Genomic DNA, 57,671 nt, shown 5'->3' on the forward strand with positions numbered 1-57,671 from the left:
TGACGGTGAGCACATTGCCCCAGCGGTCCAGGGTCTGGCGGATCTCGGGGCGCAGCAGCTGGTCGGTGGTGAATGTGATGCGCGGCGCGGTGGCGGCGACGGTGTAGGCGGGCAGGTAGTCGGGGGTGTGGTCGGTGTAGCTTGTGGCGTCGGTGTCGCGGGCGTCGAGCTGGCCCAGGCTCTGGGCGATCGGCTGGCCGTTTTGCAGCCAGGTCAGCTCGACCTCGTACTGGGCCGGCGGCAGCGAAGCCAGGTCGAGCTTCTGGTAGCCGAGCAGTTGGTCCTGGGTGTCGACGCCAAGCACGTCGGTCTGCACGGCGGGACTCTGCCAGTCGCCTATCGGGTTGGCGTCGGCATCGATCACGCGCAGGCGCAGCCGGGCGTCGACGCCGGCCGGCGGCAAGGGCAGGCGCAGCACCCGGGCCGGTAGCGCGCCGAGGATCCGGCCGTCGATGCCAACTGCCATTACCTTCTGCCCGATCGGCGCATAGGCCGGCAGGTCGACCTTGCCGGCGATGGTGCGGGACGGGCTGGATGCGCCGGGGCGGGTCAGCAGCAGCTGGTAGTCGTAGGCGCCGGCGGGGATGGCGGCACGGTTGACGCCGACCAGGCCATTGCCCCGTGGCGTCAGCGGCAGCGCGAGCCAGGCGCTACTGCCTGTGGCGCGGTACTGGAACTGCGCGACATAGTCGGCGCCGGGGTCGGCGAAGACCAGCCAGGCGGCGGCATCGTCCAGGCTGGCGATGCCGCCTATGGTGGACTGTTGCGCCGATACGCCGCCGATGCGCGGCAGGTTCTGCGCATCGACGGTGCGCGCGGTCTGGCCGGCTTCGACATGCAGCATGCCGCTTACCACCTGCAGAGCGCCGCCGGCGTCGTAACGGCTGAGGCGATAGCCATAGTCGCCGGGCGGCAGTGCGCGCAGGCTGACGGTGGACATGCCGTCGCGCCGGGTGATGGCGAGATCCATCCAGTCCAGGCCGGCGGCCTGCCACGCGAAACGCTCGGCGCCGTCGGCGCTGGTCCAGGACAGGCCGCCGTCGCCATCGTCCTGCAGCGGGCTGTCGTCGCGGGCGGCGTCGAGCATGCCGACCAGGCGGCCGAGCGCGTCGTAGCGGTTGTCGACGCGGCGAGCATGGCTGGCCACGAGCGCGTCGAGCGGCTGCGTCACGGCCAGCGGCGCGGCGCCGTCGCTGCGGACTTCCACTGTCGCATTGCCCTGCAGGTCGTACAGCGCAATGCGCTCGATGCCATCCTTGTCATTGGTGCGCCAGACGCGGCCGGCGGCGTCGCGGTCGTAGTAGGTTTCCCAGCGCTCATCGGTGCCCTGGCGCACGATTTCACCGAAGGCGTTGTAGCGGGTGCCGGCGATGATGGCGCCGCCATCGTCGCGCGCGCTCAGCATCGCGCTCTGGCGGCCCAGCGCGTCGTAGCGCCAGGCTTGCCAGAGGGTGCGCTGGCTGATGCCGTCGGCGGCGGTGACGCGCTGCCAGGACTTGGCCAGGTTGCCGCGCGCATCAAAGGATTGATGATGGACGACGCCAGCGGCATCCTGGCTTTGCACCAGATGGCCGTGGCTATCGTAGCGGCTTAGCGTGACGCGGTCGCTGGCGGAGGCGGCGGCACGGGTGTAGCCGCGCTCGTCGGCTGCTGCGGCGCCGTTGGCATAGGCGGTCTGCAGCAGCACATTGCCGTGGGCGTCGCGCCGGAACTCGGTCAGCGGGATCAGCATGGCGCCGCTGGCGGTGCTGTCATGGCCTGGCGCGGCAACGGCGCGGATGTGGCCCAGCGCGTCATACCAGGTGAAAGTGGTGGCGCCCAGGCCGTCGGTGACGCGGGTCTGGTTGCCCAGCGCATCATAGCCGTAGGTGGCGCTGACATCGCGCCGTTGCGTCACGCCCGTGTCGGCATCGGCGACCTCGATGCGCAGCCGGGTTTCGGCGATCTTGCGGTTGGCCTGGTCGTAGGCATAGACGGTGCTGCGGTCGTCGTCGCTGGCAACGATTGCTGCTGGCAAGGCGGCGCCGGGATCGGCCTGCGGCTGGGCGAACTCGGTGCGCGACAGCAGGTTGCCCCGGGCGTCCCAGGTCTGGGTGCTGAGATAGCCGGCGGCATCCATGCTGGCGATTTCCCGGCCGGCGCGGTCGTACCAGGCGGTGCTGGCGAGCCATGCATTGGTCAGCGGGTTCCTTAACTTCCGGGTCTGGATGCGTTCGCCGAAGGCGTTGTAGCGCTGGGTGGTGACGAGGCCGGCGTGAAAGGCCTGCTGGCCTTCGGGGGCGCTGCTGTCGTAGGCATCGACGGCGCTCTGCTCGGTGCGCAGCAGGCGGCCGGTGCGGTCGTAGGCTTGTTGCAGGCTGCGGTCGTTGTCGCTGGTTTGCAGCGCGGCGCGCAGGCCGCCGCTGTCGATGTCTGCTTGGGGCAGCGCTACGGCGAATTGGTAGCGGGTCAGACGGGTAATGTCGCCGAAGGCGTTGTATTCACGACCAGTGACCTGGCCTAGCGCGTCGACCTCGTAGTCCAGCCGGCCCAGGCGGTCGTAGGTCTTACGGCTGATGGCGCCGGCAACATCGCGGCCGGAGATGGCATTGCCCAGCGCATCGTAGCGAGTTTCGGTGTACAGGGTCTCGATCCGCTCGGTGCGGGCTGCCAGGCCCGTGCTGCCGTTGCTGCCGGGGTCGTCGAGGTCGGCGGCGTAGACGCCGACCGGCGGGAAGGTGGTACGGATCTGGCGGCCCAGCGCGTCGTAGGCATAGCGGGTGGTGCGCTCCTCGGGGCGGCCTTGGGCTTCGGTGCGGGCGATCAGGTTGCCCAGGGCGTCGTAGGCCAGGGTACTAACGATGGCGGCCGGGCCTGCATGGGTGATGCTGAGGGCGTCGGTGGCAAAGTTGGCAGTGGTGCTGACCAGATCGACCTCGGGCGTGGTCTCGCGGATCGTGCGGCCGGCGGCGTCATGGTCGTAGGTCCAGACCGCGCCCAGCGCATTGCGGTAGCTGAGCTGGTTGCCCAGCGCGTCGTGGGTCCAGGACTCGGTATGACCCAGCGCATCGGTCTTGCTTACCAGGCGGCCGGCGGCGTCCCAGGTCTGATGTTCGACATGGTCGGCGGACGGGTCGCGGCGCAGCAAGGCTTGCAGGGCTTCCAGCGTGGCGGGCAGGTCGCTCGTGGCCAGGTCCAGCGGCCGGGCCAACTGCTCGCGCTGCAGCAGGCGGCCCAGCGCATCGTAACGGCTGGCGGTGACGTTGCCCAGCGCGTCCACGGTGGCCGCGATGCGGCCGGCGGCATCGACGTACTGGCGGCTGCCGCGGTCCTGCGCGGCGTCGGGCGCGATGCGGCTGGCGATGGCGGCCAGGCGGGCCGCGATGGCTATCGTGCCGCTGGCTTGCGGGCTGCCGCCGGGCGATGTGCCGCCTTGCGCATCGATGGCCGTAAGCGCTTGCGTATCCAGCGTGTTCGCATGGGCGGTGCTGGCGATGCGCTGTCCCAGGCCGTCGTAGCGGTAGGCGGTGACGGCGCCTTCGGCATCGATGGCAAACAGCAGGCGGTTGGCTGCGTCGTACGCCTGGCGGCTGATGCGGTCGGCCGTGGCATCGGGCTGCACGGCCTGGCGCAGCGCGTCGGCCGACCGGGGCGGCATCGCGGCCGCGGGCGGCGCGACTGGCCGGGCATGGCGCGCAATGCGCAGCACATTGCCGTTGGCGTCGCGCTGCCAGGCAGTGACGCCGCCCAGCGCGTCGACTTCCCACAGCAGCTGGTTGGCGGCGTCGTAGGCGCGGTCGGTGAGGCGGTCGGCGGCGCTGGCGGCAACGGTGGCCGGGTCCTGGCCGGCTGCGAGGGCAGTGGCGTGGGCGATGCTGCGCAGCAGGTTGCCGTTGGCGTCGTAGGCATAGCAGGTCACCGCGCCGACGCCGTCGACATGCAGGGTGACGCGGTTGGCGGCGTCGTAGCGGTACTGGTCGGCGCGGTCGGCGCTGCTGGCGATGCGCTCGGCAATGCTGGCGAGGTGGTCAGTGTTACTGGCAATGTCATTGCTCGCGCCCATAATGCGGCTGGCATCGGTGGCTAGGAAGGTCAGCGCCAAATTAGGATCGACCGGCGTGGCATAGGCGGTGCGCGACAGCAGGTTGCCGTTGGCGTCGTAGCGCTGCAGCGTCAGCGCGCCGACGCCGTCGATGCTGGCGATGGCCCGGTTGGCCGCGTCGTACAGCGTGCGCAGGCGCTGGTCGTGCGCGTCGTCGGGCTGCACGGCGGGCATCGTGCCGGGACGCCAACTGGCCAGGGCGACCGGTCCGGCATAGGCACGGCGCTCGACGACGTTGCCGTTGCCGTCGTAGCGATAAGCCACTACCGCGCCGGCGCCATCGACGGTGGCGGCCAGGCGGCCGTCGCGGTCGTGGATGCGGTGGCTGGCCTGGTCGCTGGGATCGGCATGGAGGCGTGCTGCGATGTCGGCAAGGCTCGCGGCCAGCGGCAGGCCGTCGAGCACGATGGCCTGCGCATAAGCCACCGTGGCGGCGATGCGGCCGTTCGGGTCGTAGCGGGTAATGAGCACGCCGCCTTCGGCATCGACGCTGGCCACCAGCCGGTTTTCGCCGTCGTAGGCATAGCGGCTGACGCGGCCGTTGGCATCGGTCTTCGTGACCATATTGCCGTTGGCGTCATAGGCATAACGGGTGGTCAGGGCGAGGCCGTCCGGGTCGACCGTTTCGCTAATGCGCCGGCCCAGGTTGTCGTAGGCATAGCGGGTGGTGGCGCCGTTCGGGTCGGTCACGCCGAGTTCCTGGCCACGGCTGTTCCAGTTGAACCGGGTGTTCAGCGCCAGGCCATCGGGGTCGCGTACCTGTTCACGCAACTGGCCAAGCGCGTCGTAGTGGTAGGTGGTGGCGATGCCATTGGCATCGGTGCTGCGCACCATGCGGCCCAGCGCGTCATGGACATAGGTTGTGGCCAGCGCCAGGCCGCCCGGATCGACGATGCGCGACAGCATGCGGTTGGCGGCGTCATACGCCAGCACGGTGCGGGTGCCATTGCCATCGACGGTTTCGATCAGGCGGTCGCCGGCGTCGAAGCGTTGCGTGGTGACTGCCAGTGCTGTGGCAGTTGAGACCAGGTTGCCATTGCGGTCGTAGGTAGAGGTGGTGACATTGCCGTTGCCGTCCACCACGCGCTGTGTCTGACCATGGCGGTTCATCACCGTTGTGACGGTGATGCCTTCAGGCGTGGTCACTGTGCTGGAACGGGCGGCATGGTCGTAGGCGATGCGGGTGGTGTTGCCCAGCGCATCGGTGCGGCTGATGGTGCGCGAGAAGGCGTCGTAGCCGGTGGCGAACACGGCGCTGGTGGCATCCACCGTTTGCACCATGCGGCCGAGACGGTCGTAGCGCTGCTCGCGCAGGTTGCCGTTGGCATCGGTGCGGCGAATGGCGCGGCCGAAGGCGTCGTACTCGGTGCGCGTGGCAGCGCGCAGGCCAGTGGCGTCGCGCAGGGTGGAGGTCAGCAGGCCGCGACGGTCGTAGCGGCTTTGCTCGACGATGTCGCCGTTCTCGGTGCCGATGGTGGTCTTGCCGATCAGCTGGCCAAAGGTGCTGTAGCGGCTGGCGATGCGCTGGCCCAGGGCATTGGTGATCTCCAGCAGGCGGCCGGCGCGGTCGTAGCGGTAGATGGTGTTGCTGTCGGCGCCGGGCGTGGCCAGGGATGCCATCATCGTTGGGATGCCGGTGTTGCGCGGCGCATCGAGCAGGCCGCCCTGCAGGCTGGCAAGCTGCGTACTGGTAAGTCGTGTTGCATAACGGGTCAGCATCAGTTCGCGGCCGAGGGCGTCGTACTGGTGGGCCTGCACCTCGCCTGCGGCATTGACGGCGTAGCGCAGCTGGCCGTCGGCATCGTAATAGAACACGTCGCGGTTGCCGTTGGCATCGGTGCGGGTCAGCAGGCGGCCGGCGGCGTCGTATTGATAGCGCACGGCATGCTGCTGCCAGATCGCCTCGGTCTGTTCCGGGCTCGGGTTGGCCAGTGTCGCCAGCGCGGCATTGCCTTCGCCGGAGAGTTCGGCCAGCAGCCGGCCCTGCAGGTCGTAGCGGCGGGTCTGCACCCGCGCTTCGTCGCTGCCGGCGGCCAGCGTGGTCTGTACCAGGCGGCCCATGCTGTCGTACTGGTAGCGGGTGACGGTGCCGCTGTAGTCAGTGCTGGCGATGACGCGGTCGAGCAGGTCGTAACGCCAGGTCTGGATGCCATCGGCGCTGCCGGGTTCAGGACGCCAGCTTGCGGCGATGCCGCCGGCAACCAGCATGGCGCGCTGGGTATCCGTGAGCGCGCGGGCATGGCGAGTGCTGCCGGTGCGGTTGCCATTGCCGTCGTAGCGGTGGCTGGTGAGATAGCCTTCGCCATCGATCTCGGCGGTGAGCTGGCCGCGGGCGTCAAGGATGCGCTGGGTGAGGATGTCGGCGGCGCTGGCGGCGGGGCGCAGCTGCGACAGGGTGCCGTTGGCGCGCAGTGCGGGATCGGTGGCGGTGGCGTAGCGGATCTGCGCGACCTGCTGGCCGGCGGCATCGTAGCGCCATTCCTGCAAATAGCCCTCGGCATCGAGCGTGGCGCGCAGCAGGCCATCGTTGTCATACAGCCGGCGGGTGACGCGGTCGTCGGTGGAGGCGGCGGGCAGCAGTTGCGCCAGCGTCGTTTGGGCGGTCAGGGTGGATACGTCGATTGCATTGGCATACGCAATGGTGCGGACCACGCGGCTGGCGCCGTCGTATTCGGTGCGGGTCAGCAGGCCTTCGGCGTCGATTTCGGCGGCCAGGCGGTTGGCGGCGTCGTAGAGGTGCCAGCTGCGGCTGTCGTCGGGATGCGCGGGCGGGCGCAGGCGGGCCAGCGCATCCGGCGGCAGCACGGCCTGCAAGTCGCCCGCTACCGCCGTGGCATGGCGGGTAGTCTGCAGCAGCTGGTTGTTATGGTCGTACACATATTCAATCAAACTGCGGTTGCCATCGATCTCCGCCACCAGCCGGCTAGCCTCGTCGTACAGCATCCAGCGTTCCACGCCGGTTGGGTCCGTGCTGTGGCGCAGGCGGCCGTCGGCATCGTAGTCGTAGGTGGTCACGGCTAGCGGCTGGCCGCTGACATCGGTTTGCATCAGGCTGGTCAGGCGGCCGGCGGCATCAAAGGCGCTGACGGTGGAGAGGCCATTGGCCGACCGCAGCGTGGTGCGGCGGCTGGCGTCGTCGTAGCCGGTGGCGGTGAAGTTGCCTTTGGCGTCCTGCATGGCCAGCAGGCGGTTCAGGCCATCGTAGGCATAGCTGGTGACGCCGCCGTTGGGCGAGACGGTCTGCAGCAGGCGGCCGAAGGCGTCGTAGACATACTGGGTGATGTCGGCGGCGGCGCCTGGCTTCCCATTGCCATTGCCGTTAGCGTTGCCAATGCCGTTGCCTACGGCGCCATCGATGGCGTTGCCCACCCCATTGCCCTTGCCATTCGCATTGCCATTGCCGGTGCCGTTGCCCACGCTGTTGCCATTGCCGGTGGTGCTGGCATACAGGTTGGGATTGGCGCCGCCGGCGGTGGCCACGTTCAGGCTGCCATCGGCCGGCACCATCGGGTAGCGCAGCTGCTGCTGCAGCTGGCCCCGGAAGTCGTAGCGATAGTCGGTGCGCACCACCTGGCTGGAATCCTGCGCCGCGGCCCAGGCTGCCAGCATGGCTTCGGTCGGCGCCGCGCCCGTGTAGCCGCCGGCCGAGACCGGCGCGCCCAGGCCCAACGGCGTGGGCGGCAGGGCTTGCGGATAGGCGACCTGCCAGGCGCTGCTGTCGCGATAGGCCGCCGCATAACGCAGCGCGACGATGCGCTGGCCGGTGGCGTTGTAGCGGTACTCGGTGACCCGGCCTTCCGGGCTGACGATGAAGCGCACATGGTTGCGTTTTCCCGCGTCGTAGATCGTGTGGGTGGTCTGCGGCAGGCTGGCCCGGGCCGGCCCGGCGCCATCCGGGTCGGGCGCGACGTACAGGGTTTCGGTCAGCAGCTGGTTCTGGGCGTCGAAGCTGCGCGCTATCACATTGCCGGCGGCGTCGCGCTGCAGGACCTGGTTGCCGTTGGCGTCGTATTCCATCGCGCTGACATGGCCTTCGGCGTCGGTGGCCTGGAGTACGTCGCCGCGGGCGTTGTAGAGAAAGCTTTGCACCTGGGCGCCGCCGGCAATCGCCGGGCCGGTGATGCGCAGCAGCTGGCCCTGGGCGTCGTAGTCATAGCGGGTGGCCAGGCCCAGCGCATCGGTCACCGTGGTGCGGCGGTTGGCCGCGTCATAGGCAAAGCGCATCGTCTCGCCAAGCGCATTGGTGACGCTGGCCACGCGGATGTCGTTGCCGCTGCCGATATAGGCAATCGTGAGGCTGCTGCCGTCGCTTTGGCGGATGGACGTGATGCGCTCGCTCGGGCCGTCGTAGGCATAGCGGGTGGTGTAGACGCGGCCATCGGCGATGCTGCCGTCCTCGGGCGTGAGGTCGACCGTGACGGTGTCGAGACGCCCGAAGCTGTCATGGCCATAGCGCACCCGCACCGTCTGGGCGGTGCCATTGGCATCGATGGTGACGCTGCGCACCTGGGCCAGCAGGCGGTTGCGGTAATCGTAATAGACGGTTTCGCCGCTGCTGTTGGCCACCGACTGCACCTGGCCCTCCTTGTTGTAGAGGAAGGCCAGCGCATTGCCGTCGGTGTCCTGGCGGCGCACCAGCTGCCACTGGTCCTGGTAGCGGGCGTAGTACTCGGTGGTGCCGGTGTCGCCATCGGTCCAGACCAGCTGGTTGTCGCGGTAGCGCAGGGTGTCGTAGGCGCCGGCGCCGCTGGTGCTCAGATACAGGCGGCGGGTGGCGTCGTAGGCATAGCGGTCCTCGCTGCCGTCGGCATCCTTTCTGACGATGCTGCTGTTGCGCTGGCCGATGGCGCCGAAGGTGGCAAGGCGCGGCGGCTGCAAGCCGGGCAGGCGGAAGTCGCCGGCGAGGTGTTCCTGGCTGTTGTAGGTGCGCTGGCTGGCGCTCCACAGGCCGGAGCCGGCGAGGGCGTCGTCCTGGTTCTGGAGGATGAGGTTGCCGTTGGCGACATTGACGGTGACGCGGTCGGTGCCGCGGCCCAGGGTGGCAGTGCCGGCGACGCCGCGGGCGCCGAGGGTGGCTAAGGACGTGAGATTGAGGCCAAGACTGTTGCCGGCGACGAGAGCGACCATGAGGGTTCCTGTACGTAAGGGACAGAGCACGACGACGCCGGCAGGCCAGCATCGTCAAACGGTGTTCGGGCCGGGAAGCGGGCAGGGTGGCTGCACCACGTAAGGAATGGCCATTGGCGGCAGCATCAACGGCACGCGCCGGAACATATGCAGCTATTCAGGCGATGCGGCCGGGACTTTAGCGGTGGCGTGCAAATAGCGGGCGGTAGGGGAACGCGGGTGCTGCGGGGCGGAATTGGCCGTGGTGGGACAGGGGCCGCCACGAAGGAGAGGAACGGGAAAAGCGGCGTGTAGAGCGTGTTCTGTTGGCGAACGCTATTTTGCCGGGATACTGAAAATCAGGTCTTCACGGAGGGGTGGGAGCCGGATGCATGGGCAGGACTGCCCCGGATTCAGGATGCAGAGACGGCTGTGCCGTAGCTGGTGGGGTAGGCGCAATGCATTGCTATCGGCAGGTCGGCGGTCTGGTGGAATTCCCTGCGGGGTATTCCACCAGAATGCTACGGATGCTATGAAGGCCGGGGCAATAACCCTTCAGGGCATTGCACCGGATGAGGCTTATCGACTTACCAGCACCGCCACCGGCCTTTCGCCCAGCAGCGTTGCCAGCGGCAGGGTCTGTGCTCCGCCTTGCACCGTGCGATCCGACAGCGCATCGGTCCACTGCGCGACCACCTCGGGCAGCAACAGTTCGGTATCGCCCCATTCGTCCGAGCCGGGCTGCGGCCCCTGGGCGGGCAGGCGCAGGGCGGCTACCAGCAGGGTGCGGCCCTGGTGACGGCGCAGGAAGGCCACCACGTGCCCGGATTTGGCGCCGCGCGCCTGCAGCGGGATGTAATCGCCCTCGTCGAACAGCGCCGGGTGTTCAGCGCGCAGCTGCAGCACCCGCTGTATCAGCGGCTGCTTGATCTGCGCCTTCTGCCACAGCATGCGGTCGAAGTCCTGCTGCGTATCGGCAGCGGCCAAGGCGCTGCGGCGGGCGTCGTAGTCGACCAGCCGGCGGTTGTCGGGGTCGACCAGGCTCAGGTCCCAGAACTCGGCGCCCTGGTACAGGTCGGGCACGCCGGGCGAGGTCAGGCGCAGCACGGTTTGCGTCAGGCTGTTGCACACGCCCGGCAAGGCCAGGCGGTCGACCCAGGTGCGCAGGTCGCGGATGAAGGGCGCGCAGCTGGCGCCATCCATCAGGCGCATCAGGAAGTCGCGGCTGCCCTGTTCATAGGCGGCGTTGGGCATGACCCAGCTGGTCTGGCGCTTGGCTTCGCGGCTGGCCTTTTCCTGCCAGTCGGCGACCCGCTCGGCATACGCCCTTAGGCCGTCATGGTCTTCCGGCGCCAGGTGCAGCGGCCAGGCGCCGACGATCATCTGGTACAGCATGGCCTGGTCGGCCGCGGACGGGGCGAACTGGCCGGCGCCGAGGTCCACCCGCAACGGCTGGTGCTGCGTCATCCACTTGCGCACCGATTCGCTCCACGCCTGCGGCAGCTCCGACAGCACGGCCAGGCGGGCGCGCACGTCCTCGCCGCGCTTGTGGTCGTGGGTGGCGGTAGCCAGCAGGGTATGCGGGAAGTCGCGCAGGCGCTGCAGGTTGGCGTTGTGGAATGCCTCCACGCTGAACGCGAAGCGGCCGGGGTCGCCGCCGACCTCGTTGCGCGACAAGAGGCGGCCATAGCGGTAGAAGGCGGTGTCTTCCACCGACTTCGCGGCCAGCGGCGGCGTCAGCTGCTGGAAGCGGGTGATGGCGCGCAGGCGCAGCGCCCGGGCGCCGGCGTCGGCGATGGAGGAAGGCGTCTCGCCGCCCAGCCAGCGCGCCAGCAGGTCAAGGAGCGGCTGGTCGGCCGCGCGCACGCGCGGGCGGGCCTCGTCCAGCGCGGTCTGCAGCAGGGCCTGGTCTTCGTGGTCGCGGCCGTCGTCATGCACATAGGTGCGGTAGGCCGGGAAGGTGACCAGCAGCTCGGTCAGCACCCGCCGTATCGACGAGGCCGACACGTCGCGGGTGGCGAGGTCGCTGCGCGCCACCGCATGCAGCGCGCGCACCAGCGCGTCGGTCTCGCCGACGAAGTTCTCGGCCAGCAGCTGGCGGCGCGCGGTCTGCACATGGGTGTCGAAGTCGCGGGCGTCGCCGCTGACTTCCACCCACAGGTGCTGCAGCGCGTCGGCGCCGCGCGCATCGTGCAGCACGCCGCTGACCTGGTCCATGAATTCATAGCCGGTGGTGCCATGCACCTTCCAGCCGGTGCGCACCGTCTCGTCGCCGGTCAGGATCTTTTCGATCACGATGTAGGGCGCGCCGCCGGGCGCATCGGGCGGGCGCTGGTCAGTCAAAGCTTCCAGCTTCTCGCGCAGCCTGCGGCAGTAGTGCGCGGGGCGCGCCATGCCGTCGACATGGTCGACCCGTACGCCGTCGATCACGCCTTCGGCGTACAGCCGCAGGATGCAGGCATGGGTGGCGTCGAATACATCGTCATCCTCGACCCGCACGCCAGCCAGGTCGCTGACCTCGAAGAAGCGCCGCCAGTTGATTTCCTCGGCCGCGTTGCGCCACCAAGTCAGGCGGTAATGCTGCTGCTCCAGCAGCGCATGCAGCCGCTGCAGGCCGTCCGGCGTGTCGACCGCATAATGCGCCAGCACCCGTTCCAGCGCGGCGCGGCCGTCTGGCTTGGACCACAGGCTGCGCAGCATCGCGCGGTTGGCCTCATGCTGGCGCAGCGCCGCATCGGCGCCGGCCTGGTCGTCCTGCGCGTCGCGCATCGACGCGGCCGTCTCGCACAGCGCCGGGTCCGACGCCAGCACCTGGGCGTAGGTCGATGGCGCCATCGGGAAGCGGTGGTCGTAATGGGCGAACCAGAAGCCTCCGGTGGCGTCGTCGAAGCGCAGTTCGATCTGGCCGTCTTTCAACGCATCGCCATACTGGGCGCCAAGGAAGGGCAGCAAGATCTTGCCCTTTAACGCCGGGTCGGGCGAGTTCCAGTCGATGTCGAACCAGTGGGCATAGCGACTGCCCGCGCCCCATTCGAGCACGTCCAGCCACCACGGGTTTTCCGGGCCACCCACGCCCATGTGGTTGGGCACGATGTCCAGCAGCAGGCCCATGCCGCGCTGGCGCAGCCTGGCCACCAGCTTCTTCAGCGCTTCCTCGCCGCCCAGCGCGGGGCTGATGCGGGTCGGGTCGATGATGTCGTAGCCATGGGTCGAACCCTTGCGGGCCGACAGCAGCGGCGACGCATACAGGTGGCTGATGCCGAGGCCGGCGTAATAGTCGACCACGCCGAGCGCATCGCCCAGGGTGAAGTCGCTGTTGAACTGCAGGCGCGCAGTGGCGCGGGGGATGCTCATTCGGTGCGCTCCGGCGCTTGTCTGGTGTGGTTGAGAATATCGGTGCGCGCAATCACGGCGGCATCGTTGAACATGGTGTCGACGCTGCCCGGCATGCGACGGCGCCAGTTCGGGTGCTGGTCGGTGGTGCCGGGCAGGTTGGGCGCTTCGGCCAGGCCCAGCAGGTCCTCGATCGGGATCATCGCCAGCGGCGCCGGCGTCATGCCGACATAGGCGATCGCATGCTCGATCGGCGGATGCTCGGGCGGCGGCGGCTGCAGGCCCTCATGCTCGGACAGCACGCCGGCCTCGGCCATGGACTGCCACAGCGATATGCGTTCGCCGTTGCGGATCTCGCGCTCGCCGGCTTCGCTGGCATTCGGCCCCAGCATGTCGAGCCGGGCGCGCCAGTCGATGTCGCGCGCCTGCCACCAGCCGGCGATGGTCGGCAGGTCGTGGGTTGTGGTGGTGGCCATCGCTTCCTGCGACCAGGCATTGGGCGGCAGGAAGCGGCTGTCGCGGCGCTGGAACCACAGCACCCGGATGCCAAGGATGCCGGCGCCGGCCAGCCGCTCGCCGAAGCCCGGCGGTATCGTGCCCAGGTCTTCGCCGATGACGATGCCGCGGTGGCGCCAGCTCTCCAGCGCGATCAGGCGCAGCAGGTCGTCGAACGGAAAGCGCAGGTAGGCGCCCTCGGTCGAGGAAAAGCCGTCCGGCACCAGCCACATCCGGGTCAGGCCCAGCACATGGTCGATGCGCACGCCGCCGGCATGGCGGAAGGCCGAGCGCAGCATTTCGAGATAGGCCTGGAAGCCATGGCGGCGCAGCGCCACCGGCGAGAATGCGCCCAGGCCCCAGTTCTGGCCCAGGGGCGCGAGCACGTCGGGCGGCGCACCGACCGACAGGCCGCCCAGCATCTGCTCGCCGCGGCTCCAGGCCTGGCTGCCGGCCGGGTCGGCGCCCACCGCCAGGTCGCTGATCAGGCCGATCGCCATGCCGGCTTCGCGGGCGGCGATCTGGGCCTGCTGCAGGCCGAGCGCGGCCTGCCACTGGAGGAAGGCATGGAAGCCCACCTCGTCGGCGTGTTCACGCGCGAACTGGTCGATGGCTGCGCCGCGCGGGTCGCGGTATTCCTCGGGCCAGCTGCGCCAGTCGCCGTTCTTTTCCTGGCGGCGCAGCCAGGCATGCATCGCTTCGAAGCGGGCATGGTCTTCCACCGTGTCGCCCTGCTCCTCGCGGAAGGCGGCGAAGGCGGCGCAGGGTGCGCCGCCGGCCTGGCGGAAGCGATCGTACAGCGCGCGCAGCACCTTGAATTTCCAGGCCGAGGAAGCCGGCCAGTCGATCATGTCCAGCGCTTCCAGCCGCTCGCCTTCTTCCACCAGGCCATGCTCGCGCAGCACTTCGGCCAGCACCTCCTCGCCCATCACCGCGGACGGGTCGATGTGCAGCGCATTGAACAGCACCCGGCTCGACGGGCCGTACGGGCTGAAGCGGTTAAGGTCATCGGCGAACATCGCGTGCACCGGGCTGATGGCCACCGCCGATGCGCCGCGGCGCGCGGCCTGCCGCACGAAGCGGGCCAGGCCGCCGAAGTCGCCGATGCCGCCGTCGCCGGGCCGGCGCAGCGAATACAGCTGGGTGGCGATGCCCCACAGCCGCGGCTCGGTGACCGGGGTGCCGGGCAGGGTGGCGGCGGCATCGGCCACGCTGTAGCAGCGCGACGGCGCCACCGCCAGCGTGACCTGGTAGTCGGCTACCTGCAGCTGATGGTAGCCGGGCGTATGCAGCGGCATGATTTCCAGCGCCTGTTCCGGGTCGTCGGAAAAGCGGCCCTCGATCACGCTGCCGTCTTCCAGTTCCACCCGGTAGGGCTTGCTGCGCAGGATGGGATGGCGGCCCAGCGGTATCGCCATGCCGACCTGGGCGGTCAGCAGCGGCGGCAGGGGCCGCGTGGCCCTTTCGGTGGCCAGCGCGGCGATGCTGGCTTCGCAGTCGGCGTCGGTGTCGCCGGGCATGCCCAGCGCGCGCAGCATGGCGCGCATCGACTCCGGCGCCACCGTTTGCGGTGCACCGAAGGCGTCGATCCAGGTTGGCGAGATGCCGGCCATTTCGGCCAGGGCCAGCAGTGCTTCATTGCTCACGATAGTCCTCCGGTGTCAGGTGCGGCTCAGCTGGCGATGCGGGACACGCCCAGCAGTACCGCGCTGTGCGCGGCAACCACGATACGATTGTTGACCACGGCCCGCACGACTGGTTCGTCGCGGGTCGCCGGCCGCGCCAGCGCCTCGGTGGCAGTGCCGCCGCTGGCGCCCGGAGTGTCGGTCGTGGCTGCCATGGCCTGCGCGATCGCCACCTCGGCCTGGGCTTCGGCGCTGGCCACCGCCTCGGCCGCATAGTCGCCCACCTCGATCGGCTCGGCGGCGTCGGCCAGCAGTTCCCATTCCAGCACCGGCTCGGGCAGGATGAATTCCCGGTCTTCCGAATAGGCGTTCATCAGCAGCATCGTGGCCGACACCGGGCCGCCGGGCTCGGCCCGGCCGACGCGGCGCAGGCTCAGCATGCGGCCTTCGGCGAACTGCCACATTTCCGGCGTCATCGGGTTGCCGGACTCGTCGAACCAGCTGGCGTCCATCAGGCCCGGCAGCACTTCGGTGCCGCCGGTATAGAAATGGGTCTGGCGCAGCGTCGGATGGGCGGCGCGGGCGGCCACGCAGCGCCGGGTGAACCTGACCATGGCCTGGCCGGCGTCGCTCTCCAGCGCGCTCCAGTCGAACCAGCCGATCTCGTCGTCATGGCAGTAGGCATTGTTGTTGCCATGCTGGGTGCGGCCGAACTCATCGCCGCCCAGCAGCATCGGCGTGCCATTGGCGAAGAACAGCGTCATGAGCATCGCGCGCTTGACCTTCTCGCGGGTGATGATGATGCCGGGGTCGTCGGTCGGGCCTTCGGCGCCCCAGTTGAAGCTCTGGTTGTCGTTGGCGCCGTCGCGGTTGTCCTCGGCGTTGGCTTCGTTGTGCTTCTCGTTGTAGCTGACCAAGTCGTTCATCGTGAAGCCGTCATGGGCCGTGATGAAGTTGACCGAGGCCCAGGGGCGGCGGCGCCGGTGGCCAAACAGGTCGGCCGAACCCATCAGGCGCGCCGCCAGCGCCGGACGCACGCCGGCGTCGCCCTTCCAGAAGCGGCGCACGTCGTCGCGGTAGGCGCCGTTCCACTCGGCCCAGCCGGGCGGATGCTGGCCGACCTGGTAGCCGCCGGGGCCGATGTCCCACGGCTCGGCAATCATCTTCACCCGCGACAGCACCGGGTCCTGGCGCACCGCGTCGAAGAAGCCGCTGCCCGGGTCGAAGCCATGCGCCTCGCGGCCCAGCGTGACCGAAAGGTCGAAGCGGAAGCCGTCGACGTGCACCTTCTCGACCCAATAGCGCAGCGAGTCCATCACCATCTGCAGCACCCGCGGATGCGACAGGTTGACGGTGTTGCCGCAGCCGGTGTCGTTGATGCAGTGGCGCGGATTGTCCGGCAGCAGCCGGTAGTAGCTGGCATTGTCGAGGCCGCGGAAGGACAGCGTCGGTCCTAGCTCGCTTTCCTCGCAGGTGTGGTTGTAGACCACGTCCATGATGACTTCGATGCCGGCCTTGTGCAGCTGGCGTATCGCCAGGCGCATCTCGTTGAGCGAGCCATCCGACAGGTAGCGCGGCTCGGGGGCGAAGAAGCTCATAGTGTTGTAGCCCCAGTAGTTGCGCAGCTTCTTTTCCAGCAGGCGCCGGTCCTGCAGGAAGGCATGCACCGGCAGCAGCTCGATCGAGGTAATGCCGAGCTTGACCAGGTGGTCGATCATGTACGGATCGGCCAGCGCGGCGAAGGTGCCGCGCGCCTGCTGCTCGATGTGCTCGCAGCGCATGGTCATGCCGCGCAGATGCCCTTCGTAGAACACCGTGCGGTCCCAGGGGATCTCGGGCGAGCGGTCGTTGCCCCAGTTGTAGTAGTCGTCCACCACCACCGACTTGGGCATGAAGGCGGCGCTGTCGCGGCGGTCGAAGGACAGGTCGGCGCGCGAGGATTCGAGCCGGTAGCCATACAGCGCGTCGCTCCAGCGCAGCGCGCCGGCGACCTGCCTGGCATACGGGTCCAGCAGCAGCTTGTTGTGGTTGAAGCGGTGGCCCTGCTCGGGCTGATAGGGGCCATAGGCGCGGTAGCCGTAGAGCTGGCCTGGCTGCACCCGCGGCAGGTAGCCGTGCCAGACTTCATCGGTGCATTCCGGCAGCACGTGGCGCGCAATCTCGCGCCGGCCGGTGGGGTCGAACAGGCACAGCTCGATCTTTTCCGCATGCGCGGAAAACACGGCGAAATTGGTGCCAGAGCCGTCAGGCGTAGCGCCCAGCGGGTAGGGCGATCCCGCGCTCATGCGGGCAGGGGTTCTGGCAAGCGCCATGGTCAGGTACTCCTCTTCAAGATCATTGCGGATAGGGGCGGTAGTGTCAGTTCCAGCGACTGGTCATGGCCATGGCTGCCATGCGGCTGCGCCGTCATGAATTCCGGGTTGCCGGCATTGCTGCCGCCATAGACGGCGGCGTCGGTATTGAGGATGGTTTGCCAGACCGACGGGCTCTGGCCTTCGATGCCGGGCACGCCGACGCGGTAGTGGTGGCGCACCACGGGCGTGAGATTGAGCACGACCAGAAGCGGCTCGTCGCCGACCGCGGCGTCGCCCTGGCGCAGATAGGCATGCACGCTGTTGACGGCGTCGTCGCGCACCACCCAGGCGAAGCCGCGCGGGTCGGCGTCGGCGGTGTGCATGGCCGGCTCGGTGGCGTACACCCGGTTCAGGTCGCGCACCAGGGTATGGATGCCCAGGTGCCGCTCGTCGTCCAGCAGGTGCCAGGGCAGCGCGCCGTCATGGTCCCATTCCTCCCACTGGCCCAGTTCGCTGCCCATGAACAGCAGCTTCTTGCCGGGATGGGTCCACATGAAGCCGAGATAGGCGCGCAGCGTGGCGCGCTTCTGCCATTCGTCGCCCGGCATCTTGGCCAGCAGCGAATGCTTGCCATAGACCACCTCGTCATGCGACACCGGCAGCACATAACGCTCGCTCCAGGCGTAGCTGATGCTGTGCATCAGCTCGCCGTGGTGGTACTGGCGGTACAGCGGATCGCGTTCGATGTACTGCAGCGTGTCGTGCATCCAGCCCATGTTCCACTTGTAGGTGAAGCCCAGGCCGCCCTGGTCCACCGGCGCGGTCACGCCGGGCCAGGAGGTGGATTCCTCGGCAATCATCAGCGCGCCGGGACAGCGCTGCTGCACCACGGTGTTGAGTTCCTTCAGGAAGGCGACCGCCTCCAGGTTCTCGCGGCCGCCGTGGATGTTGGGTATCCATTCGCCGGGCTTCCTGCTGTAGTCGCGGTACAGCATGGAGGCCACCGCGTCGACCCGCAGGCCGTCGATGTGGTACTGCTCCAGCCATTCCATCGCGCCCGAGATCAGGAAGTCGCGCACTTCGTTGCGGCCGAAGTTGTAGATCAGGGTGTTCCAGTCGTGGTGAAAGCCTTCGCGCGGGTCTTCGTGCTCGTACTGCGCGCTGCCGTCGAAGCGGGCAATGCCGTGCGCGTCGGACGGGAAGTGCGCCGGCACCCAGTCCAGCAGCACGCCCAGGCCGGCCGCGTGGCAGCGGTCGACGAAACGGGCGAAGGCTTCCGGCGGGCCGAAGCGCGCAGTCGGCGCATACTGCGCCAGCGGCTGGTAGCCCCACGAGCCGCCGAACGGATGCTCCATCACGGGCAGCATCTGCACATGGGTGAAGCCGAGGTCGGTGACATACGGGATCAGGCGGTCGCCCAGTTCGTCCCAGGTCAGGCTGCGGTTGGACTCGTTGGCGTCGCGCTGCCAGGAGCCGGCATGCATTTCATAGATGGAGATCGGCGTGTCGGGGGTGTCGCGGCTGGCGCGTGAGGCCATCCAGGCCTCGTCGTTCCACACATGCACCTGCAGCGGCGCGACGATGGAGGCGGTGGACGGCGGCACCTCGGTGGCGCGTGCGACCGGGTCGGCCTTCTGCGGCAGCAGGTGGCCGGAGGCCGACAGCAGCTCGTACTTGTAGCGCTCGCCGACGCCGATGCGCGGAATGAACAGTTCCCACACGCCGGCTTCATGGCGCAGCCGCATCGGATTGCGGCGGCCGTCCCACAGGTTGAAGTCGCCCACCACCGATACCCGCTGCGCGCTTGGCGCCCAGACCGCGAAGCGGGTGCCGGCCACGCCGTTGACGGTCATTGGCTGCGCGCCCAGGCAGCGGCCCAGGCGGTAATGCACGCCGCCGGAAAGCAGGCCGAGTTCATGGTCGGACAGCAGGAGGCCGAAGGAATACGGGTCCTCGGTCTCGAACATGGTTTCATTGCCGCTGGCATCCGGCCACCAGATGCGCAGCCGGTAGGCCTGCCCCAGCCGCATGCGGGCCGGCGTGCCGACGAACATGCCGCGCGCATCGACCTGGGTGAAGTCGGCCAGCAGGCCGCCGCGCAGGCCGATCGCCTGCACCCGCAGCGCGCCGGGCTGCCAGGTGCGGATCTGCAGCCGACGTCCGACCTGGTGCGGGCCGAGCAGCGAAAACGGGTCATGCAGCCGGCCTTCGGCCAGTGCATCGATCAGATGGGTGGGGATGCGGTTTTCCGCGGGCGAAACCGGGGCTCGCCTTTCCTGTTCAATTTCTTGCTGCATGGATTCCTCGACATGATCTGGTTGCTGCGTCGCAAAAACCGGGCCACCGGCCTGCGGGTGCGTTGGCGCCATGCGCTCTCACTTCAGGCCCGCTTGTACAGGGTCGCCGCTTCGTCGGCGGCCGCACTGCGCGGCAGCAAGGTGTTCTCAAAGAGTGCGCGGGCATGGGCGGGCGCGATGTCGGCATACATGCGGATGTACTTGCGCACCGGGCCGTACCAGGAAAAGTCGGCCTGCATCGCATTGCGCTGCAGGCGCTGCCAGCAACTGCCCTGGCCGTACAGCGCAAGCGCGCGTTCCATCGCCCGCACCATGTCGTCGGCGCCTTCGCCGTCGAACAGCACGCCGTTGGCCAGTTCATGCGGCGCATCCGGCTCGCCGGCGTCGGACACGGTGTCGCACAGGCCGCCCACCCTGGATACGACCGGGATGGTGCCATACAGCATCGCGTAGATGGGCGTCAGGCCGAACGGTTCGAAGCGGGTGCCATGCAGCAGCATGTCGGCGCCGGCATGCAGCGCATGGGCCATTTTCTCGTCATAACCGATCTGCACCGCCACCCGGCCAGGCCAGTCGGCCGCCAGCTGGCGGAAGCGCGCTTCATACGCATGGTCGCCACGCCCCAGCACCACCACCTGCAGGCGGCTGTGGTCGGCCAGGAGGCGCGGCAAGGCATCGAGCGCCACGTCGGCCATCTTCTGGTGGGTGATGCGGCTGCCCAGCGCCACCAGCGGCGCGAACGGCTCGACCGGCAGGCCGCACAGCCGCTGCAGCTCGCGCTTGCAGGCCGCCTTGCCGGCCAGGTCGTCGGCGCTGAAGTCGCGTGTCGTGAGCGGGTCGTGCGCCGGGTTCCAGGCGCCGGTGTCGACGCCGTTGGGGATGGCCAGCAGCGCGTCGCGCCGCGCATTCAACAGGCCGTCCAGGCCGTGGCCGAAGCGCGGCGTCAGGATTTCCTGCGCATAGGTGTCGCTGACGGCGGTGATGCGGTCGGCGCACAGGATGCCGGCCTTCATGAAACTGAGCTTGCCCCAGAACTCCACGCCGTCGGCATGCAGCATGTCGGCCGGCACGCCCAGCCTGTCGGCGTGCGCCATGTCGACATTGCCCTGGAAGGCGAGGTTGTGGATGGTCAGCGCGGAACCGACGGTATCGATGCCCTGCGCCTTGAGCAGCAGCGGAATCAGGCCGGCATGCCAGTCGTTGGCATGCACCACATGCGGCGCGGGCAGCATGGTCCGGCCGGCGCAGATGCGGACGGCGGCATGGGCCAGGTCGCCGAAGGCCAGCGCATTGTCGTCGTACTCGAGGCCGTCGTCATTGACGTAGGGGTCGCCGCTGCGGCTCTTGAAGCGCTCGGTGTCGAGCAGCAGCACCGGCACATTGGCGCCGGGCATGCGGCCCAGGAGCAGCCGGCCGGCGCCGCCGGGCAGGTCGTCGATCACGGGGCCGATCTGGCGCAGCCCGATCGCATTGGCAAGCGCAGCCGGATAGCCGGGCATCAGGATGGTGGCGTCCACGCCGTGTTCGATCAGCACGGCGCCAAGCGCCGTGATCACATCCGCCAACCCGCCGGTCTTGACCAGCGGTACCGCCTCCGATGCAACGAGCAATACCCGCGCTCTCCCCATGTAACTCCCCTTGTTTGATTGAATGTTTGCCGGCTAATGGCGGTTGGCCGCTTGTTGATACCGGTCGTATGCCTGGCAGATTCGCAACTCTATTGAGAATATTGCCACTTCGCTATCGGCGGGGGCCGCATACGCCTGTGGGAGTTTTCCTACAGGGGAAGATTTCCGGCACGCCTACACGCTTCTGCGAGGGCGTTGCCTTCCTGTACGGATGCCGAATGCGGGGACGGCGGGGCTTGACGGGGCTGAACCAGCCGGCGCGCCCGGCTGAAAACCCGCAGCGGAAAGTCCGCGCGGCGGCTTACGGAAGGCGGTGCATGGCCGGGAGATGCCGCCGCCGCAATGGGCTGGGTTGCTGCGGGTATTGCTGGGGTAATGGGCCTTTGGCGTCCGGCTTCAGGCCAGCATCATCCACGTGCCCGCAAGCGCAATGCCGAGTCCGGCAGCACGGCTGGCGAGCTGGCCGGCATGCCTGGCGGCCAGCATGCCGGCCAGGTGCAGCATGGCGGTGGCAGCGGAAAAGCCAAGGAAGTAGGCGAGGGTGGAACCATCGGCCGGTATTTCCAGGCCATGCGCCTGGCCATGGGCCAGCGCGAAGGCGGCAAGCAGCAGGCCGCCGGCCCATGCCGGCATGCGCACTGAAAACACGGTCAGCATGCCCAGGGCGACCACGGACAGGCCGATCAGGCCTTCCATGCCGGCCAGTGCCACGCCGCCGGCGGCCGCCAGCGCGCCCAGCAGCATGGCCAGCGGGAACAGCGCCGGCAGCCAGCGCCTGGCTCTCGGGTTCTGCGCCGCGGCCCACAGGCCGACGGCGACCATGGCCAGCAGATGGTCTGCTCCGGAAAGCGGATGCAGCAGGCCGGCCAGCAATCCCGCGGCATGCATGCCGTCATGCGCCATGGCGGGGCTGGCAAGCAGCGCCATGGCGGTGCATGACAGGCCGATATGCAATTTTTTGGTGCGTTTTTCGCTTGTTTTGATCATCTTGTTCATTCTGTGTATTGGAATTGGCTTTATTTTGCATTGCTTGGGCAGCCGCGGCCGACCCTGCCTGTTGCATAGCAAGAGCTGCGCCGGCCGCCATGCCCTCGCCTGCTGGCACGACGGTTTCCCTGGACGCGTTCGTTGACGGTTTTGGCACATCGCAAACCCGTTGCGCATTACCGGAACCTGCACCGGGTGCGCCGTCCAATTTGCTGGCAGGGAGCGCCATGCCAGCGTTCCCTATTTTTAATCACCCACGCTGGAGCCCGGATGCCACAGCACGCCGCAACCCAGGTCGAACCGCCGCGTTTCGTCCAGATCGAACCCGTAGGCCAATGCAATCTGCGTTGCCGCATGTGCCCCATCTCCCTGCGTCCCGAAAGCCAGCCCGGCCAGCCGCCGGCGCTGATGGACATGGCTGTGTTTACCCGGCTGATCGAGCAATTCGGCGGCATCGAGGAGTTGCACCTGCAGGGGCTGGGCGAGCCGCTGATGCATCCGCGCTTCTTTGAGATGGTGGCGCATGCGGCGCAGCGTGGCATACGGGTGTCGACCAACACCAACATGACCCTGATGACCGACGCGCGCGCCGCCGAGTGCGTGGCCAGCGGCCTGCATACGCTGCATGCCTCGCTGGACGGCGCGCATGCGGCCAGCTATGAGGCGATCCGCCTGCGCGCCTCGTTCGACAAGGTGATGCGCAACCTGCGCCGGCTGATGGCGGCCCGGCGGGCGACCGGCAGCATGCTGCCGCAGGTAAAGCTGGTGGCGGTGGTAATGCGCATGAACCTGGACGAGTTGCCGGCCCTGGTGCGGCTGGCCGGCGACGAGGGCGTGGAGAACCTGTCGGTGCAGCATCTGTGCCATGACTTCGGCGAGGACAGCCTGCCGGCGCAGTACCAGCCGATGCGCGCCTTCATCAATGGTCAGACGCTGCTGCGGGATGAGCGCGCCAGAATCGACGCGGTATTCGATGCGGCCCGCGCCGAGGCAGGGCGGCTGGGTGTCGCACTGCGCCTGCCCAATCTGACGCCGCGCCGCCACGCGCCCGACGTGCCGGGACGAACACGCTGCGACTGGCCCTGGCGCGGCGCCTACATCAGCTATGACGGCCGCGCCATGCCCTGCTGCATGGTGGCCACGCCGGATCGCATCCATTTCGGCAACATGGCCGAGGAGGGCGTGGCGGCGGTCTGGAACAATGCGGGCTATGCCGCCTTTCGAGAGGCTCTGTCTTCGGATACGCCGCCGCAGGTGTGCAGCAGCTGTGCGGTCTACAGCGGGACTTTCTAGGCTGCCGCCGGGCTGTTTTTCTTCGCTTAGCGGGAGACAGGGTGCCGTTGCTTTTGAAGTACGCGCAGCGACAGTTGCAGTTGCAGTTGCGGTTGCAGTTGCCGTTGCAGTGGCTTTTGAAGTGGCAGTGAAATCCCGTTGAGCGCGCCGTGTCAGCGGTGCCCGGAGCGGGAAAAGGTGCGGCGTCTGTCTGAGCGCCGCGCAGCGGAGCGAGTTTAGCCGCGCCCCGCTCCGGGTACCGCTGGCACGGGAACCCCCGCGCAGCGGGGGCGCGATCACCGGGTCGCCTTTTTTTGGTTACTTTTTTTGGCGAAGCAAAAAAAGTGACCCGGCCGCCGGGACGGACTCCCGGCTTGTCTCCACGGCAGTGCAGCCGCCTTGCGTCACCCGGCAACGCACGGGCAGCACTGTCGGTGTTGTCGTTCGACGTTCGTATTGAAACTTCAAACGTCAAAAGCCACTGCTGCTTCGCAGTGACGTCTTTACGGCGGGTGAAACAACGCGAAAGCACTATCGTCATGACCAGGCCGGGTGTTCGCCCCGGCAGGCGACCTACTTCTTTTGCTTCGCCAAAAGAAGTAGGCAAGAAAAGGCGACCCGGTGATCGCGCCCTCGCTGCGCGAGGGTCCCCGTGCCGTCGATGCATGGAGCGGGGCGCGGCTAAACTCGCCAAGCTGCGCTTGGCTCAGACAGACGCCGCACCTTTTCCCGCTCCACGCACCGACGTCACGGCGCGCTCAACGGGACTTAATTGCAACGGCAACTTCAAAATCCACTGCAACCGCAACCGCAACCGCAACCGCAACGGCAACGGCAACGGCAACGGCAGAAGCCACCGCCACCGCAACCGCCTGCAGACACGCCACCTGCCCGCGGCACCCCCTCCCCGTTATGCCGCCTCGCGCCGGCTTTCCAGCAGCGCCAGCACCGCCAGCTCCTCCATCTTCAACGCATGCGGATCATCAGCCGGCGTCTTCATCGACTTCATCAGCGTGTCCCAGGTTTCATGCATGATGCCCTGCAGGTAGCAGTCCAGCACCGCCGGGTGGACATAGCATTTGCGGCATACCGCCGGCGTATTGCCGAGCCGCTTGGAAACGCTGGAAATGGCCTGCACGATGTTCTTCTTCGCATCGGCCTCGGACTCCGCCGCGCGCAGCGCCTGCAGTTCCAGCGCCGCCAGCATCGTGCCCGACCAGGTGCGGAAATCCTTGGCGGTGTAGTCCGCGTCGGTCAGGCTGCGCAGGTAGTCGTTGACGTCGGCCGAGTCGATGGTATGCCGCTCGCCATCCTCGCCGATGTACTGGAACAGTTCCTGGCCGGGCAGGTCGCGGATGCGCTTGATGATGCGCGCCAGCTTTGGGTCGCGCAGCCGTATCGTGTGCTCGACGCCGCTCTTGCCGCGGAAATGAAACTCCACTTCGCGCCCGCTGATGTCGACATGCCGGTTGCGCAGCGTGGTCAGCCCGAACGACTTGTTGGTGCGCGCATATTCCTCGTTGCCGATGCGGATCATGGTGTCCTGCAGCAGCTGCACCACGGTCGCCAGCACCTTCTCGCGCGGCAGCCCCGGCCGTGCCAGGTCTTCATTGACCCTGGCGCGGATGCGCGGCAGCGCGCGGCCGAAGCTCAGCATCCTTTCGTACTTGGATTCGTCGCGCACGCTGCGCCACTGCGCGTGATAGCGGTACTGCTTGCGCCGCTTCGCGTCGCGGCCGGTGGCCTGGATGTGGCCGTTGGCAAGCGGACAGATCCAGACTTCGGTCCAGGCCGGCGGGATGGCCAGCGCGCGGATGCGCTTGAGCGTGTCCTCGTCGCGCACCGGCTTGCCGTCCGGCCCGGCATAACGGAAGCCGGCGCGGGCCTTGTGGCGGGTAATGCCGGGCTTGCCGTCGTCGACATAGCGCAGGCCGACTTTGCGTGCGACCGCCGGCGCATTTTCCGAGGGGGCGGCGATGCCGGCTGCGGTCTTGGACAGGGATTTCATGATGGCTGTGCGATGCGAAGGGATAGGCCTTGTGTGTAGCACACCCCGCGCCCAGCCGTGGGCAGCGCCAAGCAGGATCATGGATCGCGAGCAATCCCGCAATGCAGCAAGCAGCTCGGCGCAAGATGCCGCGGCAAGCCGTCGCCGTTGCATCGCCGGCTGGCTCGCGCCCGTGTTACTGCCCCGAGTAGGCGCCGATATCCAGCGCGCCGCCGTTGCGCAGCCGGCTGCCGGCGATATGCGCATATTCCCGCAGCGACGTCAGCGCCACGCCGCTCGGGCTGAAGCCGGCCGCGCTGCCGGCGCCGATGAAGGGCGCGCCGGCGGCAGGCCGCAGGTCGTAGGCGGCGCGGTTGACGAAGGCCGGCGCAAGCGACCGGTAATTCGTCTGCAGCAGCGCATTGCCCTGGCTGGTGAGGCTGCCGGTGCCGGCGAAGATGTTGTTCTGCGCCAGCAGCGGCGTGGTCACGTCCGAACCGACCAGGATGAACATGCCGTTGCTGCTGTCATCGTTGATGAAGGTATTGTTGACCACGTACAGGTTCCTGCCGGGGTTGGTCGCGCCTTCCACGCCATAGGACACCATGTTGGAGTTCTGGTTGGCCGACGGCTGCTCGATCACGTTGCCGATCAGGTAGGCGGTGCCGGCGTTGGGCAGGTCGATCTCGTAGCTCGGCTGGGCCGGCGCGGTGGTCTCGAACTGGCCCGGCGGCGTGCTGGAGAAGCGGCTGTAGCTGATGTTGTTGACCCGCGCCCGCGACTTCAGGTTGTGGCCGACCCGGGCGTCATGGGAATAGCTGGAGCGGAAGGTCAGGCTGGCGACGCGGCCGACATACAGGTTGTGGGTGCCGCCGCCGTCGTTGCCGTTGTGGCCGAACTCGGTGTTCTCGATCAGGATGTCGCTCTCGCCGTCGTTGCTGGTCAGGATGCCGCTTTCATTGTCGTGGATGAAGCTGTTCCTCACCGTCAGGTGCTTGCCGTCCAGGCGGATCGCCGAGCCGTTGCCATCCGGGACCTGCGCGCCCCACAGTTCGACATTGTCGACCACCACCCGGCTGCCGGTAATCACCCAGGTGCCCTTGCCCCAGGCGTAATTGCCGAACGCGCCGATCTTCGGGCGGCCGTTGATGCCGCGTATGGTCAGGTCGCTGGCATGGAAGGCGCAGGTGTCGCCGTCATAGGTGCGGCTGCCGGCGGCGTCGATTTCCACCGCGTCGCCGTTGCCCGCCACCCTGAGCGCGTCGCACGGCCGCGCATAGTCGCGGCCGGGGCCGACCGACAGCGTGCGGCCGGACACCGCGCGGCTGTAGACCCGTCCGGCCACCGCTACGCCCGCCGGAGCGTACTGGCAGGACTTGGCTGTGCCCGGCGCAGGGTCGTCGAAGGTGGCGTTGTTGCAGGGGATGTCGGCGGTGACGTTCTGATAGGTGTAGCTGCCGCCGGCGCCGTAGCGCACCTGGCGCGCGCCGGGCACGGTGCAGACTTCGCCTTCGGCGGCGCACTGGGTCCAGCCGTCGGCGCCGGCCGGCGCGGTGACGAGCAGGCCGCTGGTGCCGCCGCTGCTGCTGCTGACGCTGCCGCTGTTGGCGATGTTGGCCACGGACCCGCCGGCGATGCTGGTCTGGGAATCGCCGCCGCCGCCACCGCCGCAGGAGGCGAGAAGCAGGACGGCAGCGGTGATCGCGGCAAGCCGCAGGGCAGGCAGGGCGCCCGCATGGGAATGAAGGGGAGTCACGTTCTCGGGTCTCTGTTGCGGTTGCCACGCCGCCAGGGATCCGGCAGCGCTAAATTTCCATGTGGAAATTGTAGCGCTAAATTTCTTTGAGGAAAATAACTTTTTAGACGTGCTTTTTTAACATTTGCATTCTGGCATCCGGCTTACTGCATGATCACCGGGCCGCCTTTTTCCAGCGCCCGCTGCCATGCCGGCCGCGCCGCCACCTTGTCGCGCCAGGCCTGCAGATGGGGATAGCTGCCCTTGCCCGAGGCGCGCGAGAGCGCAGCCTCCACCGCGAAGCTCATCTGGAAGTCCGCCAGGGTCAGCTGGTCGCCGGCAAACCAGGCGTGGTGCGCCAGGTGGTGTTCCATGAAGTCCAGCGCGGTGCTCAGGTTGGGGTCGATCAGCGCGGCCTGCACCTTGCCGCACAGTGCGCGGGCGATGGGGCGCACGAAGAAGGGCATGGGCTGCCTGGGGATGGTGGTGAAGACCAGCTTCATCACCAGCCAGTTCATCAGCGAGCCCTCGGCATAGTGCATCCAGAAGCGGCACTGGCGGTGTTCCGGCGTACCGGGCCGCGGCAGCAGGCCCGGCAGCGTGGCGGCCGCCTCGGCGCCGTAGGTTTCAGCCAGGTATTCCAGGATCGCGCCGGATTCCGCCACCGTGATGCCGCCGTCGGTAATCACCGGCGACTTGCCCAGCGGGTGGATCGCCTTCAGCGCCGGCGGCGCCAGGCGCGTCTTCGGGTCGCGCTGGTAGCGCACCATCTCATACGGAAGGCCCATTTCTTCGAGCAGCCAGAGCACGCGCTGGGAGCGCGAGGTTTCGAGGTGGTGCAGTGTGATCATGGTGGCGGGCGTTAGAGGGTTGGGCGCTGTCGGCGGGCTTATGCCGCGTCGGGCCAGGGGGTGAGGATTTCGGCGCCGTCGTCGGTCACGGCGATCATGTGCTCCCATTGCGCCGACAGCGAGCCGTCCGCGGTGATCACGGTCCAGCCATCGCCCAGCTGGCGCACGCCGGCCGCGCCGGCATTGATCATCGGCTCGATGGTGAAGGTCATGCCCTTCTTCAGCAGCAGGCCGGTATTGGGCCGGCCGTAATGCAGTACCTGGGGCTCCTCGTGATACACGCGGCCGATGCCGTGGCCGCAGTATTCCCTGACCACCGTATAGCCGGCCGCTTCCGCCAGCGTCTGGATCGCGTGACCGACATCGCCCAGCCGCGCGCCGGGGCGCACCGCCGCGATGCCGGCCATCATGGCTTCATAGGTGGTCTGCACCAGCCGCGCTTGCGCCTCGCCGGGCTGGCCGACATGGAACATGCGGCTGGTGTCGCCATGCCAGCCATCCTTGATCACGGTGACATCGATGTTGATGATGTCGCCGTCCTTCAATTCCTCGCGGCTGTTCGGTATGCCGTGGCAGACCACGCCATTGACCGAGGTGCACAGCGTCTTGGGAAAGCCGTGGTAGCCGACATTGGCCGGCGTGGCTTTCTGCACCTGGCGAATATAGTCGTGGCAGCGCCGGTCGAGTTCCTCGGTGGTCACGCCCGGCACCACATAGGGCTTGATCATGGCCAGCACGTCGGCGGCGAGTTTTCCGGCGACGCGCAATTGGGCGATCTGCTTGTCGTTCTTGAGCTTGATGGTCATGGATGGTGCGCAGAGTGCGGTAGGGGAAGGGCGAAACTATAGCAGTCTGGCGCGGGTGGCGCAGGGGGGAGGGGGGAGGGGGGCCTGATCGGCGGAAATTGGGGCGAGGAAAACCTGAAAAGGTTCAGGGAGTCATGCTGGGCTTGCAGGGGCGCTGCAGTTGCGGTTGCGGTTGCGGTTGCAGTTGCAGTTGCGGTTGCGGTTGCGGTTGCCGTTGTCGTTGTAGTGGCTTTTGACGTTGCCGTTGTAGTTGCTTTTAAGTCCCGTTGAGCGCGCCGTGACGTCGGTGCGTGGAGCGGGAAAAGGTGCGGCGTCTGTCTGAGCCAAGCTTTGCTTGGCGAGTTTAGCCGCGCCCCGCTCCATGCATCGACGGCACGGGGACCCCGCGCAGCGGGGCGCGATCACCGGGTCGCCTTTTCTTGCCTACTTCTTTTGGCGAAGCAAAAGAAGTAGGTCGCCTGCCGGGGCGAACTCCCGGCCTGGTCATGACGATAGTGCAGTCGGCTTGTTTCACCCGGCGTAAAGACGTCACTGCGAAGCAGCAGTTGCTTTGGACGTTAAAGGTTTCAGCTTCAAAACCCTTTGAACAACAACTACGACAGTGCTGCCCGTGCCTTGCCGGGTGACGCAAGACGGCTGCACTGCCGTGGAGACAAGCCGGGAGTCCGTCCCGGCGGCCGGGTCACTTTTTTTGCTTCGCCAAAAAAAGTAACCAAAAAAAGGCGACCCGGTGATCGCGCCCCCGCTGCGCGGGGGTTCCCGTGTCAGCGGTACCCGGAGCGGGGCGCGGCTAAACTCGCCAAGCTACGCTTGGCTCAGACAGACGCCGCACCTTTTCCCGCTCCGGGCACCGCTGACACGGCGCGCTCAACGGGACTTCACTGCCACTTCAAAAGCAACTGCAAAGGCCACTTCAAAACCAACGGCAACGTCAAAAGCAACGGCAAAAGCAACGGCAAAAGCAACGGCAGAAGCAACGGCAGAAGCAACTGCAACTGTCGCTGCGCGTACTTCAAAGACAACCGCTAGTTCAAAAGCGACAGCACCCGAACTCCGTCTCGCATAACCTCTTCCCCTCCACGCAACCCGGGCCGCGCTAGGTCCTCCCATCCCCGTCAAAACCCATTCAACGAAAATAGAAAGCCACCCAACTTTAGTAAATTGCAATTATTTCAGTCATCCGTTGTCTGAGTCAGACGCCGCCGGCCGGCGGCGTATTAATAGTGACGATGGAGGACACATGACAGTCAAGAAAGCATGGGCGGTATGGCGGGGTGGCATCAAGGATGGCGGCGGCACGATTTCCACCGAGACCGGCGTACTCAAGGAAGCACCCTATGGCTTCAAGTCGCGCTTCGAGGATGGACCTGGCACCAACCCGGAAGAACTGATCGGCGCCGCGCACGCCGGCTGCTTCTCGATGGCGCTGTCGCTGATGCTCGGCGAGGCCGGCCTGAAGCCGGAACAGATCGATACCCACGCAGCCATCACCCTGGAAAAGTCGGCCGACGGATTCGAAATCACCGCCAGCCACCTGACCGTGGTGGCGCGCATTCCCGGCGCCGACAAGGCGAAGTTCGAGGAAATTGCCAATAAGGCAAAAGCCGGCTGCCCGGTTTCCAAATTGCTCAACGCTAACATCACGATGGACGCCAGGCTCGAAGGCTAACCAACCGTAGCAGAGCAGGCTCCCAGCCCACAGCCCGGCCGGACGCTGGTCCAGGCCGGGCATCTTTTATTGATATAAAGCAATTTATTTCCTGCTGGACAAAATACTTATTGCCAGCAAGAAATATGTTCGCTAGTATTGGCGCGTGGTCTGAAAAGGCAAACCTGGCGAAAGCCAGGGACGCAAAGTCATCGGTCTACCGGGCGAAACGCCCTATGACGGCAGGACTGCCAGACACGCCGCCAGTGGGTTTCTTTGCTCGTTTCAAAGTACTAGTCTTCCATACCGGGGTCGCCACAACTTCCGGCAGACATGCGCTGACGGCGTATCCAAGCAGTTCTGTCCAGGTACCGCTTTTAAACCTTGGACAGGAACTCAACATGAACCAGCAAAACGCATCGAAGTTCGCAAGACATAGAAACAGTCATTCCTCCCTGCGCCAGCGCGCCGTCACCCTGGCTTGCCAGGCAGCCTTCCTGCTGCCTTCGATGCTGGTCGGCGCGGCCGCCCTGCAGGCGCCGGCAGCCATCGCGGCGCAGCCGGTAGCCAACGGCGCTGAACAGTACGCCCGCGGCCGCATCCTGGTAATGCCGCGTGCCGGCCTGAGCGAAACCGAATTCGCCAAGGCGCTGGCGCCGCACGGCGGCAAAGGCAAGAAAATCGGCCAAAGCGAGCTGCACGTCGTCGAACTGCCGGCCAATGCCTCCGAAAAGGCCGTGGTGGAGCGCCTGAACCGGCATCCGCATATCAAGTTCGCCGAACTGGACCGCCTGGTCAAGCCCAACTTCGTCAGCAACGATCCCTACATGGGCAGCGAATGGCACTTGAACAAGGTCGGCGCCACCACCGCCTGGGACACCACCCAGGGCGCGGGCGTGATCATCGCGATCCTCGATTCGGGCGTCGACGGCACGCATCCGGACCTGGCGCCGCAGATGGTGCCCGGCTATAACTTCTACGACAACAATACCAACACCTCCGACGTCAACGGCCATGGCACCGCGGTGGCTGGCGTCGCCGCCGCTGCAACCAACAATGCGCTGGGCGTGGCCGGCGTGGCGGGCCAGGCCAAAATCATGCCGGTGCGTATCGCCGACGCCAATGCCTATGCCTACTACAGCACCATCGCCAAGGGCGTGACCTATGCCGCCGACAATGGCGCGCGCGTGGTCAACTGCAGCTACGGCGGCGTGGCAGGCAGCTCCACCATCCAGAGCGCGGCGCAGTACCTGAAGAACAAGGGCGGCCTGATGTTCGTCTCGGCCGGCAATAACGGCATCGATGAAAACATCGTGCCCACCACCACCATGATCGCGGTGTCGGCCACTGACGAGAATGACTACCGTACCAGCTGGTCCAGCTACGGCAGCTTCGTGTCGATGGCCGCGCCTGGCATCACCTACACCACCAGCCGCGGCGGTTCCTACGGCAACTGGCAGGGAACGTCCTTCTCCAGCCCGCTGACGGCGGGCGTGGCGGCGCTGATGATGGCGGCCAAGCCGTCGCTGGGCAGCGCCGACATCGAGAAGCTGATGTTCTCCACCGCGGTGGACATCGGCGCCGCCGGCCGCGACATCTATTACGGCTATGGCCGGGTCAATGCCGCCGCCGCGGTGCAGGCCGTGATCAATACCACGGTGGCGGTCGATACCCAGGCGCCGGCGGTCTCGATTTCCGATCCGATCGCCTATGCCAGCGTCACCGGCGTGGTGCCGGTCAATGTCAATGCCACGGATAACGTCGGTGTGGCGCGGGTGGAACTGAAGGTCAACGGCAACACGGTATCGGTCGACAGCGCCGCGCCGTTCGCCTTCAGCTGGGACTCGGCCGGCGTGCCCAACGGCATGGCCAACCTGGTGGCGTACGCCTACGACGCCGCCGGCAATGTCGCGGCATCGTCCACGGTGGCAGTCAACGTGGCCAACGGCACCACCGTGGTGGTGAAGGACACCACCGCGCCGAAAGTGAAGATCGCCAATCCGGTATCAGGCAAGGTCTCGGGCAATGTGGCGGTCAGCAGCAGCGCCGAGGACGACAGCGGCGCGGCCGGCATCACCCAGTGGATCTATATCGACGGCGCGCTGGTTGCCACCGGCAAGGGCTCCAGCCTGGCTTACAACTGGAACAGCAAGAAAGCCGGTAAGGGCACCCACACCATCGCGGTGACGGCGCGCGATGCGGCGGGCAATAGCAGCACGACCTCGGTGAGCGTGATGAACTGAGGGAGGGAGAACGGAAAAGCCTGACGCAGGTAAGCCTGGCGTTCGGCTGGGCAGCGGCGGTTTGCTGCTTTCAGTACGTCGATGCTTGCATCCGCCATTGCGGATGCAAGCATTTTCATTTCAGGACTGCTGTAAGGCTTCAATCAATACTGTCCGCCTTTTCTGTGACGGGAAATCAGTCCCATGCCCAGCAACCCCAGTCCCAGCATGGCGATCGTGCCAGGCTCCGGCACGCCAGTGCTGGGACCGCCAGGATCCGAAAGGTAATAGACGCTAATGCGGGATATGTCTTTCGAGCTTGATGCACCGCTGAAGGAAAAAGGCGGGCTTGTAAAAGGCGTACTGTAGGTATTGGTACCTGCAAGCACTGGCGTGGACAACAGATAGGCCACCAGATTTGTATTGTTACCATCCTTCAGTACAAACATGAATTGCATTGAATTATTCATGCCAGTGAAACCATAACCGCCTGATTGGCCATTGCCTGAAAAGTTGAAGTAACTCGATGAATTTGTTTGTTCAGTAACCTCGAATTTGCCATCGAATTGCCAGGTGTTTTGTCCAAAAAAGCTTTCTGTATTTACGGTATAGCTCGATGCAGGTGGGCTGGTACTATCATTGGCTTCCCCGCTAAGCGGGCTAAGTATTAGGCAATCGCTAGCGCCAAGAACATTCCCACTGATATCGTAACCTTGCCCTGTGCATGAAATGGTGGCCGCTTGGCTGCCGGCGACAACGGCAAATAGCCCTAGTCCGGCAAGAACGAAGTTGAGATGGATTTTTGTGATCATTTAAAACTCCCTAAAAATTTACCCAAAGTAGCGAGGCATTCGGAAGCATTTCGAGATCTAGGTTTTCTCCTTGGTTGTGATGAGGCTACATATTCAGCATCTTTTGTGCCAATGAAAAATTTCCTTTAATAATCAAATTAAAACCAATAGTCAAAATGAAAAATATACTATTGGTGTAAAGAATGCCGACATAAAGGGGGAGTAGGATAATTTCCTGAGGAAAATGATGAATATGAACGCCAGCGCTTATTGACGCTAACGACTACTGCAAGAATCGGTCGCTAAACGACATAAAAATAATTACTTGGGGAAAGATAATTAAATTCCAGGAAGTTTTTCTATTAAATTAAAATGTGGTATGGGAAGAAATGAGTGTAAGGTTTTCCGTCATTTCATTTTGAAATGTCTGGTCTTATTCCAGTCAATTGAATGTAAGGCATCAAGAACACGAATAAAATGGTTTATGCAGGAGCAGGCGTATGTAAATGCAATAAGAAACGTAATGGCAAGCAGCAAGTCGACCAGGCAGTCATCGAATGAGCTGTTCAAGCTCGTGCCGGATTGCTGCATGTCCGCACACTCAAGCGCTGGGCGGCACTCCCATCCCGCGCTGCACCGCCGGCCTTTCCCCCACCATCTGCAGCCAGCGCCGTATCGCTTCCTTGTCCTGCAGCGCCTGCGCCAGCGGTTCCTGCAGAAAGGTGGTCGTCGCCAGCGTCCACGGATAGGCGGCGATGTCGGCGATCGAGTAAGCCTCGCCCCCCAGATAGGCCGATTCCTTCAGTCGCCGCTCTATCACGCCCAGCAGCCGCTCGCCTTCCTCGGTGAAGCGCGCGATCGCCGCCGGGGTTTTCTCCTGAGAACGCTTGGCGAAATAGCCGAGCTGGCCCAGCATCGGCCCCAGGCTGCCGATCTGCCAGTGCAGCCATTCCAGCGCCTTGTACCGTTCCGGCCCCGAGGCGGCCAGGAAGCGGCCGCTCTTTTCCGCCAGGTAGGTGAGGATCGCGCCGCTCTCGAAGATGGCCAGCGGGCCGCCCTCGGCGTCGTGGTCAACGATGGCCGGGATCTTGTTGTTTGGCGAAATCTTCAGGAAATCCGGCGCATGCTGCTCGTTCTTGCTCAGGTCGACCGTGCGCACCTCATAGGGCCAGCCCAGTTCTTCCAGCATGATGGGCACCTTGCGGCCGTTGGGCGTGGTCCAGGTATGAAGGGTGATCATGGTCGGTTTCTCCTTGGTATGAAGGCGTCGATTGGGCGGCGGTGCCGCGACATCAGTCCGATGTGTCTGAGCGTACTTTGTTCCACGCCAGAACCGCGCTGACGCAACAAGGCATGCGTGGGGTATATGATGCGCAGATTTCCTGGCCAAATGAGCATCATGTCCGATCGCATCAACGCAGAGCCTTCCGCGCCCGACCCATCCGGCCCCGGTCCGGACAGGGCGCCGGCCGTACACCGCAACCGCACGGCGCTGATCAAGGACCGCTTCGTGATGGCGGCCGTCAGCTCGCTTGCGCTGTGCGCCCTGATGGGCCTGCTCTACCTGTTCGGGCTGATGCCGGCCGCGGTTGCCGCCAGCGGCGCCGTGCTGATCATGGGCAGCGTGCTGCTGTTTTACCTGGTATTCCGGTTCAGGCTCAACGAAAAGACGCGCGACCCCAGCATGACTCTGCCCATGACCACGGCGGCGGTGCTGTGCGTGCTGTATGTGATGCTGGGCTCCAGTGCCGCGCGCGACACCTTCGTCAGCTTCTTCGGGCTGATCCTGCTGTTCGCCGTCTTCCGCTTTTCAACCCGCACGCTGCTGCTGCAGAGCGGCCTCATGCTGCTGGGCTATGCCGGGGTGATCTTCGCCGCCTGGCGTGCCGGCGCGCCGGGCGCCGACCATGCGCCCGACATTGCCCGCTGGCTCACGCTGGCCGTTGCGCTGCCGCTGTTTGCGCTGATCGGCGGCGAGATCATGGCCGGACGCCGCGCCGCCATGCAGCGCCTGCTCGCCAGCGAGGAACGCTTCCGCCGCCTGACCGCGCTGTCTTCCGACTGGTACTGGGAACAGGACCAGGACCTGCGCTTCATCACGCTGTCGCCCGGCCTGGAAACCAAGGCGGGCATCGCGCCATGGCGGCTGATCGGCAAAACGCTGCCGGAAATCGCCATGGCGCCGTTCCATGCCGACTGGCATGTCCACCGCGAGGCGAGCACGGCGCGCCTGCCGTTCGCCCATGTCGAGTTCCAGGCCAGCGACGATAGCGGCGCGCTACGCTGGCTCAGCCTGTCGGGCGAGCCGCTGTTCGACGCCGACCAGCGCTTCCTTGGCTATTACGGCACCGGACGCGATATCACCGCCAAAAAAGCGGTGGAGGCGCGCATCCATTTCCAGGCGCATCACGACGCGCTGACCGGCCTGGCCAACCGCATGCTGCTCATCGACAGGCTGGAACACGCGATGGCGCAGGCCGACAGCGACGGCCATGCGCTGTGGGTGCTGTTCGTCGACCTCGACCGCTTCAAGCGCATCAACGACAGCCTGGGCCACAAGGCCGGCGATGCCGTGCTGAAAAGCGTGGCCCAGCGCATGCAGGCGCACATGCGGCCGGCCGATACCATCGCCCGCCTGGGCGGCGATGAATTCGTGCTGGTGCTGTCGGACTGGCCGGCCGGCAGCCTGTCGCTCGGGCTGGTGCAGCGCATGATGGATGCGGTGCGCGCGCCGTATGCCGCCAACGGCAACGCCATCCTGATCAGCTGCAGCGTCGGCATCGCGGTCTATCCGGGCGACGCCGCCACCGCCGAGCTGCTGGTGGAGCGGGCCGACGTCGCGATGTACCGCGCCAAGGAAGCCGGCCGCAACAACGCGCATTTCTACAAGGCCGAGATGAATGCGCTGGCGATGAACCGGCTGCGCATGGAGAGCGACCTGCGCGGCGCGCTGCAGGCCAATGAATTCGTGCTGCATTACCAGCCGCAGATGGACCTGAAGAGCGGGCGCATCGTCGGCGTCGAGGCGCTGCTGCGCTGGCAGCATATGCGGCCGGGGCTGCGCCAGCCGGCTGAATTCATCGGCGTGGCCGAGGAGATCGGCCTGATCGTGCCGATCGGCGACTGGGTGCTGAACCAGGCCTGTCAGCAGGCGGTGGCCTGGCAAAGCGCCGGCCTGCCGGCCATGCACATGGCGGTCAATCTGTCGGCGCGGCAGTTCGCGCAGCCGGGGCTGGTGGCCTCGGTGTCGGCCGCGCTGGAACGCTCCGGTCTGCAGCCGTCGCTGCTGGAAATCGAGATCACCGAAAGCCTGATGATGACCGACGTGGAGCAGGCGGTGGCCACGCTGGCCGACCTGAAGCGCCTGGGCGTAAGGGTGTCGGTGGACGACTTCGGCACCGGCCATTCCAGCCTGTACTACCTGAAGCGCTTCCCGATCGACGTGCTCAAGATCGACCGTTCCTTCGTGCGCGACATCGTCAGCGACGCCGATGACGCCGCCATCGTGGCGGCCATCATCTCGCTGGCGCACAGCCTGGACATGACGGTGGTGGCGGAAGGCGTGGAGCATGCCGACCAGCTGATCTACCTGGCGCGCTGCGGCTGCGACACCGTGCAGGGCTACATGATCAGCCCGCCGATGCGGGCCGAGGCGCTCGATCCTTTCCTCGTCGATGCGCCTGCGCAGGACAGCGTCCGGGGCAGGCAGCGCGCCTGAGCTGCGGCGCGCTGCCCGCTGTGGCCCTGTGCTCAGTGGCCGTGCTGCTTTTCGTACTCGTCGGCTTCGGCCTTGTTCCGGTGCACGATGCCGTCCGGATGCTCGGGCGGGGTGTACAGGGTGTAGAGCCGCATCGGCGCGCTGGTGGAGGTATTGATCACGTTGTGCTCGGTGCCGGCCGGGATCACCACCGCCACGCCGTCTTCCAGCGCATGCCGTTCGCCGTCGAGGATGGCGACGCCTTCGCCTTCCTCGACGCGGATGAACTGGTCATGGCCTTCATGGTGCTCCATGCCGATTTCCTCGCCCGGCTGCAGCGTCATGATGACCAGCTGGCTGCGCTGGGTGGTGTACAGGACTTCGCGGAAGTTGTTTCCGGCAAGGGTCTTTTCCTCGATGTTGATGCTGTAGCCTGACATGCTTTCCTCCGTGATGAAACCTTGATGGGCCGCGGCCAACCGTGGCCGCCCAGGAGGGGCATTGTATAAGAGGCAAGCGCGGGCGGCATGCGGCCGATCATGCGGCTGCCAGGTGGGACGGCCTCACTGCATGGCCTGCCGCACCAGCGCATCGATCTGGCCGGTGATGTCGGACAGACGCCCGCCCACCACCGCGAATTCGCGTCCGGCCTCGCCGGCGCGGGCGGCGATCACCTGGGCATTGAAGGCCACCATGCGCGCCTCGCGGGCAATGCAATCGATGTCGTTCATCACCGCGCGCCTGCGCTTTTCCAGCAGCAGCGCATGGCGCCGCGCTTCCTCCTCATAGACGGCGGTGATCGCATTGAGCGCATCGAGCAGCGGCGTGGTCAGCTCGACCAGCTGCTCCAGCAGCGCGGCGGCCTGGCGGCGCCGGCCTTCGATGGCGTCCAGCGTGCGCTGCGCCAGCAGGGAAAACGCCCGTATCCGGGCGTCGCCCTGCAGCGCGCCGAAATAGGCCTGGCGCAGCGCTTCGCAGAACACGCCGGGCAGGCCGTCCTTCTTCTGCAGCAGGCTGGCATGGGCATTGTCGAACAGCGTCAGCGCGCTGCGCGCCACGGCAACGCCGTCGCTTTTGCCCTGTGCGGCCAGCACCGCATAGAGCACCAGCCGCTGCGAGGTAAAGCGGCGGCGGCCGGACAGGTTGATGAGCTTGCCGAAAACCTCGCCGGGCAGGATGTCGGCGGCAGGGGAAACCGGGATGGGAGAAATGGAATGGGCGTGCATGATGGCCTTTGGGATCGGTTCGGGCCGGGCGGCTGCACCGCTGCTGTGCGCTCCCGGACTGTTATTTCCCAAAAGCATTTTTCATGCCGGACGGCGTGCCGGCCTTCGGCCGCCTTTCACTCGCCCTGCAGCGCCCGCGCCAGGTAGGGCGCGGTGCGGCTCTCCCGGCTTTTGGCAACCTGCGCCGGCGCCGCGCTGGCCACTACGCGGCCGCCTTCGTCGCCGGCGCCGGGGCCGATATCCATCACCCAGTCGCTGGCGGCGACGATGCGCATGTCATGCTCCACCACGATGACGGTGTTGCCGGCGTCGACCAGGGTCTGCAGCTGGGCCAGCAGGCGGTCGATGTCGGACGGGTGCAGGCCGGTGCTGGGCTCGTCGAGGATGTAGAGCGTGTCGCCGCGCTGCGGCCGCTGCAGTTCGGTGGCCAGCTTGATGCGCTGCGCCTCGCCGCCGGACAGCTCGGTGGCCGACTGGCCCAGGCGCAGATAGCCCAGGCCGACTTCGCGCAGCACGCCCAGCGGCCGCGCCAGCGCCTCATGGTCGGCAAAGAAGTCCAGGGCGGCATCGACCGTCATGCCCAGCACGTCGGCGATGTTGCGGTCCTGGTAGCGCACCGCCAGCACCCGGTCGTTGTAGCGCGCGCCTTCGCAGGCGGGGCAGGGCGTGTAGACGCTGGGCAGGAACAGCAGCTCCACCATCACCTGGCCCTCGCCCTGGCAGTTGGGGCAGCGGCCCTTGGCCACGTTGAAGGAGAAATGGCCGGCGTCGAAGCGGCGCCGGCGTGCATCCGGGCTGGCGGCGAACAGCTTGCGCACATGGTCGAACAGGCCGGTGTAGGTGGCCAGGTTGGAACGCGGCGTGCGGCCGATCGGCTTCTGGTCCACCCGCACCATGCGCCGTATCGCTTCCATGCCCGAGGCGATGCGCCCGCCCACCGGCATGGGAAGCGCATCGGCCAGCGCATCGGCTTCTTCCTCCGCCTCGCCGGCCTCATGCCCCAGCGAGGCGGCCGCCAGTTCCACCAGCGCCTGGCTGACCAGGCTGGACTTGCCCGAGCCGGACACGCCGGTCACGCTGGTCAGCACGCCCAGCGGGAAGGCCACGTCCAGCGCCTGCAAATTGTTGCGGCTGATGCCTTCCAGCCGCAGCCACCCCGCCGGCGCGCGCACGGCGCGCGCCGCAGGCGGCGCGAGGTCGAACAGGTAGCGCCGGGTCTGCGACAGCGCCACGTCCGCCAGCCCCGCCGGCGGGCCGCTGTAGAGCACGGTGCCGCCGCCTTCCCCGGCAGCCGGCCCGACATCGACGATCCAGTCGGCGCGGCGGATCACGTCCAGCTCATGCTCCACCACGAACAGCGAATTGCCCGAGGCCTTCAACTTGTCCAGTGCGTCGAGCAGCGCCTCGGTGTCGGCCGGATGCAGGCCGGCGGAGGGCTCGTCCAGCACATAGACCACGCCGAACAGGTTGGAGCGCACCTGGGTCGCCAGGCGCAGCCGCTGCAGCTCGCCCGGCGAGAGCGTGGGCGTGCTGCGCTCCAGCGTCAGGTAACCCAGGCCCAGTTCGAGCAGCACCGCCAGCCGGGCCGACAGGTCGGCCGCGATGCGCTGGCGCACGATCACCTGCTCCGGATGCTCGCGGTCATGCCGCGCATTGCCCTTTGCCTTGTTCGCCGCATACGGCGCCAGCAGGGCCGCAAGCTGCTTGATGGGCAGGCGCGAGATGGCGCTGATGTCATGGCCGGCGAAGGTGACCGACAGCGATTCGCGCCGCAGCCGCTTGCCGTTGCAGGTGGGGCAGTCATTGCTGACCAGGTAGCGCGCCACCCGCTTCTTCATCAGCGGGCTCTGGGTGGTGGCATAGGTCTGCAGCACATATTTGCGGGCGCTGGTGAAGGTGCCCTGGTAGCTGGGCGTGGCCTTCTGCTTCAGGGCCGCCTGCACCTCTTTTGCGCTCAGGCCCGAATAGACCGGCACGGTGGGCTGCTCGTCGGTGAAGAGGATCCAGTCGCGCTGCTTCCTCGGCAAGTCGCGCCAGGGCGTATCGACGTCGTAGCCCAGCGTCATCAGGATCTCGCGCAGGTTCTGGCCGTGCCAGGCGGTGGGCCAGGCGGCCACCGCCCGCTCGCGTATGGTCAGGCTGTCGTCCGGCACCATCGACTGCTCGGTGGCTTCCACCACCCGCCCCAGGCCGTGGCATTCCGGGCAGGCGCCCTCCGGCGTGTTGGGGGAAAACGATTCCGCATACAGCAGTTCCTGGCCCGGCGGATAGTCGCCGGCGCGGGAATACAGCATGCGCATCAGGTTGGAGAGCGTGGTGACGCTGCCGACCGAGGAGCGGGTGGTCGGCGTGCCGCGCTGCTGCTGCAGCGCCACCGCCGGCGGCAGGCCGTCGATCTCGTCGACTTCCGGCACCGCCATCTGGTGGAACAGCCGGCGCGCATAGGGCGACACCGATTCCAGGTAGCGCCGCTGCGCCTCGGCATACAGCGTGCCGAAGGCCAGCGACGACTTGCCCGAGCCGGACACGCCGGTGAAGACCACCAGCGCATCGCGCGGAATGTCGACATCGACATTCTTCAGGTTGTGTTCGCGGGCACCGCGCACGCGGACGTTGGACGGGGGTGGCTTTGGCGTATCGGACATGGGCAAGGAGCTCTCGGGGCCGCTGCCGGCGGCCCGGTTGGGTAGGGTTCCGCCAGCTTAACGCCTGAAACGCGCGCGGTCGGTGTCCTGGACCACCTTGCGGCGCAATGCCTCATTCACCCCAGCAAGCTGTGCACCGCCTCCGCCACCCGCGCCGGTTCCACCCTGGCGAGGCAGTCATGGTGTCCCTGCGGGCAGACGCTCCTGTAGCAATTCCGGCAAGGCACGTCGTGATACAGCACCCGGCTCGGCGATTGCCACGGCGTGTGCTGCGGATTGGTCAGCGCATACAGGTCCACCAGCGGCGTGCCCAGCGCGGCGGCGATATGGGCCGGGCCGGTGTTGTTGGACACCATGACCGGCGCCAGCGCAATCAGCGCGCCCAGTTGGCCCAGCGTGGCCTGGCCCGCCAGGCTGTGGCTGCGCGCGCCGGCGGCCTCGCGTATGCCGTCGATCAGCGCGCCTTCCCCGACGCTGCCGGTGAAAACCGCCTGCATGCCATCCGCCGCCAGCAGCCGCAGCACCTGCGCCCATTGCGCCGGCGGATAGCGGCGCGATGCGGCGGTGGCGCCGGGGTGCATCAGCACCCAGCGGGTGTCGGGGCCGATGTCGCATTGCGCCAGCGCCGCGCACGCCCATGCCAGGTCGGCATCCGGCACCGAGAACGACATGCGTTCGTCCGTCGTGCGGCAGCCGATGCTGGCCACCAGGTCGAGCTGCCGCCGCACTTCATGGCGCACCTGCTGCTGCGGCTCCGTCTCCGGCACCCAGTCCGACAGCAGCTGGTAGGGATTCTCGCGGCAGTGCGCCAGCCGTAAAGGTATGCCGGCCATCTGGCACAGCATCGCCGCCGGCAACGCGCTCTGGCTGTAGGTGGTGAAGATGACGGCGGCATCGAAGCGGCCGGCGCGCAGCGTCTCGGCCATGGCCGGCACCGCATTGGCATCCTGCATGGCGCCATGCTTCATCCACGGCGCCTGGAAGGCGAGGGCGGCATCGAGTTCGGGGATGAAGGAAGCCACCGCCGCGCCGCCGGGCGAGCTGAGCAGGGTCAGCCGGCGGCCCGGTGCGCTGTCGCGCAACGCCCGCATGGCCGGCGTGCACATCAGCACGTCGCCCAGGTAATCCAGCCGTATGCACAGGATATGGCTGGCGTCGCTCCAGCGCATGCCGCTGACATCGCTGGCGTCGTCGATGCCGCTCATGACGCCTCCCGGACTGGCATGGCCGCATCGAACCGCTGCATCGCCCGTGCCGCGCTCAGCAGGTCCGGCGCGGTGACGTCGGGCAGGCGCAGCGGCGAACGCAGCCATTCGGTTTCGTTGCCGTTGTCTATCAGCACCGTGCGGCAGCCGGCGCGGCGTCCGGCTTCCACATCGTTCAGGATGTCGCCGACCATCCATGACCGGGCGAGGTCGATGCCATGCTCGCCGGCGGCTTGCCGCAGCATGCCGGGCATGGGCTTGCGGCAGCCGCATTCGATCGCATAGCGGGCGACTGCACCCTGCGGATGATGCGGGCACCAGTACCAGCCATCGAGCGTCACGCCTTCCCGCACCAGCATGCCCTGCAGCGCTGAAAACAGCGGCGGCAGCGCGGCCTCCCTGAACAGGCCGCGCGCCACGCCCGACTGGTTGCTCACCATGATCAGCCGGTAGCCCATCCGCTGCATCAGGCGCAGCGCCGGGCCGGCATGGCGCGTCAGCCGCAGCCGGGCAGGGTCGACGTTGTAGGGCACGTCGTCGATCACGGTGCCGTCCTTGTCGAGAAACACGGCGCGCTTCATGCCGCGCACCGCCGCGCATTCCCGCCTACGGCCATGAAGTCTCCCGCATCGGCAGCACCATGATTTCCGCCACCACGGTTTCGTCCGGCAGCAGCAGCACCGACTTCACCGCCTGCGCCACGTTGGCCGGCTCCTGCAGCGTGGCCACGTCGATGTCCGGGAAGCGGTCCAGCAGGAAGGGCGTGCGCATGCCGCCGGCCACCACCGCGGTCACCTTGATGCCATGCGGCCGCAGTTCCGCATGCATCGCATGCGACAGGCCCAGCAGGCCCCACTTGCTGGCATGGTAGGCCGAGGCATTCGGCCAGGCCCGCTTGGCGGCGGTGGAAGCGATGTTGACGATATGGCCGCGGCCATTGCGCTTCATCTCTTCCGACGCATGCTTGGCCAGCAGGAAAGGGCCGTTGAGATTGGTGTTGATCACCCGCAGCCACTGCTCCGGCGTCAGCTCGGCCATCGACAGCGTGATGTCGGTGCCGGCATTGTTGATCAGCACATCGATGGTGCCGAAGCGGCTAATGGTCTGCGCAATGGCCTGCTGCGCGCCGGCCGGGTCGCCGACGTCGAAGCCGATCGCATGGATGCGTTCGGCAACGCCGCTGCCGGCCTCGGCCAGCGAGCGGGCCAGCGCCTCGGCCTTCTCCCGGTGCAGGTCGCCCACCACCACGCTGGCGCCGGACGAGGCCAGCATATGGCACAGCGCCGCGCCCAGGCCGCTGGCGCCGCCGGTCACCAGCACCGTGCGGCCGGCCAGGCTGTTGTCGGCGGAAGTGCCGTTACTGGTGCCTGACGGTTGATTCAGTTGGTCCATTCGAGCTCCGTATGGTTGGACCCGCCGCTGGCCACGAGCGACTGCGGCAGGCTGGTTGGCGCGGCCCCGAGGACCGCTTCATAGACATCGGCAATGCGGCCGGCGACATGGCGCCAGGTATAGCAGCCGTGCACCCGTCGCAGGCCCTCCCGTCCCATGCGCCTGGCCTCGCCGGGCTGGGCATGCAGCGCGGCCAGGCGGTCGGCCACCGCCGCCGGGTCGTTGGGCGGCACCAGGAAGCCGGTCCTGCCGTCGACCACCGTGTGCTTGATGCCGCCGACGGCCGAGCCGATCACGGGCACGCTGCAGGCCATCGCTTCCAGCGGCGTGATGCCGAACGGCTCGTACCAGGGCGTGGTGACGAACACATCGGCCGCGCTGTAGTAGTCGCGCAATTCGCTGCGCGGCCGCTGGCCGGCGAAAAACACCTGGCCCGACAGGTCGCGCTGCTCGGCCAGCGCCTTCAGGCGCGCCATCTCCGGCCCGCCGTGGCCGCCGTGGCCATGGTCCTGGCAATCGCTGCCGACCACCATCAGCCGCGCCGTCACGCCATGCCGGTCGCGCAGGGCGGCGATGGCCTCGATCGCGGTGTCGACGCCCTTGCGCGGCACCATGCGGCCCAATTGCAGCACCACGAACTCCTGCGGCTGCAGGCCGAGCTTGTTGCGCGCCAGTCCATGCACCGGCCAGAACTCTTCCGGATCGAAGCCGCACGGCACGATGTCCATGCGCGAGACCGGCGCGCCGTAGTGCCGGGACATGTCGTCCATGTCCTGCGGGCATTCGGCGATGATGCGGTCGGCGTCGCGCATCAGGCTTTCCTCGATGGCCTCGCGCTCGGCCGGGAAGCCGTCGGCCTTGCCCTGGTGCAGGCGGCGCACCCGGCCCAGCGCATGGAAGGTGATCACGAACGGCGTGCCCAGCGCCTGCCGCACCTGCCGCGTCACCATGCCGGACATGAAGAAGTTCGCATGCAGCAGGTCGTAGCGCAGGTCGTTGGCGCGCGCAAAGCCGATCATGAAGCGGGCAAACGCATCCATATAGGGAAGCATCGCTTCCTTGGGTACCGGCTGCGCCGGCCCGGCCGGCACATGGATCACGCGCACATCAAGTTCCCAGTTCACCACCTGCGGCAGCGACGGGTTGTCGCAGCGGGTATAGACATCCACCAGGTAGCCGCGTTGCGCCAGATGGCGCGCGACCTGGGCCACATACACATTCTGCCCGCCGCTGTCCACGCTGCCGGGAACAGCCAGCGGCGAGGCATGCTCGCTGACCAGCGCTATTCTTCTCATGATCGACACCCTTCCAACGAACGGTTGAACAAACTGTCTGCCGATGGCGGGCGCAGCCACCCGCTACCGCCACCATGCGCATTGCGCCGCCTGCGCTGCTGCGTTGGGCATCAGCCTTGCGGCAGGAATGGCCCCTGGCTGCGCGCCCGTGCCGCCGTGGCCTTGGCCTGCGCGCGCAGGCACAGCGCGACCGCGCCGGCGAATGCCTCGTCATACCAGGGGTCGGCGCCGCTGGCCGCCACCACGATGCCGTCCAGCGCCACGCTGCCCCACAGCAGCGTGTCGCCCGCCTCCAGCAGATAGGGCCGCTGTTCCTGCACGAGGTGGCTGTCCATGCCGGTGCGCCATGCGACCCTGGCCTTGGCCAGTGCGAAGCTGCGGTAGTCGGCGTCCCACCTGGTGCGGTCCCCGACCGCATGCTCGTACAGGATCGCTTCCTCGAAGGATGAACTGGCCGGGCTGCTGCCTGGCTTCATCACGATCAGATAGAAGAAGCCGCTCTCGCCGGCGCTCTTGTTGTCGATCGCGCTGCTGATCATCGGCAGCACCATCGCGACTGCTCTGGCAGCGGCCTCGCGGTCGAGCAGGAAGCTGGAAAAGCCTGTCATTGCATCTCCCGTAGGCGTTGGTCAATCGGCCTGCCGGTCTGCGGCATGGTGCCGGTGACCTGGGCAAAGGTGTCGTTCCAGTCGCGCACGAAGCGCGCAATGTGAAAGCGTTCGAGGGCCCGCTGGCGCGCGCCCGCGCCCAGCTTGCGCGCCAGCGCCGGCTCGCGCAGCAGTTCCTGCATGCACTCGATCAGCGCGTCGACATTGGTGTCGATGTAGCCGGAGCGGCCGTTCTCGATCACGGTGGAGACTTCGGTGGTGGCCAGCGCCACTACGGGCAGCCCGACCATCATGGCCTCCAGCACCGCCAGGCCCAGGCTGGTGTAGCGGATCGGGTTGAACAGGAAGCGGTATGGCGCGGCGAAGGCCGGCAGCTGCGCATGCTGCACTTCGCCCAGGCCGCCCATCTCCTCGGCGCCCATGCCGACCAGGTCCAGCGGCACCGCCTGCCGTGCATGCAGGAAGACATCGCCGCCCAGTCGCCGGCCGCGCCGCGCCAGGTGATTGACGATCACCAGGCCGCGCGCCAGCGAGCCGTCGTAGCGCGCCTGCGGCGGCACCATCACGCCATGCTCGACCACGCGGACAGGGGTGCGGCCGCTGTCCCACATCAGCGCATTGAAATGGGTGACATGCACCAGCAGCACTTCGGGATCGTCGACCGGATGGCGCATGTCGGTAGGATGCTCGCGCGGCGTGTCATGCTCGATATAGATGCGCGGCAGACGCCGCTGCGCCGGGGTCAGGAATGCATACTGGTCTTTCAGGTATTGGTCATCGTCCTGGAACAGGATGCAGTCGAACTGCATGCCGGCCGCCTGGTCGACCGGCAGGTCGATCACGTTGTCGCCCCACGGTATATGGCCGCACCGCCCGCCATACCCGGCCGGCCGGCCCGGCCTGGACAGCACGTAGAACTGGTGCGGCGCCTGCGTCAGGTAATACAGGTAGCTGCCGTGGGTGTGCCAGGTAAGGATCTTCAATGGACGCATGAATGTCTTGTCTCCATCACAGAAAGAGCACGCGAAAGCGCGCCGCGCCCACCATGCGCCACCACACCGCCAGCACCGGTATCGCGGCCGAGGTCAGGGCCATCTCCAGCACATGGGCCGCGGTGCGGGTGGTGTTCCTGAGCCTGACCGCGCACAGCCAGGCGGTCATGGCAAGCCATGCCGCCGCCGCCGGCGCGGCCAGCATCCGGTTGCCCATTGCCGCGCCCAGCACGGCGGCCAGCAGCGAGGCGACGATCAGGTAGTAATCCCAGCGCGGCGTGGCGCGTATCTTTTCGCGGTAGAGCCGCGGATGCTTCTTGTACAGCAGCGCATCGAACTGGATCTTCTTCTGCTGGCTGATGGACACGCCCCATTTCGCCGGCCGTACCGGATGCACCACCAGCGCGTCCGGCGCATGCCGGATGCGGGCGCCCTGCGCCAGCAGGCGGAAATGGAAATCGCTGTCCTCGCGCCAGGCCAGCCGGAACTGCTCATCGAAGCCGTCGATCGCTTCCAGCATGGCCTTGCGGCAGAAGCAGTTCGCAGTGACGAACTCGGCAGTAGCCAGGTGGCTGGCATCGCGTTCATAGTCGGTCGGGTTGTCGGGCAGGGGCATGGTGATGCGGCCCCACAATGCATCGATATCGTCATCCAGCGCCAGCAGGCCATGTCGCAGCCAGCTCGCATCCGGCACGGTGTCGTCATCGGTGAAGGCAATTACCGCCGAGCGCGCATGGCGCCAGCCGCGGTTGCGCGCCGCGGCCGGGCCATGTGGGCCGTGGTTGGCGACATAGCGCACCGGCAGGCCGCGCTGTGCTGCCTGCATGATCCACCGCCCGACCACGCCGCGGGTGGCGTCGCTGGGCGCATCGTCGACCACGATGATCTCCATGTCGGCGCCGCGCAGGCTCTGCGTTGTGAGCGCTGCCATGCAGCGGTTGAGCAGATCGGCGCGGCCGCAGGTAGGGACTACGACCGACACGGGCAAGCGCAGCGCCAAGCCACTTGGGGCAATGCGGCGCTCCTCAGCGGCATGCTGCAGGTTGCCCGCATTGTTACTGGCTTGCGGCAATGCTGCCGGGTAAGCATGTCTATCCATAAGCTTGATATCCGTAAAGTCCGCAAAACCTTATCCAGGCTTCGAAGCACAACAGTAGGAACAGCAAGACCAATAATGGGGATCGCAGATGCAAATCCCGTTCCAGAACCGAAAACATCCTTGCGGCAATTTCATGCGCGGCTGGAGGCTGCGCGCTGCGCCATGTCTTCACGCTGCTGCAGGTGCCACAGGCGGGCATATGCGCCATGCAGGCTCAGCAGTTCCTCGTGATTGCCACGCTCAACCACGCGGCCCTGTTCGAGAACGATGATTTCATCCGCGTCCACTACCGTGGAGAGACGATGCGCAATCATCAGCACGGTACGGTTCTGCGACAATCGATTCAGTTCCTGCTGGATCGCGTGCTCCGACGCGGAGTCCAGTGCCGACGTGGCTTCGTCGAAGATCAGTATCGGCGGGTTCTTCAGCACGGCGCGCGCCACGGCAATGCGCTGCCGCTCGCCGCCGGACAGCGTCACGCCACGCTCGCCGACTTCGGTGTCATATTGCTTTTCCAGCGTGGTGATGAGGTCGTGGATATGGGCTGCCTTCGCCGCATGGATGGTGTCTTCCTGGCTGGCGCCGGGCCGGCCATAGGCGATGTTGTAGCCTATCGTGTCATTGAACAGCACGGTATCCTGCGGCACCACGCCTATCATTGCGCGCACGCTGGTGGCGCTGGCCTTGGCGATGTCCTGCCCATCGACCAGGATGCGTCCGCCTGCTGGCGGATAGAGCTTCAGCAGCAGGCGCGCCAGCGTCGACTTGCCCGAGCCGCTGCCACCGACTACCGCTAGCGTGGCGCCGGGCGCAATGCGAAAGCTGACATCGCGCAGTATCGGCCGCGATGGGTCATAGCTGAAGCTGACATGCTCGAATACCACTTCGCCGGCGCCCGGCACAAACGCCGGCATGCCGGGCCGCTCTTCCATCTCGGGCCGTTCATGCAGGATATCGAACAGCCGTTCCGCGTTGACCCAGGCATCGCGCGCCTCCCGGTAGACAAAGCCCAGCGCATTCAATGGCAGGCAGACCTGCAATACATAGGCATTGATCAGCACCAGGTCGCCCACCGTCATGCGTCCCGCCATCACGTCGCTGCCCGCCTGCAGCATGACCGCCGCCACGCCGCAGGCAATGATGGCGCTCTGCCCGGCATGCAGGGCAAACAGCGCCTTCTGGTTGGCGACGGCAGCTTCGGTCCAGTGGCGCATGATGTCTTCGAAGCGCCGTGCTTCCACCGTTTCACTGGTGAAGTATTTCACCGTGTCATAGTTGATCAGGCTGTCGGCGAGCCGGCTCTTGGCGCTGGAATCGAGCCGGTTCACGCGCCGCTGATGGATCGTGCGGCGCGCGGTGAAGACGACGGTAAAGCCGGTGTAGGCCGCAAATGTCAGCATGATGAAGCCGGCATACCAGGCCTGATAGCGCGAGGTGATGATGCCCAGCACCAGCAGGATCTCGATCAGCGTTGGCACCAGGGTGAACAGACCCACGCCCAGCAGGAAGGCAATGCCGGCGGTGCCGCGGTCGATGTCGGGCAGCAGGCCGCCCATGCGCCGCCGCGCATGAAAGCGCGCGCCCAGCAGATGCAGATGCTCGAAGGTCATCTGCGCATAGTTCGCCACGGTGCGCTGCGTCACCCGCGAAAACACCAGGTCACGCAGTTCATTGAACAGCGTGCTGGAAAAGCGCAGCAGTGCATAGCCAGCCAGGAGATAGACGGGCAGCGCCCTGAGCATCTGCGGCTGTGACAGCGCATCGATGATGCGCTTGAGCAGCAATGGCACCAGCACCGTGCTGATCTTGGCCGATATCAGCAGCAGCACGGCAATGGCAATGCGCCAGCGGTATGGCGCAACGACCTTCATCAGGTCCTGCATCACCGTAACTCGGGATAGCGCTGGCTTGTCGTCCAACATCGGAAATGTCGCCTATTGTTGGGATGCCGGCCCATGCCATGCGGACATCGAGCCGCTTCACGACGCTGGCCCAGCCTCATGCCTGCAGCCATGAAAGGCAGTACGGTTTCAATGGCGCATGGTTGGCAAGCGTTAAGGCTCAGAACAGCGGGGCGGATTTTTGTTCCTGGGCGCCGCGCGCTTGTCCTGCAAAAAATCTTGTCATGACAATTGAACCATTTACAAGTCCGTGTACTTCTTACCCGGCAGGACTTGCATGCACGATGCAACTTTTCCAGACATCAGATGCACGATTTTTCATCAGTTGATGAAACGCCGTTTCTCGAAATAAAGCCGCCTTATAGAACGGCATGGCATGGGGAAAGAGTCTGCCGGCGAAGAAGGCAGGAAGTCGTTTCGCCTTATAAACAAAGGAACTCTGCTGTTTCAGAGCGCCTGGTGGCTATGTGTTCGCGGCTACATTGCACGATGTAATTTTTGCGGTCACAGGTATATCGCTTGCTAGCTCCTAGCCGGACTGGCGATGCAAGCCGGCGCCTGAAAAACCGGAGGACTTCCATGTTCACACTGGGTATCAATGCCGCATTCCACGATTGTTCCGCCTGCATGGTCTCCGATGGCGTGGTGCTTGCCGCGGCGGAAGAGGAACGGTTCACCCGCGTCAAGCATGGCAAGCGGCCAGTGCCGTTCACCGTATGGCAACTGCCTTACCATGCAATAGACTACTGCCTGAAGGAGGCCGGCATCAGCCTGCGCGACGTGGATCATGTGGCCTATTCCTACGACCCCTGGCTGCAGCTGGACCGTAGTGCGGTTGGGCCCACGCTCGCGCTGCCCCTGGAACCGTCGGGGCATGGCGGGCCGGCGCCATGGGATGCCTTGTCGCTCGCCTATATCGTGAACGCGCCGCGTCAGCTTGCCGGCGGCGCGCCGCATCATCTGAAGAAGCGCTTCATGGGCGTGAGCCACGACGGCCCGTTCCAATGGCACTTCGTTGAACATCATCTGTCGCACGAGGCCAGTGCCTTCATGGCCGCGCCCTTCGATGAGTGCGCCGTGCTGACCATGGATGGCAGGGGAGAGCAGGCCACCACCAGTTATGGCATCTATCGCAACGGCCGCCATGAGCGCATCGGGCAGGTCAATCTGCCGCATTCACTGGGGCTGCTGTATGAAGTCATCACCGATCACCTGGGCTTTCTGCGCTCGTCGGACGAATACAAGGTGATGGCGCTGGCATCCTTCGGCAAGCCGGCCTATGTCGATATCTTCCGCGATGTGCTCAGGTATCACGGCAATGGCGAGTACACGGTCGGCCAGCCCGACTGGACCGCATTGCTCGGACCGGCCAGGGAGCGTGGCGGCCCGACCGGGCAAAAGCACATGGATATCGCGCACTCGTTGCAGGTGGTGCTGGAAGAGACCGTGTGCCGCATGGCGCAGTGGCTGCATGAAGCCACCGGATCGAAGAACCTGGTGCTGGCCGGCGGCGTGGCGCTGAACTGCGTGATGAATGCCCGGCTGCGCGACCACGGTCCATATGAACAGGTCTGGGTGCAGCCCGCCGCCGGCGACTCTGGCACAGCGCTCGGCGCGGCATTGTGGGTCGATGCGCAGCAACGCGCCGGGCAGCCGCGGCGCTGGTCCATGGACCATGTGTTCCTCGGCCCATCGTATGGCGACGAGGAGATCGAAGGCTTCCTGCGCCAGGCCATGTTGCCTTACCGGCGCAGCGGCAATATCGCCGCCGATGCCGCCGCGCTGCTGGCGCAGGGCAAGGTGCTGGGCTGGTTCCAGGGCCGCATGGAATACGGGCCGCGCTCGCTGGGCGCGCGCTCCATCCTGGCTTCGCCGGTGAAGGCGGAGATGCAGGCCCGGCTCAACCAGATCAAGGACAGGGAAGACTTCAGGCCCGTTGCCCCGGTGGTGCTGGAAGAGGAGGCGGCCAACTGGTTCGTCGGTGCGGGCGTGTCGCCCTTCATGGTGTTCATCAACGATGTCAGGCCGGACCGGGTCGACCAGATTCCGGCGGTGCGGCATGTCGACGGCACTGCGCGCATACAAACCATCAACCGCAGCCAGAACCCGGTGTACTACGACCTGCTGCAGGAATTTCGCAGGCACACCGGCGTGCCGGTGCTGGTCAACACGTCCTTCAATACCCGCGGCGAGCCGATTGTCTGCAGCCCGCGCGATGCGGTCGAGTCCTTCTGCACCACGCCGCTGGATGCGCTTGCCATCGGTTCCTTCCTGCTGGAGAAGCCGACCCTGCTCACCGGAGGCGCGCCGTGAGCACGGCCATGCCGGCGCTGGACTTCGCCGGCATGCGGCGCATCGCGGTGTTCCGCGCCCTGCAGCTGGGTGACATGCTGTGCACCGTGCCGGCGCTGCGCGCACTGCGCAGGGCCGCGCCGCAGGCGGAGATCACCCTGATCGGCCTGCCGTGGGCGGCCGGCTTCGTCGAGCGTTTTAACATGTACCTGGACCGGCACCTTTGCTTTCCGGGTTATCCGGGCATGCCGGAACGCGAGCCGGATGCGCCGGCGCTGCCGGGCTTTTTCGCCGCTGCCCGCGGGCGGCAATTCGATCTGGCGCTGCAGCTGCACGGCAGCGGCGGCCTCAGCAATCCGCTGACGCTCGCATTGGGCGCGGCCCGCACAGCGGGCTTCCACGCTGCCGGCGATCCGTGTCCGGATCCGGCTACCTATGCACTGTGGTCGGAACAGGAACATGAAGTGCTGCGCTACCTGCGCCTGTTGCAGTGGCTGGGCGCGCAGCCATACGGCGAACATCTGGAATTTCCGTTGCGGCCGGAAGACCATGCCGCGCTTGCCCGCGCCGCGCCCGGCCTTGCGCCTGGCAGCTATGTCTGCATTCATCCCGGCGCGCGCCTGCCGTCCCGGCGCTGGCCGCCGTGGCGCTTTGCCCAGGTGGCCGACGGCCTGGCCGGGCAGGGCTGGACCGTGGTCATCACCGGCTCGCCGGATGAACGCGCACTCACGCAGGCGGTGCGCTCCGCAATGCGCTCGCAGGCCGTCGACCTGACCGGCGCCACCACCTTGGGCGCTCTGGCGGCGCTGCTGGCCGGCGCCCGGCTGCTGGTGTGCAATGACACCGGCGTGTCCCATGTGGCCGCGGCGATGGCCACGCCCAGTGTGGTGGTCTGTTGCGGCGCCGACCCCGGCCGCTGGGCGCCGCTGGACCGCGAACGCCATCGGGTGCTGCATGCCGACGTGCCGTGCCGTCCGTGCGCGCATGACGTCTGCCCGATCGGCCATCCCTGCGCCACCGGCGTTGCCAGCGCAAGCGTGCTGGCCAGCGCCGGGGCGCTGTGCCGGGAAGCGGCAACACAACCGCGACGTGAAAGCTGGAGGCTTCCATCATGAAGGAACTGCACTGCAAGCGGATTCTGGTCACCGGCGGCGCCGGCTTTCTGGGCTCGCACCTGTGCGAGCACCTGCTCAACCAGGGCCATGACGTGCTCTGCGTGGATAATTTCTACACCGGCAGCAAGCTTAATATCTGCCATCTGCTGACCCGCCCCAACTTCGAGCTGCTGCGGCACGACGTGACCTTCCCGCTGTATGTGGAGGTCGACGAAATCTACAACCTGGCCTGTCCGGCGTCGCCCGTGCATTACCAGCACGACCCGGTGCAGACCACCAAGACCAGCGTGCATGGTGCGATCAACATGCTGGGCCTGGCCAAGCGGGTCAAGGCCCGCATCCTGCAGGCTTCCACCAGCGAAGTGTATGGCGACCCCGAGATGCATCCCCAGGTGGAAGGCTACTGGGGGCATGTCAACCCGATCGGGCCGCGCTCCTGCTATGACGAGGGCAAGCGCTGCGCCGAAACCCTGTTCATGGACTACCGGCGCCAGCACGGCATGGCGGTCAAGATCGCCCGCATCTTCAACACCTACGGGCCGCGCATGCATCCCAACGACGGCCGCGTGGTGTCGAACTTCATCATGCAGGCGCTTGCCAACGAGCCCATCACCATTTACGGCGACGGCATGCAGACCCGCTCGTTCTGCTTCGTCGACGACCTGATCGACGGCCTGGCGCGGCTGATGCAGACGCCGGACGATTTCTGCGGCCCGGTCAACCTGGGCAACCCGGTCGAGTTCACCATGCTGCAGCTGGCGCAGGAAGTGATCCGGCTGACCGGCTCTTCCTCGCGCATCGAGCACCGGCCCATCCCCTGCGACGACCCGGTGCGGCGCAAGCCCGACATCGCCCTGTCGCGCTCCTACCTGGCCTGGGAGCCGAAGGTGCCGCTGGAGCAGGGCCTGCAGCGCACCATTGCCTACTTCAAGGATCTGCGCCTGGCGATGGGACGCGATCAGCAGGCCAGTGCCGTGCCGGGCTTTGCCCACCATTGAGCATTTCTGCGCATTTCCGATTTGTGAGGCGCCCGTAGCGGGCGCTTTTTGCATTTGGGTCAAGCGGCGTGCATTGCAACCAAATGGCGGGAAATTGCACTACAGGGGTGCCCTGTGAACGGTTTTCCAAGTCCGGATTTGCGGTGGACTCGCCAGATCGCCCCTGATTCATCGCTGCAATTGAGGAAGGTCCTGATGGCCTTGCACATTGGACCTGATCGCGAAAACGTCGCGGCGCCGATGATTACTTAGGAGGAATGCAATGATAAAAAAATGGTATCGGAGTCTGTTTCGCATTTTCTGTCTTGGTCTTGCAGTATTTCTGGTGGCCTGCGGAGGAAGCAGCAACGGCGGGAACAATAGCAATGCCGACAGCGGCGACGCTGGTAAGGACCCAGTCCCATTGACGCCGCTTCTTTCCCCCATTACGACAGCGAACTTCGATTACCTTAGTGCATCTGCTTACCTTGGACTGGAAAGCCTGGCCGAAATGGCCGAGGGCGTTGGTGTCGCCGCGGCGGATTTTCCAGGCGCACTCGAGCTTCCCGGACTGCTCGGCAGCGATATGGGTGCCGGCAGCGCTGCGGTCCCATTGCTTGGCCTTGCGATGAAAACGGCAGGCTTCCAACTGGTGGCAGGCGTTCCGCAGAAATTCGACTGCGAATTCGGCGGCTCGATCACCCTTTCGGGCGCAATGGCAAATCAGAATCGCCTGACGCAAGGCGATGAGGTCAGGGTCGTCATGGAAAACTGCCGACGTCCGGATGGGCCCGCCGATGTCGCCGGCGATCTCATCAACGGCAATATGAGCTTGTCAGTAAAGGAGCTCAACGGCACGCCAGGCCCCGATTCAGTCTGGTCAGGCATCATTGTGGTCCGCTACGACAATCTGGGCTCAGTGTCTGACACCGGCACCGAAAGCCTGAACGGCGATGCGCAGGTCAATATCAGCCAGTCTGCGAGAGAGAACCAGGTGCTGGCCGCAACGGGCAAGGAGCTGCGGCTGACGCAGCAGGCGCCAGGTAAGGCCGCGCAGGAGCTTATACTGCGTGACTACCGGGCTGACATCCACAAGTCCGGCGACAATCTTTCCTTTGGCGGCAACTTCACCTTCAGCACCATCAAGCCCGATGAGGGTACGCTGCTTGTCGGCGTCGCTACCGGCAAGCCCTTTACCGTCAATATCGAGGATGCGATTCCGGTCACGCCGCCGGATGGCGCGCCGCCGGCGGATGGCATCCGCCAGGTCGATGTCTATCCTTCTTCCGGGCAGATCACCGTCACCGGTGCGGCAAGCAATGTCACCCTGGAGGCGGAAAAATCCGCAGGGCTCGTGCCCAGCTTCCTTGCGCGCCTGACCGTGCAGACGACACGAAGCGACGGAAGCTATGCCGCTTCCCAGACCCTGCTCTGGAAGGACCTGCTGAGCGCGCTGTGACCGAGCATGCCAGCGCAGGGATGCCGGTCGCTCGCCTGGCGCCGGAAAATGACACGGCATGACGCCAGTGCCGGCCCTGCCTTGCGGCACCGGATGAACGGCATGCAAAAGGAAACTTAAACCGCCTGGTCGCTGTCCTGTTCCGCCGGCCCCTGGGCGCCGGCCGTTCCCATGCGCGCCTGGCCATGCGGGCACAGGTCGAGAAGGATGCAGGCGCCGCAGCGCGGCGCGCGCCAGGTGCAGGTGTCCTTCCCATGCCGCATCAGCACCTGGTGGTTGTCGTAGACCTGCTGCGCATCCCATTGCGGCGGCAGCTGCGCTTCCAGCACGCGGTGCGACGGTCCCACCGCCATGGTGGCCGGAATCAGCCCGAGCCGGGCAGCCACCCGATGATGATGGCTATCCACCGGCAGCGCCCGGCCGCGCAGGTTGCTGAAGGACAGCACCGCCGCGCTGGTCTTGGGTCCGACGCCCGGCAGGCTTTCCAGCCATGCGCGGGCCTCCGCCACCGGCCAGTCGCGCAGGAATTCCAGCGACATCACGCCATTGCCGCGCGCAGTCACTTCGCGCAGCACCTGCTGGATGCGTGGCGCCTTCTGTTCCGGCCAGGTGCAGGCGGTGATGGCTTCCTGCACCTCGGCCACCGGCGCGTCGCGCATTGCTTCCCAGTTGGCGAACCGTTCACGCAGCGTCCGGAACGCCTGTCCGGAGTCGCGGTTCAGGGTGCGGTGCGACAGCAGCGATGACACCAGCTCGCTGAGCGGATCGATGGTGTGGAAGTATTTGATGGGGCAATGATAGTGTTCGCACAGCCGCTGATGGATTTCCAGCGCCTTGGCCTGCAGGTCTGACGATAGGGAGGAAGCGGGCATGCGGTTCTTTCGATGGCGGAAGAGATAAGGGCCTTAACATGGACTTGTGCACGGAAAATTCGTTTCCCTGCCTGCCCTCGTGGCGCTTGCATCGCACGCCTGCCTTGCTTGCCGTCAAACCTGCCGGGTGCCCATCACGCTTAATTGCCCGACCGGGCCGACATGGCCGCATGCTGCCTGCGAACGCGCGCACGTTCCAGCAGGCTGTTCAGCCACGCTTTCAACAGCAGGCGGAATTTCTCGATGGGTGGCGTCGCGATGAACACCAGAAGCAGGGTGCCGACGATCACAAGCGCCCTGCGCTGCCAGCCCGACGGATCTTCCGGCCCGGCATAGCTGAAGAACTGGATCAGCGGCCGATGCAGCAGATAGAGCGGGAAGGTGGTGGCAGCCACGGTCGTGATCATCGACCGCAGGCGGCGGGGCAGTTCCGGGAAGGCGTTCGACAGCCCGTATACCCCAAGCAGATGCATCAGGAAGGCAAGCGCATCTATATAGCGGCCAACGATCTCCTCGTCCATGATGCGCAACTGGGCCGGCGCCAGGTAGCGCACATGCGGCGACGCCACCAGAAGGATGAGCCCGGTGATGGCCAGCAGCCAGCACCATGTCCTGGGCAGCGTTCTTTTCCTGCAGAACCGGTAAGCCAGGAAGCCCAGGCCCCATATCGGGAAAAGCGCCGCGATCACTGGGCCGGAAAGCACCAGCAGCAGCGCCACCCACAGCCATCGTACCGGCCGTTTCGAAAAGAAGATGACGCCGAACAGTATGTAATAAATGGCTTCGTAGCTCAGCGACCAGAAGGGCGCATTGATGCCCGGCACGAGCTTGAGATGCCAGACTTCCTGCAGCATCAGCAGGGAAGCGAGATAGCGCAGCAGCAAATGGTCGCCCGCGAACCACGGTTGGCCGAAATAAAGCGCCGGCGCCACCCGCACGCCAAACCAGTCGATCACGAAGGTCAGCGCCAGCGCCGGCAGCACGACAGACCATAGCCGCGCCGCGCGGCTGTTCAGATAAACCTGCCAGGTGCGCTCCTTCACGTCGGTGACATAGGCAATCACGAAGCCCGACAGCACGAAGAAGATCACCACGCAGGTGTCGCCGTAGTCACCCAGTTGCCACAGCAGTCCGGCTGTCCAGTGGACGCCGGAGGCATGGCCCAGAAAGACCACCATGGCAGCCAGAAAGCGAACCACGTCCAGGTAAGAGGAAAAGTTCAACGGCATTGTTTCTCTTTGGAACAAATGATGACGGTCGATGAAGGGCCAAAGCATACTTATTATTTAGGCAAGCCGCGCCTGGCCTGGACAGGGATATTGATCGATTCGCCATTGCATTACCGTGGATGCGCGCAGGCAATCAACCATGCCGCTCCCCGGCAGATGACATCAGGCTGCAGCCCGCTTTGCTCGCCGCGACCGCATGCCCGGCCAGGCCGGCGCGTCGCAAGCTGCACATCACGCCCTTTGCGCAGGCTTAAACCGGGATCGTTGCAGGCAGGCTAGCGTTGGGGCGCGCGCCACCATTGGACAGCGGCAGGCGGGCAGGCCGGGACGGAAGGATGCCCCGGCCGCGCCGCTTCGGAAGGAAATGCCATGGGACGTCCCCGCAACCTCACACCCCGCCGCCGCGGTCCCAGTCGCCGCGATTTCCTCAGGCGCACCGGCGCCGCCATGCTGGCCATACCGCTGCTCGATGCCTGCGGCGGCAAGAGCGACGATAACCCCGGCAACAC

At 66.3% G+C, this 57,671-nt stretch carries 37 protein-coding genes and 1 riboswitch (2 of these 38 running past the window's edge); of the genes, 9 read left to right on the top strand and 28 right to left on the bottom strand.

The window, feature by feature from the left end; all coding sequences use genetic code 11:
• The 7 genes from ABC383_RS16840 to ABC383_RS16870 form a co-directional block, all read right to left on the bottom strand.
• Positions 1-9,208: the 5' portion of a polymorphic toxin type 22 domain-containing protein gene (locus ABC383_RS16840; RefSeq protein ID WP_413015264.1), read on the bottom strand. The gene continues 4,121 nt to the left of window position 1, outside the view; the window shows 9,208 of its 13,329 coding nt (coding positions 1-9,208); its start codon is at positions 9,206-9,208; its stop codon lies off the left edge, out of view.
• A 558-nt stretch (positions 9,209-9,766) separates the two neighbouring features.
• On the bottom strand, positions 9,767-12,541 hold the full coding sequence (gene treY, locus ABC383_RS16845) for a malto-oligosyltrehalose synthase (protein ID WP_413015265.1): 2,775 nt from the start codon (positions 12,539-12,541) through the stop codon (positions 9,767-9,769).
• A complete protein-coding gene (gene malQ, locus ABC383_RS16850) occupies positions 12,538-14,661 on the bottom strand; it encodes a 4-alpha-glucanotransferase (RefSeq protein WP_413015266.1) in 2,124 nt (707 codons plus the stop codon). Before malQ ends, treY begins: the two co-directional genes overlap by 4 nt.
• Before the next feature lie 26 nt (positions 14,662-14,687).
• On the bottom strand, positions 14,688-16,952 hold the full coding sequence (gene glgX / locus ABC383_RS16855) for a glycogen debranching protein GlgX (RefSeq protein ID WP_413015268.1): 2,265 nt from the start codon (positions 16,950-16,952) through the stop codon (positions 14,688-14,690).
• Between the two features lie 2 nt (positions 16,953-16,954).
• Positions 16,955-19,231 (bottom strand): 1,4-alpha-glucan branching protein GlgB, encoded by a 2,277-nt coding sequence (gene glgB / locus ABC383_RS16860; RefSeq protein WP_413015270.1) that lies wholly within the window; start codon positions 19,229-19,231, stop codon positions 16,955-16,957.
• Positions 19,232-19,314: 83 nt separating this feature from the next.
• Positions 19,315-20,841 (bottom strand): glycogen synthase GlgA, encoded by a 1,527-nt coding sequence (gene glgA, locus ABC383_RS16865; RefSeq protein WP_413015272.1) that lies wholly within the window; start codon positions 20,839-20,841, stop codon positions 19,315-19,317.
• A 414-nt stretch (positions 20,842-21,255) separates the two neighbouring features.
• Positions 21,256-21,846, bottom strand: coding sequence for a HupE/UreJ family protein (locus tag ABC383_RS16870; protein ID WP_413015274.1), 591 nt, complete (start codon positions 21,844-21,846; stop codon positions 21,256-21,258).
• Positions 21,847-22,116: 270 nt separating this feature from the next.
• On the opposite strand from ABC383_RS16870, the gene ABC383_RS16875 reads away from it, so the two are divergent.
• On the top strand, positions 22,117-23,139 hold the full coding sequence (locus ABC383_RS16875) for a radical SAM protein (RefSeq protein ID WP_413015275.1): 1,023 nt from the start codon (positions 22,117-22,119) through the stop codon (positions 23,137-23,139).
• A gap of 889 nt (positions 23,140-24,028) precedes the next feature.
• Here ABC383_RS16875 and ABC383_RS16880 read toward each other — a convergent pair.
• From ABC383_RS16880 to ABC383_RS16905, 6 genes are all read right to left on the bottom strand, one after another.
• On the bottom strand, positions 24,029-25,126 hold the full coding sequence (locus ABC383_RS16880; protein WP_413015277.1) for a DNA topoisomerase IB: 1,098 nt from the start codon (positions 25,124-25,126) through the stop codon (positions 24,029-24,031).
• A 175-nt stretch (positions 25,127-25,301) separates the two neighbouring features.
• Positions 25,302-26,861, bottom strand: a complete 1,560-nt coding sequence (locus tag ABC383_RS16885) for a hypothetical protein (protein WP_413015278.1) — start codon at positions 26,859-26,861, stop codon at positions 25,302-25,304.
• 143 nt (positions 26,862-27,004) lie between these two features.
• The gene (locus tag ABC383_RS16890) at positions 27,005-27,691 is read right to left on the bottom strand and encodes a glutathione S-transferase family protein (protein WP_413015280.1); all 687 of its coding nucleotides are present in this window, start codon (positions 27,689-27,691) and stop codon (positions 27,005-27,007) included.
• Positions 27,692-27,729: 38 nt separating this feature from the next.
• Entirely contained in the window at positions 27,730-28,497 is a 768-nt protein-coding gene (map, locus tag ABC383_RS16895; RefSeq protein WP_413015282.1) for a type I methionyl aminopeptidase, read from the bottom strand.
• A 132-nt stretch (positions 28,498-28,629) separates the two neighbouring features.
• Positions 28,630-28,860, bottom strand: a complete 231-nt coding sequence (locus tag ABC383_RS16900) for a hypothetical protein (protein WP_413015284.1) — start codon at positions 28,858-28,860, stop codon at positions 28,630-28,632.
• A gap of 504 nt (positions 28,861-29,364) precedes the next feature.
• Positions 29,365-29,664 carry a hypothetical protein gene (locus ABC383_RS16905; protein WP_413015286.1) on the bottom strand — a complete coding sequence of 100 codons (300 nt, stop codon included), beginning with the start codon at positions 29,662-29,664 and terminating at the stop codon, positions 29,365-29,367.
• A 73-nt stretch (positions 29,665-29,737) separates the two neighbouring features.
• Between ABC383_RS16905 and ABC383_RS16910 the strand changes: the two genes are divergently transcribed.
• Complete coding sequence (locus tag ABC383_RS16910; RefSeq protein WP_413015288.1) at positions 29,738-30,166, top strand: OsmC family protein; 429 nt, start codon at positions 29,738-29,740, stop codon at positions 30,164-30,166.
• A gap of 147 nt (positions 30,167-30,313) precedes the next feature.
• A riboswitch (cyclic di-GMP riboswitch) is annotated at positions 30,314-30,401 on the top strand.
• A gap of 145 nt (positions 30,402-30,546) precedes the next feature.
• Positions 30,547-32,388: a S8 family serine peptidase gene (locus ABC383_RS16915; protein ID WP_413015290.1), complete on the top strand. Its 1,842-nt coding sequence runs from the start codon at positions 30,547-30,549 to the stop codon at positions 32,386-32,388.
• A 143-nt stretch (positions 32,389-32,531) separates the two neighbouring features.
• Here the strand turns inward: ABC383_RS16915 and ABC383_RS16920 are convergent, their stop codons facing one another.
• Complete coding sequence (locus tag ABC383_RS16920; RefSeq protein ID WP_413015291.1) at positions 32,532-33,179, bottom strand: PEP-CTERM sorting domain-containing protein; 648 nt, start codon at positions 33,177-33,179, stop codon at positions 32,532-32,534.
• 580 nt (positions 33,180-33,759) lie between these two features.
• The gene (locus tag ABC383_RS16925) at positions 33,760-34,398 is read right to left on the bottom strand and encodes a glutathione S-transferase family protein (protein WP_413015293.1); all 639 of its coding nucleotides are present in this window, start codon (positions 34,396-34,398) and stop codon (positions 33,760-33,762) included.
• A gap of 159 nt (positions 34,399-34,557) precedes the next feature.
• Here ABC383_RS16925 and ABC383_RS16930 point away from each other — a divergent pair, with 159 nt between their 5' ends.
• Entirely contained in the window at positions 34,558-36,876 is a 2,319-nt protein-coding gene (locus ABC383_RS16930) for an EAL domain-containing protein (RefSeq protein WP_413015294.1), read from the top strand.
• Between the two features lie 32 nt (positions 36,877-36,908).
• Here ABC383_RS16930 and ABC383_RS16935 read toward each other — a convergent pair whose 3' ends face one another.
• The 11 genes from ABC383_RS16935 to ABC383_RS16985 form a co-directional block, all read right to left on the bottom strand.
• Positions 36,909-37,295, bottom strand: a complete 387-nt coding sequence (locus tag ABC383_RS16935; RefSeq protein WP_194714301.1) for a cupin domain-containing protein — start codon at positions 37,293-37,295, stop codon at positions 36,909-36,911.
• A 123-nt stretch (positions 37,296-37,418) separates the two neighbouring features.
• A complete protein-coding gene (locus ABC383_RS16940) occupies positions 37,419-38,081 on the bottom strand; it encodes a methyl-accepting chemotaxis protein (protein ID WP_413015297.1) in 663 nt (220 codons plus the stop codon).
• Between the two features lie 116 nt (positions 38,082-38,197).
• Entirely contained in the window at positions 38,198-40,726 is a 2,529-nt protein-coding gene (locus ABC383_RS16945) for an excinuclease ABC subunit UvrA (protein ID WP_413015298.1), read from the bottom strand.
• 116 nt (positions 40,727-40,842) lie between these two features.
• Positions 40,843-41,931, bottom strand: coding sequence for a lipopolysaccharide heptosyltransferase II (gene waaF / locus ABC383_RS16950; RefSeq protein ID WP_413015300.1), 1,089 nt, complete (start codon positions 41,929-41,931; stop codon positions 40,843-40,845).
• Positions 41,928-42,512 (bottom strand): D-glycero-alpha-D-manno-heptose-1,7-bisphosphate 7-phosphatase, encoded by a 585-nt coding sequence (locus ABC383_RS16955; RefSeq protein ID WP_413015301.1) that lies wholly within the window; start codon positions 42,510-42,512, stop codon positions 41,928-41,930. Before ABC383_RS16955 ends, waaF begins: the two co-directional genes overlap by 4 nt.
• Before the next feature lie 25 nt (positions 42,513-42,537).
• Positions 42,538-43,323: an SDR family oxidoreductase gene (locus ABC383_RS16960; RefSeq protein WP_413015303.1), complete on the bottom strand. Its 786-nt coding sequence runs from the start codon at positions 43,321-43,323 to the stop codon at positions 42,538-42,540.
• Positions 43,311-44,618 carry a glycosyltransferase family 4 protein gene (locus ABC383_RS16965; RefSeq protein ID WP_413015305.1) on the bottom strand — a complete coding sequence of 436 codons (1,308 nt, stop codon included), beginning with the start codon at positions 44,616-44,618 and terminating at the stop codon, positions 43,311-43,313. Before ABC383_RS16965 ends, ABC383_RS16960 begins: the two co-directional genes overlap by 13 nt.
• A 110-nt stretch (positions 44,619-44,728) precedes the next feature.
• A complete protein-coding gene (locus ABC383_RS16970; protein WP_413015307.1) occupies positions 44,729-45,226 on the bottom strand; it encodes a hypothetical protein in 498 nt (165 codons plus the stop codon).
• Positions 45,223-46,218 carry a glycosyltransferase family 4 protein gene (locus ABC383_RS16975; RefSeq protein WP_413015308.1) on the bottom strand — a complete coding sequence of 332 codons (996 nt, stop codon included), beginning with the start codon at positions 46,216-46,218 and terminating at the stop codon, positions 45,223-45,225. Before ABC383_RS16975 ends, ABC383_RS16970 begins: the two co-directional genes overlap by 4 nt.
• A gap of 16 nt (positions 46,219-46,234) precedes the next feature.
• Positions 46,235-47,317: a glycosyltransferase family 2 protein gene (locus ABC383_RS16980; protein WP_413015310.1), complete on the bottom strand. Its 1,083-nt coding sequence runs from the start codon at positions 47,315-47,317 to the stop codon at positions 46,235-46,237.
• A gap of 131 nt (positions 47,318-47,448) precedes the next feature.
• Positions 47,449-49,239: an ABCB family ABC transporter ATP-binding protein/permease gene (locus ABC383_RS16985; protein WP_413015311.1), complete on the bottom strand. Its 1,791-nt coding sequence runs from the start codon at positions 49,237-49,239 to the stop codon at positions 47,449-47,451.
• Between the two features lie 537 nt (positions 49,240-49,776).
• Here ABC383_RS16985 and ABC383_RS16990 point away from each other — a divergent pair.
• The 4 genes from ABC383_RS16990 (at position 49,777) to ABC383_RS17005 (ending at position 55,061) form a co-directional block, all read left to right on the top strand.
• Positions 49,777-51,531: a carbamoyltransferase family protein gene (locus ABC383_RS16990; protein WP_413016400.1), complete on the top strand. Its 1,755-nt coding sequence runs from the start codon at positions 49,777-49,779 to the stop codon at positions 51,529-51,531.
• A gap of 8 nt (positions 51,532-51,539) precedes the next feature.
• Positions 51,540-52,625: a glycosyltransferase family 9 protein gene (locus ABC383_RS16995; protein ID WP_413016402.1), complete on the top strand. Its 1,086-nt coding sequence runs from the start codon at positions 51,540-51,542 to the stop codon at positions 52,623-52,625.
• Positions 52,622-53,623: a UDP-glucuronic acid decarboxylase family protein gene (locus ABC383_RS17000; protein ID WP_413015312.1), complete on the top strand. Its 1,002-nt coding sequence runs from the start codon at positions 52,622-52,624 to the stop codon at positions 53,621-53,623. Before ABC383_RS16995 ends, ABC383_RS17000 begins: the two co-directional genes overlap by 4 nt.
• Before the next feature lie 262 nt (positions 53,624-53,885).
• Positions 53,886-55,061, top strand: a complete 1,176-nt coding sequence (locus ABC383_RS17005) for a hypothetical protein (protein WP_413015314.1) — start codon at positions 53,886-53,888, stop codon at positions 55,059-55,061.
• A 116-nt stretch (positions 55,062-55,177) separates the two neighbouring features.
• Here the strand turns inward: ABC383_RS17005 and ABC383_RS17010 are convergent, their stop codons facing one another.
• Both ABC383_RS17010 and ABC383_RS17015 read right to left on the bottom strand, forming a co-directional pair.
• Positions 55,178-55,933 (bottom strand): endonuclease III domain-containing protein, encoded by a 756-nt coding sequence (locus tag ABC383_RS17010; protein WP_413015316.1) that lies wholly within the window; start codon positions 55,931-55,933, stop codon positions 55,178-55,180.
• A gap of 140 nt (positions 55,934-56,073) precedes the next feature.
• Positions 56,074-57,162, bottom strand: coding sequence for an acyltransferase family protein (locus ABC383_RS17015; RefSeq protein ID WP_413015318.1), 1,089 nt, complete (start codon positions 57,160-57,162; stop codon positions 56,074-56,076).
• Positions 57,163-57,531: 369 nt separating this feature from the next.
• Between ABC383_RS17015 and ABC383_RS17020 the strand changes: the two genes are divergently transcribed.
• A protein-coding gene (locus ABC383_RS17020) for an alkaline phosphatase D family protein (RefSeq protein ID WP_413015320.1) crosses the window boundary here: on the top strand, positions 57,532-57,671 show its beginning. The gene runs 1,582 nt beyond the window's last position; 140 of the gene's 1,722 nt are visible here — the first part of the coding sequence; the start codon lies at positions 57,532-57,534; its stop codon lies off the right edge, out of view.

The organism is Noviherbaspirillum phoenicis (assembly GCF_047237965.1).
In the GTDB taxonomy this organism is placed as follows: Bacteria; Pseudomonadota; Gammaproteobacteria; order Burkholderiales; family Burkholderiaceae_D; genus Noviherbaspirillum_A.

What these genes read in the sequence shown, in the direction of transcription:
- ABC383_RS17005 (WP_413015314.1), top strand. Translation starts at nt 53,886, where the DNA reads ATGATAAAAAAATGGTATCGGAGTCTGTTTCGCATTTTCTGTCTTGGT.
- ABC383_RS17000 (WP_413015312.1), top strand. Translation starts at nt 52,622, where the DNA reads ATGAAGGAACTGCACTGCAAGCGGATTCTGGTCACCGGCGGCGCCGGC.
- waaF (WP_413015300.1), bottom strand. Translation starts at nt 41,931, where the DNA reads ATGAGCGGCATCGACGACGCCAGCGATGTCAGCGGCATGCGCTGGAGC.
- ABC383_RS16880 (WP_413015277.1), bottom strand. Translation starts at nt 25,126, where the DNA reads ATGAAATCCCTGTCCAAGACCGCAGCCGGCATCGCCGCCCCCTCGGAA.
- ABC383_RS16995 (WP_413016402.1), top strand. Translation starts at nt 51,540, where the DNA reads ATGCCGGCGCTGGACTTCGCCGGCATGCGGCGCATCGCGGTGTTCCGC.
- ABC383_RS16930 (WP_413015294.1), top strand. Translation starts at nt 34,558, where the DNA reads ATGTCCGATCGCATCAACGCAGAGCCTTCCGCGCCCGACCCATCCGGC.
- ABC383_RS16925 (WP_413015293.1), bottom strand. Translation starts at nt 34,398, where the DNA reads ATGATCACCCTTCATACCTGGACCACGCCCAACGGCCGCAAGGTGCCC.
- ABC383_RS16940 (WP_413015297.1), bottom strand. Translation starts at nt 38,081, where the DNA reads ATGCACGCCCATTCCATTTCTCCCATCCCGGTTTCCCCTGCCGCCGAC.
- ABC383_RS17015 (WP_413015318.1), bottom strand. Translation starts at nt 57,162, where the DNA reads ATGCCGTTGAACTTTTCCTCTTACCTGGACGTGGTTCGCTTTCTGGCT.
- ABC383_RS16945 (WP_413015298.1), bottom strand. Translation starts at nt 40,726, where the DNA reads ATGTCCGATACGCCAAAGCCACCCCCGTCCAACGTCCGCGTGCGCGGT.
- ABC383_RS16890 (WP_413015280.1), bottom strand. Translation starts at nt 27,691, where the DNA reads ATGATCACACTGCACCACCTCGAAACCTCGCGCTCCCAGCGCGTGCTC.
- glgX (WP_413015268.1), bottom strand. Translation starts at nt 16,952, where the DNA reads ATGGCGCTTGCCAGAACCCCTGCCCGCATGAGCGCGGGATCGCCCTAC.
- glgB (WP_413015270.1), bottom strand. Translation starts at nt 19,231, where the DNA reads ATGCAGCAAGAAATTGAACAGGAAAGGCGAGCCCCGGTTTCGCCCGCG.
- ABC383_RS16915 (WP_413015290.1), top strand. Translation starts at nt 30,547, where the DNA reads ATGAACCAGCAAAACGCATCGAAGTTCGCAAGACATAGAAACAGTCAT.
- ABC383_RS16955 (WP_413015301.1), bottom strand. Translation starts at nt 42,512, where the DNA reads ATGAAGCGCGCCGTGTTTCTCGACAAGGACGGCACCGTGATCGACGAC.
- ABC383_RS16970 (WP_413015307.1), bottom strand. Translation starts at nt 45,226, where the DNA reads ATGACAGGCTTTTCCAGCTTCCTGCTCGACCGCGAGGCCGCTGCCAGA.
- ABC383_RS16935 (WP_194714301.1), bottom strand. Translation starts at nt 37,295, where the DNA reads ATGTCAGGCTACAGCATCAACATCGAGGAAAAGACCCTTGCCGGAAAC.
- treY (WP_413015265.1), bottom strand. Translation starts at nt 12,541, where the DNA reads ATGAGCATCCCCCGCGCCACTGCGCGCCTGCAGTTCAACAGCGACTTC.
- ABC383_RS16900 (WP_413015284.1), bottom strand. Translation starts at nt 28,860, where the DNA reads ATGGAGCGGGGCGCGGCTAAACTCGCCAAGCAAAGCTTGGCTCAGACA.
- ABC383_RS16980 (WP_413015310.1), bottom strand. Translation starts at nt 47,317, where the DNA reads ATGGATAGACATGCTTACCCGGCAGCATTGCCGCAAGCCAGTAACAAT.
- ABC383_RS16965 (WP_413015305.1), bottom strand. Translation starts at nt 44,618, where the DNA reads ATGAGAAGAATAGCGCTGGTCAGCGAGCATGCCTCGCCGCTGGCTGTT.
- ABC383_RS16910 (WP_413015288.1), top strand. Translation starts at nt 29,738, where the DNA reads ATGACAGTCAAGAAAGCATGGGCGGTATGGCGGGGTGGCATCAAGGAT.
- ABC383_RS16920 (WP_413015291.1), bottom strand. Translation starts at nt 33,179, where the DNA reads ATGATCACAAAAATCCATCTCAACTTCGTTCTTGCCGGACTAGGGCTA.
- map (WP_413015282.1), bottom strand. Translation starts at nt 28,497, where the DNA reads ATGACCATCAAGCTCAAGAACGACAAGCAGATCGCCCAATTGCGCGTC.
- ABC383_RS16960 (WP_413015303.1), bottom strand. Translation starts at nt 43,323, where the DNA reads ATGGACCAACTGAATCAACCGTCAGGCACCAGTAACGGCACTTCCGCC.
- ABC383_RS16870 (WP_413015274.1), bottom strand. Translation starts at nt 21,846, where the DNA reads ATGATCAAAACAAGCGAAAAACGCACCAAAAAATTGCATATCGGCCTG.
- ABC383_RS16975 (WP_413015308.1), bottom strand. Translation starts at nt 46,218, where the DNA reads ATGCGTCCATTGAAGATCCTTACCTGGCACACCCACGGCAGCTACCTG.
- ABC383_RS16875 (WP_413015275.1), top strand. Translation starts at nt 22,117, where the DNA reads ATGCCACAGCACGCCGCAACCCAGGTCGAACCGCCGCGTTTCGTCCAG.
- ABC383_RS17010 (WP_413015316.1), bottom strand. Translation starts at nt 55,933, where the DNA reads ATGCCCGCTTCCTCCCTATCGTCAGACCTGCAGGCCAAGGCGCTGGAA.
- ABC383_RS16985 (WP_413015311.1), bottom strand. Translation starts at nt 49,239, where the DNA reads ATGTTGGACGACAAGCCAGCGCTATCCCGAGTTACGGTGATGCAGGAC.